At 42.5% G+C, this 57,671-nt stretch carries 45 protein-coding genes, 1 tRNA gene, 1 pseudogene and 1 other annotated feature (1 of these 48 running past the window's edge); of the genes and pseudogenes, 22 read left to right on the top strand and 25 right to left on the bottom strand.

The window, feature by feature from the left end; translation table 11 throughout:
* From G636_RS17585 to G636_RS0106695, 6 genes are all read right to left on the bottom strand, one after another.
* Window positions 1–2,114: the 5' portion of a family 43 glycosylhydrolase gene (locus G636_RS17585; protein ID WP_035779068.1), read on the bottom strand. It extends 4,720 nt beyond the left edge of the window; the window shows 2,114 of its 6,834 coding nt (coding positions 1–2,114); its start codon is at window positions 2,112–2,114; its stop codon lies off the left edge, out of view.
* 274 nt (window positions 2,115–2,388) lie between these two features.
* Window positions 2,389–3,141: an amino acid ABC transporter ATP-binding protein gene (locus G636_RS0106715; RefSeq protein WP_026507422.1), complete on the bottom strand. Its 753-nt coding sequence runs from the start codon at window positions 3,139–3,141 to the stop codon at window positions 2,389–2,391.
* Window positions 3,131–3,823: an amino acid ABC transporter permease gene (locus tag G636_RS0106710; RefSeq protein WP_026507421.1), complete on the bottom strand. Its 693-nt coding sequence runs from the start codon at window positions 3,821–3,823 to the stop codon at window positions 3,131–3,133. The genes G636_RS0106715 and G636_RS0106710 overlap by 11 nt, the downstream gene beginning before the upstream one ends.
* A 7-nt stretch (window positions 3,824–3,830) precedes the next feature.
* Window positions 3,831–4,631: a basic amino acid ABC transporter substrate-binding protein gene (locus G636_RS0106705; RefSeq protein ID WP_026507420.1), complete on the bottom strand. Its 801-nt coding sequence runs from the start codon at window positions 4,629–4,631 to the stop codon at window positions 3,831–3,833.
* A gap of 432 nt (window positions 4,632–5,063) precedes the next feature.
* Window positions 5,064–6,689 (bottom strand): PEGA domain-containing protein, encoded by a 1,626-nt coding sequence (locus tag G636_RS0106700; RefSeq protein ID WP_026507419.1) that lies wholly within the window; start codon window positions 6,687–6,689, stop codon window positions 5,064–5,066.
* Between the two features lie 622 nt (window positions 6,690–7,311).
* Window positions 7,312–8,670: a CCA tRNA nucleotidyltransferase gene (locus G636_RS0106695; protein ID WP_026507418.1), complete on the bottom strand. Its 1,359-nt coding sequence runs from the start codon at window positions 8,668–8,670 to the stop codon at window positions 7,312–7,314.
* A 115-nt stretch (window positions 8,671–8,785) separates the two neighbouring features.
* Here G636_RS0106695 and G636_RS0106690 point away from each other — a divergent pair, with 115 nt between their 5' ends.
* Entirely contained in the window at window positions 8,786–10,570 is a 1,785-nt protein-coding gene (locus G636_RS0106690; RefSeq protein ID WP_026507417.1) for a sensor domain-containing diguanylate cyclase, read from the top strand.
* On the top strand, window positions 10,567–12,237 hold the full coding sequence (locus G636_RS0106685; RefSeq protein WP_026507416.1) for a GGDEF domain-containing protein: 1,671 nt from the start codon (window positions 10,567–10,569) through the stop codon (window positions 12,235–12,237). The genes G636_RS0106690 and G636_RS0106685 overlap by 4 nt, the downstream gene beginning before the upstream one ends.
* On the opposite strand, the gene proS is transcribed toward G636_RS0106685, so the two are convergent.
* The 7 genes from proS to G636_RS0106650 all read right to left on the bottom strand — a co-directional run bounded on the left by proS (window position 12,234) and on the right by G636_RS0106650 (window position 24,469).
* Entirely contained in the window at window positions 12,234–13,667 is a 1,434-nt protein-coding gene (gene proS / locus G636_RS0106680) for a proline--tRNA ligase (protein ID WP_026507415.1), read from the bottom strand. The genes G636_RS0106685 and proS overlap by 4 nt on opposite strands.
* A gap of 109 nt (window positions 13,668–13,776) precedes the next feature.
* Window positions 13,777–13,998, bottom strand: a binding site (T-box leader).
* A 27-nt stretch (window positions 13,999–14,025) separates the two neighbouring features.
* Window positions 14,026–14,553: a GNAT family N-acetyltransferase gene (locus G636_RS0106675; RefSeq protein WP_026507414.1), complete on the bottom strand. Its 528-nt coding sequence runs from the start codon at window positions 14,551–14,553 to the stop codon at window positions 14,026–14,028.
* An 83-nt stretch (window positions 14,554–14,636) separates the two neighbouring features.
* Window positions 14,637–16,868 (bottom strand): anaerobic ribonucleoside-triphosphate reductase, encoded by a 2,232-nt coding sequence (nrdD, locus tag G636_RS17580; RefSeq protein WP_051226639.1) that lies wholly within the window; start codon window positions 16,866–16,868, stop codon window positions 14,637–14,639.
* A gap of 118 nt (window positions 16,869–16,986) precedes the next feature.
* Window positions 16,987–17,805, bottom strand: a complete 819-nt coding sequence (murI, locus tag G636_RS0106665; protein ID WP_026507413.1) for a glutamate racemase — start codon at window positions 17,803–17,805, stop codon at window positions 16,987–16,989.
* A 131-nt stretch (window positions 17,806–17,936) separates the two neighbouring features.
* Window positions 17,937–18,470 carry a hypothetical protein gene (locus G636_RS0106660; protein ID WP_026507412.1) on the bottom strand — a complete coding sequence of 178 codons (534 nt, stop codon included), beginning with the start codon at window positions 18,468–18,470 and terminating at the stop codon, window positions 17,937–17,939.
* Window positions 18,467–20,158 (bottom strand): serine/threonine protein kinase, encoded by a 1,692-nt coding sequence (locus tag G636_RS0106655; protein WP_026507411.1) that lies wholly within the window; start codon window positions 20,156–20,158, stop codon window positions 18,467–18,469. Before G636_RS0106655 ends, G636_RS0106660 begins: the two co-directional genes overlap by 4 nt.
* Before the next feature lie 9 nt (window positions 20,159–20,167).
* Window positions 20,168–24,469, bottom strand: coding sequence for an Ig-like domain-containing protein (locus G636_RS0106650; RefSeq protein ID WP_026507410.1), 4,302 nt, complete (start codon window positions 24,467–24,469; stop codon window positions 20,168–20,170).
* 440 nt (window positions 24,470–24,909) lie between these two features.
* Here G636_RS0106650 and trmB point away from each other — a divergent pair, with 440 nt between their 5' ends.
* The 3 genes from trmB (at window position 24,910) to G636_RS17575 (ending at window position 28,089) form a co-directional block, all read left to right on the top strand.
* Window positions 24,910–25,548: a tRNA (guanosine(46)-N7)-methyltransferase TrmB gene (gene trmB / locus G636_RS0106645; RefSeq protein ID WP_026507409.1), complete on the top strand. Its 639-nt coding sequence runs from the start codon at window positions 24,910–24,912 to the stop codon at window positions 25,546–25,548.
* 49 nt (window positions 25,549–25,597) lie between these two features.
* Complete coding sequence (locus tag G636_RS0106640) at window positions 25,598–26,533, top strand: SH3 domain-containing protein (protein WP_026507408.1); 936 nt, start codon at window positions 25,598–25,600, stop codon at window positions 26,531–26,533.
* Between the two features lie 179 nt (window positions 26,534–26,712).
* On the top strand, window positions 26,713–28,089 hold the full coding sequence (locus G636_RS17575) for a D-alanyl-D-alanine carboxypeptidase family protein (protein WP_051226636.1): 1,377 nt from the start codon (window positions 26,713–26,715) through the stop codon (window positions 28,087–28,089).
* Window positions 28,090–28,285: 196 nt separating this feature from the next.
* On the opposite strand, the gene G636_RS0106630 is transcribed toward G636_RS17575, so the two are convergent.
* A complete protein-coding gene (locus G636_RS0106630; protein ID WP_026507407.1) occupies window positions 28,286–29,356 on the bottom strand; it encodes an undecaprenyldiphospho-muramoylpentapeptide beta-N-acetylglucosaminyltransferase in 1,071 nt (356 codons plus the stop codon).
* A gap of 171 nt (window positions 29,357–29,527) precedes the next feature.
* Here G636_RS0106630 and G636_RS0106625 point away from each other — a divergent pair, with 171 nt between their 5' ends.
* On the top strand, window positions 29,528–30,475 hold the full coding sequence (locus G636_RS0106625) for a 3'-5' exonuclease (protein ID WP_026507406.1): 948 nt from the start codon (window positions 29,528–29,530) through the stop codon (window positions 30,473–30,475).
* A gap of 243 nt (window positions 30,476–30,718) precedes the next feature.
* On the opposite strand, the gene G636_RS17570 is transcribed toward G636_RS0106625, so the two are convergent.
* From G636_RS17570 to dnaA, 8 genes are all read right to left on the bottom strand, one after another.
* The gene (locus G636_RS17570) at window positions 30,719–31,648 is read right to left on the bottom strand and encodes an alpha/beta hydrolase (protein WP_051226634.1); all 930 of its coding nucleotides are present in this window, start codon (window positions 31,646–31,648) and stop codon (window positions 30,719–30,721) included.
* 11 nt (window positions 31,649–31,659) lie between these two features.
* Window positions 31,660–33,144, bottom strand: coding sequence for a sensor domain-containing diguanylate cyclase (locus G636_RS0106615; RefSeq protein WP_026507405.1), 1,485 nt, complete (start codon window positions 33,142–33,144; stop codon window positions 31,660–31,662).
* On the bottom strand, window positions 33,144–35,732 hold the full coding sequence (gyrA, locus tag G636_RS0106610) for a DNA gyrase subunit A (RefSeq protein ID WP_026507404.1): 2,589 nt from the start codon (window positions 35,730–35,732) through the stop codon (window positions 33,144–33,146). Before gyrA ends, G636_RS0106615 begins: the two co-directional genes overlap by 1 nt.
* 29 nt (window positions 35,733–35,761) lie before the next feature.
* The gene (gene gyrB, locus G636_RS0106605) at window positions 35,762–37,711 is read right to left on the bottom strand and encodes a DNA topoisomerase (ATP-hydrolyzing) subunit B (RefSeq protein WP_026507403.1); all 1,950 of its coding nucleotides are present in this window, start codon (window positions 37,709–37,711) and stop codon (window positions 35,762–35,764) included.
* Window positions 37,712–37,720: 9 nt separating this feature from the next.
* On the bottom strand, window positions 37,721–38,830 hold the full coding sequence (recF, locus tag G636_RS0106600; protein WP_026507402.1) for a DNA replication/repair protein RecF: 1,110 nt from the start codon (window positions 38,828–38,830) through the stop codon (window positions 37,721–37,723).
* An 18-nt stretch (window positions 38,831–38,848) separates the two neighbouring features.
* A complete protein-coding gene (locus G636_RS0106595) occupies window positions 38,849–39,064 on the bottom strand; it encodes an RNA-binding S4 domain-containing protein (protein ID WP_026507401.1) in 216 nt (71 codons plus the stop codon).
* A 53-nt stretch (window positions 39,065–39,117) separates the two neighbouring features.
* On the bottom strand, window positions 39,118–40,236 hold the full coding sequence (gene dnaN / locus G636_RS0106590) for a DNA polymerase III subunit beta (RefSeq protein WP_026507400.1): 1,119 nt from the start codon (window positions 40,234–40,236) through the stop codon (window positions 39,118–39,120).
* 277 nt (window positions 40,237–40,513) lie between these two features.
* Window positions 40,514–41,905: a chromosomal replication initiator protein DnaA gene (gene dnaA, locus G636_RS0106585; protein WP_242826932.1), complete on the bottom strand. Its 1,392-nt coding sequence runs from the start codon at window positions 41,903–41,905 to the stop codon at window positions 40,514–40,516.
* A 561-nt stretch (window positions 41,906–42,466) separates the two neighbouring features.
* Here dnaA and rpmH point away from each other — a divergent pair.
* From rpmH to G636_RS0106515, 14 genes are all read left to right on the top strand, one after another.
* The gene (gene rpmH / locus G636_RS0106580) at window positions 42,467–42,604 is read left to right on the top strand and encodes a 50S ribosomal protein L34 (protein WP_022753299.1); all 138 of its coding nucleotides are present in this window, start codon (window positions 42,467–42,469) and stop codon (window positions 42,602–42,604) included.
* Between the two features lie 85 nt (window positions 42,605–42,689).
* The gene (gene rnpA, locus G636_RS0106575; RefSeq protein ID WP_026507398.1) at window positions 42,690–43,040 is read left to right on the top strand and encodes a ribonuclease P protein component; all 351 of its coding nucleotides are present in this window, start codon (window positions 42,690–42,692) and stop codon (window positions 43,038–43,040) included.
* Window positions 43,037–43,246: a membrane protein insertion efficiency factor YidD gene (gene yidD, locus G636_RS0106570; protein WP_026507397.1), complete on the top strand. Its 210-nt coding sequence runs from the start codon at window positions 43,037–43,039 to the stop codon at window positions 43,244–43,246. The genes rnpA and yidD overlap by 4 nt, the downstream gene beginning before the upstream one ends.
* A gap of 34 nt (window positions 43,247–43,280) precedes the next feature.
* Complete coding sequence (locus G636_RS0106565; protein ID WP_026507396.1) at window positions 43,281–44,594, top strand: YidC/Oxa1 family membrane protein insertase; 1,314 nt, start codon at window positions 43,281–43,283, stop codon at window positions 44,592–44,594.
* A gap of 18 nt (window positions 44,595–44,612) precedes the next feature.
* On the top strand, window positions 44,613–45,389 hold the full coding sequence (gene jag, locus G636_RS0106560; protein WP_026507395.1) for an RNA-binding cell elongation regulator Jag/EloR: 777 nt from the start codon (window positions 44,613–44,615) through the stop codon (window positions 45,387–45,389).
* Between the two features lie 76 nt (window positions 45,390–45,465).
* Entirely contained in the window at window positions 45,466–46,893 is a 1,428-nt protein-coding gene (mnmE, locus tag G636_RS0106555; RefSeq protein ID WP_035779064.1) for a tRNA uridine-5-carboxymethylaminomethyl(34) synthesis GTPase MnmE, read from the top strand.
* A gap of 327 nt (window positions 46,894–47,220) precedes the next feature.
* Window positions 47,221–49,155 carry a tRNA uridine-5-carboxymethylaminomethyl(34) synthesis enzyme MnmG gene (gene mnmG, locus G636_RS0106550; RefSeq protein WP_026507393.1) on the top strand — a complete coding sequence of 645 codons (1,935 nt, stop codon included), beginning with the start codon at window positions 47,221–47,223 and terminating at the stop codon, window positions 49,153–49,155.
* Between the two features lie 103 nt (window positions 49,156–49,258).
* The gene (gene rsmG / locus G636_RS0106545) at window positions 49,259–49,993 is read left to right on the top strand and encodes a 16S rRNA (guanine(527)-N(7))-methyltransferase RsmG (protein WP_035779062.1); all 735 of its coding nucleotides are present in this window, start codon (window positions 49,259–49,261) and stop codon (window positions 49,991–49,993) included.
* 252 nt (window positions 49,994–50,245) lie between these two features.
* Window positions 50,246–51,016 carry a ParA family protein gene (locus G636_RS0106540; protein ID WP_026507391.1) on the top strand — a complete coding sequence of 257 codons (771 nt, stop codon included), beginning with the start codon at window positions 50,246–50,248 and terminating at the stop codon, window positions 51,014–51,016.
* A gap of 29 nt (window positions 51,017–51,045) precedes the next feature.
* The gene (locus G636_RS0106535; protein WP_026507390.1) at window positions 51,046–51,951 is read left to right on the top strand and encodes a ParB/RepB/Spo0J family partition protein; all 906 of its coding nucleotides are present in this window, start codon (window positions 51,046–51,048) and stop codon (window positions 51,949–51,951) included.
* Window positions 51,952–52,119: 168 nt separating this feature from the next.
* Window positions 52,120–52,638 carry a DUF4446 family protein gene (locus G636_RS0106530; RefSeq protein WP_026507389.1) on the top strand — a complete coding sequence of 173 codons (519 nt, stop codon included), beginning with the start codon at window positions 52,120–52,122 and terminating at the stop codon, window positions 52,636–52,638.
* A gap of 44 nt (window positions 52,639–52,682) precedes the next feature.
* Window positions 52,683–53,969 carry a serine--tRNA ligase gene (gene serS, locus G636_RS0106525; RefSeq protein ID WP_026507388.1) on the top strand — a complete coding sequence of 429 codons (1,287 nt, stop codon included), beginning with the start codon at window positions 52,683–52,685 and terminating at the stop codon, window positions 53,967–53,969.
* A gap of 18 nt (window positions 53,970–53,987) precedes the next feature.
* Window positions 53,988–54,866: a DUF3881 family protein gene (locus G636_RS0106520; RefSeq protein ID WP_026507387.1), complete on the top strand. Its 879-nt coding sequence runs from the start codon at window positions 53,988–53,990 to the stop codon at window positions 54,864–54,866.
* A 272-nt stretch (window positions 54,867–55,138) separates the two neighbouring features.
* A tRNA-Arg gene (locus G636_RS0106515) sits at window positions 55,139–55,212 on the top strand.
* 132 nt (window positions 55,213–55,344) lie between these two features.
* On the opposite strand, the gene G636_RS0106510 is transcribed toward G636_RS0106515, so the two are convergent.
* The 3 genes from G636_RS0106510 to G636_RS0106500 are packed head-to-tail and all read right to left on the bottom strand — an operon-like array spanning window position 55,345 to window position 57,018.
* The gene (locus tag G636_RS0106510; RefSeq protein ID WP_155832334.1) at window positions 55,345–55,854 is read right to left on the bottom strand and encodes a hypothetical protein; all 510 of its coding nucleotides are present in this window, start codon (window positions 55,852–55,854) and stop codon (window positions 55,345–55,347) included.
* Window position 55,855: 1 nt separating this feature from the next.
* A complete protein-coding gene (locus G636_RS0106505) occupies window positions 55,856–56,314 on the bottom strand; it encodes a hypothetical protein (RefSeq protein ID WP_026507385.1) in 459 nt (152 codons plus the stop codon).
* A 2-nt stretch (window positions 56,315–56,316) separates the two neighbouring features.
* Window positions 56,317–57,018 carry a DUF4417 domain-containing protein gene (locus tag G636_RS0106500; RefSeq protein ID WP_026507384.1) on the bottom strand — a complete coding sequence of 234 codons (702 nt, stop codon included), beginning with the start codon at window positions 57,016–57,018 and terminating at the stop codon, window positions 56,317–56,319.
* 168 nt (window positions 57,019–57,186) lie between these two features.
* Between G636_RS0106500 and G636_RS20245 the strand changes: the two genes are divergently transcribed.
* Together G636_RS20245 and G636_RS0106490 are read left to right on the top strand one after the other, a co-directional pair.
* Window positions 57,187–57,351 carry a hypothetical protein gene (locus tag G636_RS20245; RefSeq protein WP_155832333.1) on the top strand — a complete coding sequence of 55 codons (165 nt, stop codon included), beginning with the start codon at window positions 57,187–57,189 and terminating at the stop codon, window positions 57,349–57,351.
* 101 nt (window positions 57,352–57,452) lie between these two features.
* Window positions 57,453–57,671: pseudogene (locus G636_RS0106490) on the top strand (IS21 family transposase); the annotation flags it as partial.

Raw genomic sequence — 57,671 nt, 5'->3', positions numbered from 1 at the left:
CCCTCGGGAAGTACCACTGTTCCCTTTACAGTGATCTGGGCGCCCTCAAGGTCATCCTCTGTCACTTCATCCCAGTCTACCTCTGCTGTATAGTCACCCTTACTGGTGATCACAGTCACTTCATCATAGAGAGCTGCATTTACATCTTCCGCACTGGCACCATCTGCCACCTTGATATCTGCAGGAGCTATAGCTTCTATGAAGTTTGCCACATCTACTGCACCGGAAGGCAGGGCCTGGGGAGTAATGGTAGGTCCCTTTACTTCCAGGATAGTATTACCCTCTGCATCTGTGGTGAAATGGATCCTGTCTATGCACAGCTGCCTGGGCTCTGTGGAATTCAGGTCATGATGGCTGTGATATACAATGAACATCTCTGTGCCGTCAGGTGACTCTGTAATGCAATGGTGACCTGTGCCATGAACTGTGGCATTGGACTTCATCACCGGATTGTATTCATATTTCTTGAAATCACCAAGAGGTGAATCAGCTACTGCAAAAGCTGAGCCGTAGTTGATACTCTGGAAATGTGCTCCTGAATAGGTCATATAGTACTTGCCATCATGTACCAGCATGAAGGGGCCTTCATTGATATTGCCCATATCCTGGTCCCAGCCCTGGTTGGCATTTACTATCTGCTTTAATGTATCCTTCTTAATGCTCATCATGTCATCAGAGAGCTCAGCACCCCAGATCACATTGCCGCCTGTGAAGCGAACATAATAGATATAGTATTTATCTGATGCTTCATCATAGAAGATATGAGCATCGATATTCTTTTCGCTTCCGTCCATGGGCTCTATCACATCCTGCTTAAAGGGTCCCATGGGAGATGTGCTCTTAGCCACGCAGATCTGCTCATTGGCTACATAGTACATGTAGAATACGCCATCTCTCTCGATGATATCGGGAGCCCAGAAGCCGCTTGATCCCCAGCCATCACCCTTACTAAAGGCATAGCCCTGATCTGTCCAGTGCACCAGGTCTGTGGATGTATAGACCTTGATACCATGTGCATCATCACCGGCACTGGTGGGATAGAGGTAATAAGTGCCCTTGTAGTAGAGGATGTCAGGGTCTGCGCACTTATTCAAAAGGGGGTTGGTATAAGAAGAGTTTTCAGAAGGAAGCTCCTCTGTATACTCACTTACAGCCAGGTTCCTGAAGCTTGAGTGGGAGAGCCAGTTTCTCATACCGATTCCGCCGCTCTGATGAGTGGTGTCATTGATATAGAGCTTGGCATAATTCTCACCATTGTAATCTGCATAACAGGTAATGTGTGAGCCTGCTGCCGTTACAGTCAAATGATAGGTCTTGCCAAATTCCACCTTCATCTTCTTGGTAGCTATCTCAAACCAGTTATTGCCTGAGCAGCGTCCCAGGATCATCTCCTGACCCTTGGCATTAAGTCCCAGGTAATAGCCATAATATCCGTCGTTCTGGCGATCAGCTCCTCTGCTTGCCCTAAAAAGGATACCGCCCTGAGCTGAGGACTTGTCAGACAGATCTGCCTGCTTTTCTACTGTCACATCTGCTTCCAGTACAAAGTCGCTAAAGTCCTGTCTCTTGGAAATCGCCTTGTTACCGTTGCCACCATCGATCCTGACTACGCCGTCATTAGATGACCATACACCCTGATTAGGGCCTGTATAGAGATCAAAAGCGTCCAGATCATTCATGTCCACTGCCCACAGAAGATCGCCTCTTCCCTCTACGGCTACTCCTCTGGGATCTGATGCTTCGCCCTCATCTGCATCATAGACTTCAAAGGCCATGTCATTGGCTTCTTCCGCCTCATCAGCATCTTCAAGCTCTTCATCAATAAGCTCATCTTTCTCATCAGCTTCTAATTTTGGAGCATCATCCTCATTAGGAGCTGCGGCATCATCTTTAGGAGCATCCACTCCCTTTGCCGTATCCTCTGCGTCTGGTGCCCCTTCTTCGGATACATCTTCCGCCAGAGGCTCTTCACCCTCTTGCAGATCCTGATCCGATCCATCTGCAGACGCAGCATAGAGATCTGCCTGTGCCGCATAGGAAACAGGTGCTCCGATTGTCTGCAGAGCCATGGCTGCTGTCAGAGCCAGCGCATGGAACCTACTGCTTTTTCTCATTGTGTATCCCCCTTTCATCTTATAAGAAAATAAGATTAGAACCTTCTGTCACCAATTACTGGAAAGTGACTGTAACCCTTAAAAATGGCAATATAAATACCCAAAATGAGCATCCATGAATAATTGTAACAGCGCTCAGTTTGGGTGTAATTATAATTTTCAATCCAGATTTTATGATTTTTTGTCTATATAAATAAAAAATATAAAAAACGCATTGCCCTTTACTAATGACAATGCGTCTTTGTTAAACTCGCAAACGCTTCGCTTTTTGCTTTTACAGCACTTTGCTAAGGAATAGCCTTGTTCTCTCATTCTTTGGACTTACAAAGAACTCTTCGGGAGCTGCCTCCTCGATGAACCTGCCCTCATCCATAAACATGATCCTATTGGCCACTTCCCTGGCAAATCCCATCTCATGGGTGACCACCACCATGGTCATCTTCTCATGAGCCAGATCCTTCATAACAGATAGGACCTCTCCTACCATCTCGGGATCCAGCGCAGATGTAGGCTCGTCAAAGAGCATTACGTCAGGCTTCATGCACAGAGCCCTTACTATAGCTATTCTCTGCTGCTGTCCGCCTGAGAGCTGCATGGGATAATCCCCTGCCCTGTCAAGGAGCCCAACCTTGGATAGGAGCTCTCTTGCATAGCTCTCTGCCTCCTCCTGGCTAAGGCTCAGGAGCTTAATGGGTGCTACCGTGAGATTCTTCATGATAGTCATGTGAGGGAAGAGATTGAACTGCTGGAATACCATACCCATCTTACGTCTGTGCATATCTATATCCACCTTGGGATCGCAGATATCCACTCCTTCAAAGAAGATATGTCCTCCTGTAGGCTCTTCCAGTCTGTTAAGGCAGCGCAGGAAGGTGGACTTACCGGATCCTGAGGGACCTATGACGCATACCACATCTCCCTTATTTACATCTACACTAATGTCTGTCAGAACATCCTTGTCGCCAAAGCTCTTCTTCAGGCTCTGTACACTGATCAGTGCATTAGAGGCTGCATTATTATCTTTCATTCTTCTTCAGCCTCCTTTCTATTCTCTTCACGATACTCTCCATGATCAGGACCAGTGTAAGGTAAATGAGTGCCACTGCTATAAGGGGCATAAATGCTGAATATGTACGGCTCCTGATGATATCTCCGCCCTTGGTCAGATCTCCAAGTGCGATATATCCCGCAACAGAGGTCTCCTTGAGAAGAGCTATGAGCTCGTTGAGAAGTGTGGGTACTACGCTTCTGAGAGCCTGAGGCATGATAACAGTGAGCATAGTCTGGCGATAGCTAAAGCCCAGCGTACGGCCGGCCTCGTACTGGCCCTTGGGTATGGACTGGATGCCGGATCTGAATATCTCTGCCTGATAAGCACCTGAATTGATTCCAAAGGCGATGACTGCGACCAGTACCTTATCAATACGAACGCTTCCGAATACTACAAAATATATGATCATCAGCTGGACTACAACAGGTGTTCCTCTGATTATAGTCAGATAGAGGCTGCACAGAGCATTGGCAATCTTTAATTTACCTGTCTTTTCATGATTATGCCTGATGACAGCTATTATAAAACCCAGTACCAGTCCCAAAAGGGCTGCAAATACTGTGATCTCCAGAGTGATGAACAAACCGTCTGTTAAATAGTGCCATCTGTTGTCATCCACAAAATTCAGAATGAACTGGCTCTTAAAATTCTCCCACATCTACTTATTACTCCGTCTTGATATATTTGCCCACGATCTCATCAATGGTGCCGTTGTCCTTAAGAGTCTTCAGAGCTGCATTGAGCTTGTCCAAAAGCTCTGTGTTATCAAGAGCTACTGCGATAGCATACTCTTCTTCTGCATAAGCGGTGTCCAGGATCTTAAGGCCTTCATTCTCGGATACATAAACCTTGGCAGGCTCGTTGTCGATTACTACTGCATCAATCTTATTCTGGCTCAGAGCCTGTACAGCTTCCATACCCTTGGCATAACGCTCTACTGCGTCGTCGCCCAGCTCATCTGAGATATAGATATCACCTGTAGTACCTGTCTGTACACCTACGACCTTGCCTTCAAGGTCATCAGGAGATGCAATATCTGAATCCTCTGTTACGATGATGACCTGCTTTGCTGATGCATATGTATCTGTAAAGTTAACGCTCTTCTTACGGTCTTCTGTAACTGTCATGCCGGCCATACCAAAGTCAGCCTTGCCGCTGGTCACTTCAGGAATGATGGAATCAAAGGCGATATCTTCTATCTCAACCTCTGCTCCGATCTCTTTGGCCAGAGCTTCTGCGATCTCAGCATCGATACCTACAATCTGGTCATTGTCATGGTACTCATAAGGGGGAAACTCAGCATTGGTAGCCATGATCAGCTTGGCTGATCCGCTCTCTGCTGCCTCATCAGTAGTCTCTTCTGCAGGAGCACTCTCACTATCTGCACCTGAGGAACTGCCGGAACATGCTGCCAGTGAAAGGCAGGTTACAGTTGTCATAAGTAAAGCGATGATCTTCTTTTTCATAATTAATCCCTCCGCATTATTCTGATGATACAAGGATGCACATCAATATAATAAATAAAATCAATCTTACATAAATATACAAATATTAGACATCATTATGCAAGATTATTCAATGGTAAATTTCATCAACTTTATTATTTTTGTAATGGGTAAATAGGTAATATTATACATGACATTTTTGTCAGATAAGAAAGCTCCCTGATACCCTTTTTTATCAGCATCCGGAAGCATAGATACTATTTATATAAATAAGATTTTAAGAGTATTGATCACTATGAGCATTTATCGATATGAGTATTATTCAAAATCCCCACTTCTTGCTTATGTTGTCAGAGTATATGTTATTAGACGAACCTTCAGAAACACGCATTTACTGCGTGTTTCGTGAGAACATGTTGCTGGCAAATACGACCCTCGTATCTAATATTCTCTTTAGTCAGGATCATTGTCGGATACGCTGCCGCCCTCTCCTGAGCTATTATCATCCCCATCGTTTTTCCCTCCCCCGGAGGATGAGCCCTTGCCACTATTCCCATTAGACGCATCTGCACTGTTTCCGCTTCCGCTATTGTTTTCGCTATTATCTTCTTCGGGCTCCAGATCAGGGAATCTGTAAGTCTTGTCGGTGAGCTCAGGGGAGAGACTGATGGAGAAGCTCCTGGTCCTGTAGCCTCTCTTTCTGATAGTCACAGTATGGTTACCTGTGACCTTGGTAAAGGACGTAGGGATCACGCCTATATATGCACCGTCCAAAAACAGCTCTGCACCGTCAGGACCGTCCACATATACGTTGTAGCCTGTCATCAGTTCATCTTCACCTTCTATGATCTCCTCAGGATCCCGGTCTTCCTCTTCATCATCATCTAATAAAGAATCTGTATCCTTCTTATCTACCGTAGATGCATTGTCTGAAGAAGCCTTGCTGCCGGCATTTGAAGAATCGTCCCCATTATCGCTGTCAGAATCAGCATCTTCATCATCATCTTTGTCATTTTTCTTATCTGAATCTTTTTGAAGCTCTATCTCTACCTCAGAATTCCCGGAGCCCACATGAAGATATTCCTTCACCTTCTTGTAGCCATCGGCGCTGGCTTCCACATAGTGATCTCCGTATTTGAGTTCCAGAGGTACTCCTGTCATAACCTCTTCACCGTCTATCTTCAGATCGGTTTCCTCCGGCAGAGTCTCAAAGGTCACCATGCCGGTCTGATAACTGATCTCCACTTCTCCGGTATCAACTACAGTCTCTTTGTCTCTTTTGACTGTAAGAGTAGTCGTATAGTCTGCGCCGCGGCCCTTGATGCTCACATCATAGGTTCCTTCCGGAGCGCTGACCAGCATATTGTCACTGACCCTGTGCATGATCCTGTCGCCTATCTGCAGCACAGCACCTGTCAGATCATTGTCATCTACGTCTGCTGAAGACAGAGATACATAGCCGTGACCTCTTAATACTTCTACGCAGTAGATATCACTACCTATGCCGGAGACCCTGATCTGGTCTGAGGGCAGGACATCGAAGCTTGTGGCTGTATGACCGTCTATGAGGATCAGTGCATTATCACTAAGCTTGTAATTGCTGCCGCTTATCACAGCCCTGTTGTCCTCGGCATTTAGCTTATAATCATTGAACCTTGTCATATCAAAGGCATCATTATTGATCACCAGAGTATTGAGATGTTTACTGGCTGATAAAAAGCTGATATCTACGACCTTACCGGTTTCCAATAGCGCCGCCGACAAAGACCTACCGTAGCCGTCGTAGATAAAAGAAGTATTGTCATAAGAAAGAGTATAGTCCCTGCCCGTAGCAAGATTGCGAAAAGATATGGTCTTGTCTCCGGTATCAACAGCCTTGATCACACAGGTATCCTTGGAGTTGTATTTGCCTGTCAGATTGATGACTTGGGCCTTGGCATTATTCTCAGACCCTGCAAGACTACGCACCGGCATGCCAAGGGTTATAAGACTTCCCGCAATAAGTATTGTAGTCATCAGAGCAAAAACTCTGACACCTTTTCCCCTATCACTGTTTCTTCCGCGTCTTTTACCATTCATAATTTCACCCCGGATATTTGATATAAACCATATTCCGATTCTATAGTACGATGATGGTGTAAAAAGTAGCTTTTATAACCTTACAATAGTAACATGTATTTTATGCGTGTTTCACGAGAATAAAAAGGTAATCTTTTGCCAGTATACAGTTATTGTTCACTCGCTATGTACAGTTATTTTGCGCTACTGCAGAAACTTCTTTTCCAAAGCGAGCCTTCACTTCAAATGGTCAGTTTTACTTAATTCTTCACACAGCCTTTTATGCGCCCGCGAGAAAACTGTTTGAGCAGGAACGAAGGACAATATTGTTAATAGATGGTCATTTGGCGTCACGACGCCAAATGAATAGTGTGCAATGCCGCTCTCAGGCTTGCCTGAAAGAGCGGTGTTGCATACTGTTCAATTAAGGCCGCGAAGCGGACTTAATGACCATCGACGGCAATCAACCACCCCTTCGTTCCTGGGAGTTTTTTCGAGCGCGGCGCATCTATAAAAGGCTGTGGAAGAATATAGTAAAACTCCATTTAAAGTGCCGCGAGCGTGGAAAAAAGCTTCTGCAGCAGCACTGGCAAATTTATCCCTGGCGAGGGAACAATAACGTCAACTCGCCAATCCCCCCGCTCTACAAATAGTTTTTGATGTGTCTTAGCAGGTATTCCCGGGTGTTGTGTGAGGGAGTATTCAGTACGTCTGCCAGCATGGCCTTCAGGCAATCACCCATTTCCTTGCCGGGCTTTATTCCTGCTTCTATGAGATCGGCGCCCTTTACTGCCAGGTCTGCCAGGCAGAGAGCATCTCCTCTTTCTATGATCTCCAGGGCTTTATCCTTTAGCCTCTCTATGCCAAGGAGCTTCTCTTCCTGCATATAGCTGCTCTGAGCTGATACATCAGCCTTTTTTACGCTGATCAGATCATCCAGATTCTCGGGGCCTATCACGCTGAGCATCTTCCTTACCAGCTTATCCGTAGGCTCAGTCTTCATCATGATGTCATGGTATCTGACCAGGAGACATATCTTCTTTATGGATGCATTGTCCATTTTAAGACGGCGCAGTATATTATTTGCCATCTCTGCTCCCACTTCCGCATGGCCCTTGAAGTGATCGATACCAGCTTCGTCTGTGGTCTTGCAGGAAGGCTTTCCTATATCATGGAGGAGCATTGAGAGTCTTAGTATCTTGTCATTTCGGATAGTCTCTGCTGCCCTGAGGGAGTGCTCGCCCACATTCCACTGGTGATGGGGAGTGTTCTGATCGCAGGCTATTGCTTCGTCCAGTTCCGGCAGGATTACTTTGTTAATTCCCAGCTCTCTTCCTTCCAGGAGCCTGGTGGGCCTATCAGATGTCATGATCTTGATCAGCTCTGTCTGTATCCTCTCTGCGCTTACTCTCTGCAAGGTATCAGACAGAGTCTTTGCAGCTCTTGCTGTATCTTCCTCTATATCATAGCCCAGCTGGGCACTAAATCTCAGAGCTCTGAGGATCCTGAGTGCATCCTCGTCAAAGCGCTCCATAGGATCACCTACGCAGCGGATAATACCTGCGTTTAGATCATCTATGCCGCCAAATTCATCTACAAGCCCCTTGTCCGGATTCCAGGCCATGGCATTGATGGTAAAATCTCTTCTTCTAAGGTCTTCTCTGAGCATAGGCGTGAAGGTCACGCTCTCCGGATGTCTGTGATCCTTGTAATCACCATCCACTCTGTAGGTAGTGACTTCATAGCCTTCCTGCCCTTTCATGACTGTAACGGTACCATGCTTGATACCGGTATCTATGGTCCTTTTAAAGAGCTTCTTGACTTCCAGGGGATGGGCATTGGTAGTGATATCCCAGTCCATAGGCTCTCTTCCCAGCAAACTGTCCCTTACACAGCCTCCTACTATATAGGCTTCAAAGCCTGCTTCTGAGAGCTTATTTAGAATATCTAAAGCATTATCAGGAATATTGATGTTTTTTACATTCTTATATAGATTATTCATATAATAATATTTTACAATAAATAAGTGTGTGGGTCTAAAGTTTTTGTCGATACATATAGTAACAGATCAGGATGTAAATTTGTTTTTATACTATACTTTTTGAGGACTCTCAGAAATGACAGGAAAGACACCCGGGCGGATACGATATTTTGCCTGCATAACTCTGGCACTATTGATATCCGGCCTTTTGATAATTTCATATTCTCCTACAGCAAATCCCTCAAAGCTGGGACTAAATGCGGAAGTGCTGTCAGATGGATGGACCATAAAAAATGAAGATGGCATCCTTCATGAAGATACCAATCTTCAAAGCGCCGCAATCCCACCTGCTGATACAGGAGATACCTATATCCTTAGCCGCATACTGCCGGATAAGGAATATATTAATGCGGCCTTACGGATCAGGTGCGTTCATTCTGCTGTCAAAGTATTCCTCGATGACGAAGAAATATACAGCTATGGCGTTGAAGCCTATGAAAAAGGCTCTATCCTGCCCATGTGCAACTTATATGTAGCTCTCCCTGAGGGCTATGAAGGCAGGCTGATCACCATTTCTTTTACAGCTGGTCAGATTGATGCCTTCTCGGGCTTTTCCGATATCCTTTTGGGTACCATCTCTGATCTTCAGCTCTTTTATATGAATTCTGTGACCATACCCTTCTTCCTTGGCGTATTTCTTACGATCCTGGCTATCATATACATGGGGATGTATTATTATCTGCGCCATCTTAGAAGCACAGATATGCGACTTCCCATGGGAGCCATCGTATCCCTTGACCTTGGCGTATTCGTCCTTGCTGCCAATAATATATTTAACCTTCTGTCCAGCAATGACCTTCTTAATACCCTTATGGAATATACATCTCTCTATCTGATTCCCACCTGCCTCACAGGCTATCTTGGTGCTATCAGTAAGGGCTACAAGAAGACTGCGTTTCTGGCCAATTTGATGACACTGATCAACCTTATCATTCTCTTATCCACTATTCCTTTGCATTTTCTTGGGATCAGGCTTTATACCACCTTTGCCTTTATCGTACATCTGCTCTGCTTCCTGGAAGCCTTCCCTGTCATGATCTGCTGCCTTTGGATCATCCACAATTCCGGCAAACTGAGGAGCCATGACGATCCCGACTACAGATCCACTATCTTTGCGCTTTCAGGCTTTGCTATTTTTACCTTCTCTGCCTGGGCCGAGATCATCAGCTATAACTTCCTTAAATATTTCTCAGAAGCCGGTGATTCCAGAGTCAACTTCAACATCATGGTATTTGGCAGCTTTTTATTCGTAATATGCATATTCCTGAGCTATTATGTCTACACACTCTACGTCATCCAGTCAGAGGACAGACAAAAGCTCCTAAGAGGCCTTGCTTACTATGATCCTCTTACTCATCTGTCCAACAGGGCCAAGACCCAGGAAGAGATACTGCGTCTTGGCAATAGCAGGCAGTCCTATGTCATCATATCCATAGATATGGATAATCTTAAATATGTAAATGACACCTACGGACACAATGAAGGTGATAAGCTCATACAGTACTTTGCCTCCATGCTCCAGTCCAGTTTCAGGGCAAGTGACCTTGTAGCCAGGATAGGCGGAGACGAATTCCTGGTCATCATGTATGATGACAATGTTGACCTTGCTTCTTCCAGGATGAGAGGTCTGCAAAAGACTCTCCAGAAAAATCCTTCTGTCATTCCCGGTGTCACATGCGGCTTCTCCTTTGGAATATGCTCTGAATCCGAATTTCCCGGAAGAACTGCAGAGGACGTATATCGCCTGGCAGACGAGAGAATGTATGCCATGAAGAAGAGGCGTCACATAGAAAGAGCCAAAGCATCGGGAGAAAATAACTTTTTTGACACTCCTGCACCCCAAAAGGAGGGCTTTAAATGAAAAGAATAAAGAGTCTTCCTATATTTGCCTTCCTGGGCATACTACTACTGACCTTGATCATCAGCTCTATTCTCTTCTCCTATAAGCCTGTAAACCATATGGAGAATATTGTAGATTTTAAGCTTAGTGTCAACGACAGGGACGGAGGCTATTACCATACTGACAGATCCAAGACCGATACTGCATCCATCTTTTCCGTAGGTGACTATCTATATATATCTGCGGATATGCCTGCAGGTTACTACAAATCGCCCTATCTTCTCATAAATGCCAGATACTGCGGTTTTACAGTATCTCTGGACAGAGAAGAGATATTTGAGAATAAGATGCAGAAAGCACTCAAGGCCGAATTTATCCCCTACAGGGCTGTCTTTGTGCCTCTCCCTTCCAGGGATCTGGAAGGTCATCGCCTGACCATAACCATGCTCCTGACTGAGGATGATGTTGAATTTCCTATAGATTATGTTCTCTATGGAGATTATATTGATATCCTCAAATCCTTTATACAGTCCAAGATATCGATTTTATTTGGAGCTTCCTTCCTCTGTATATTCGGAGTGGTCTTTCTCCTCATCGCTCTCATATTTGCTGCCAGAAATTACGGCTTTGCAGCTCATATTGTCAGTGCTGCCATATGCCTCTCCTTCGGACTCTGGCTCCTTGAATATCAGCTTCTGATCTGCCTTTTTTATCAGCAGCCGTTTTTTGATAACTTGGCATATACACTTGTATTTACGCTGATACCCTTGTGCCTGGTGCTGCTGGGACTGATCACCGGCACCCTTAAGCGAAGGCGTTTTGTCTTTGCGATCTTATTCGTTATATTTTATGACCTGATACTGGTAATTGGCAGGTATGAAGGTATGACTCCCCAGACTGTGACTACGGGAGTAGCCGCTCTATACATCATATCTTCCATATTTATGCTGGTTATAGAAGCCAGATTTGTACTGTCAAAGAGAAGGACCGAGTCCATATATGTACAGCTCTTTGGCCTGGCCTCACTGAATATCTCACTTATCATTACTTCCATCTATTATTCCGGCAGGCTCATGTCTGCCAAGACTATCAGCACCTCTTTGGACGTAGCCCTTGTAGTAGGAGCTTCCTTCTTTGTAGTGTCCAGAATGCTGGCTTATGTCTTCTCACTTACTGACTCTGTTTCTGCTCATCAGCAGGAGCAGACCCTGTCCAAGCTCGCATATATGGATTCACTGACCGGCCTTCCCAATAGGACTACCTGTGATAGGGTGTTCATGGAACTGGATGATTCTGATCTGGACTATATGATCATGTCCCTGGACCTCAACGGACTAAAGGTATTAAATGACAGTCTGGGCCATGCCGTAGGCGACAGGTTGATAAAGGATTTTGCAGATGCCCTTAATATCTGCTTCCCTGATCCTGCCTTCAGATCCAGGATAGGCGGAGATGAATTTGTAGTAGTCATGAGTGAATTTCCTGGAGAAAGCTATCTGGCTTCCAGGATCGACCGCCTCAAAAAGCTCCTTGATGAAAAGAGCAAGGATACCGGCTTTGACTATAGTGCAGCTTATGGCTGCTGCTTCAGACATGAATTAAAAAACGCCAGCTCTCATGATGTGTACATGAAAGCTGACGAAAGAATGTATATCAATAAAAGAATGACCCACGCTGTAGGTTATTAATATGCTCTGCCCCAGTATACCATCTTTGTTGCAGGCTTACCGCATACTACGCACTTGTCTGAGATCTCTTCCTGCTCAAAAGGAATACAACGGCTGGTCACATTGTAGTCTTCCTTGATCTTGTCTTCACATTCGCGGCATCCGCACCACATAGCCTTTACAAAGCCCTTGGTCTCCTTAAAGTCCTCTGCAAACTCATCGATAGTCTTGGCTGCAAAGGTATGGTTCTTAAGATGATCCTTGGCTCTCTGAAGCATGTCGCTTTGGATAGTATCAAGAAGCTGTGCCACTGTGTCATGAACATTATCAAGGCTGCACTCTATCTTTTCCCTTGTATCACGGCGTACCAGAACGCACTTGCCCTGTTCCATATCCTTAGGACCAATCTCTACTCTTACAGGAATACCATGCATCTCATGTTCTGCAAACTTGAATCCGGGACTTCTGTCTGTATCGTCCAGCTTTACCCTAAAGTCATTTAAGCTCTCATAGAGCTTCTGTGCACAGTCAAGTACGCCTTCCTTCTTCTGCTGGATAGGAATGACTACAACCTGAGTAGGTGCGATCTTAGGAGGCATTACAAGGCCTTCGTTATCGCCGTGTACCATGATCATGGCACCGATGGTACGTGTGGTCAGACCCCATGATGTCTGGAATACATGATGGAGCTTATTGTCCTTGCCCGCATACTGTATACCAAAAGCCTTGGCAAAGCCATCACCAAAGTTGTGAGATGTAGCTGACTGAAGTGCTCTGCAGTCGTGCATGAGAGCTTCTACTGTATATGTGTGCTCAGCTCCTGCAAACTTCTCCTTCTCAGTCTTCTGACCCTTGATAACAGGGATAGCCATATCCTGCTCCAGGAAATCTGCATATACATTAAGCATTTGTACTGTGCGCTCTTCTGCCTCTTCCATGGTAGCATGTGCTGTGTGGCCTTCCTGCCAGAGGAATTCTCTGGACCTGAGGAAAGGACGTGTCTCCTTCTCCCAACGTACAACGCTGCACCACTGGTTCAGTACCTGGGGCAGATCCTTGTATGAGTGGATCTCTCCCTTGTAATAATCGCAAAAAAGTGTCTCAGATGTGGGACGAACACAGAATCTCTCTGAAAGAGTCTCAATACCGCCCTGTGTGACCCATGCTACTTCAGGAGCAAAGCCTTCTACATGATCCTTTTCCTTCTGAAGAAGTGACTCAGGGATAAACATGGGAAGGTATGCATTCCGGACACCTGTAGCCTTGAATCTTGCATCGAGATGCTTCTGGATAAGCTCCCAAATTGCATAGCCCTCAGGCTTGATCACCATACATCCCTTGATATTGGAATAGCTGATAAGTCCTGCTTTGATAACAACGTCTGTGTACCATTGTGTGAAATCCTCGTCCATGGACGTGATCTCAGATACCATTTTCTTCTGATCTGCCATAAAAACCTCCTAATGTGCATCAATAATGCCTGCGCAGCCTCGCGGAGCATCTTGTCACAGCCATTTACTACTTCTGTGAAAATAAAAAAATCTCCGGTCTCTGCAGTTACACAGGGACCGAAGATATATATTCTTTCGGCGGTACCACCCTTGTTAAATCCGGCAGCTTAAATAGACCGGATCTCTCTCGTCTTCCCTTAACGCGGGATACGCTGCGTTTTCACACAGTAACTCCAAGGCAGGTTCACGGTTCTGATGCAAAGCCTTCCAGCAAACGGCTTCTCTCTGGGGCATCGGGGCTTCCGCTACTAACCCTCTTCAACGTTAAAATTGATTGTAAAATGACTGCAGATATATGTCAAGTGGTCAGGTCCACCTCATATATATACATCTGCTTGGCCTCACCGTCGGAGCAGGTCACATCTATGATCTCTCCGGTACGTACAAAACCCGCATGCTCATTGCTCTTCCAGGAAGCATAATTGTCAGTGAATATGCGGCAGGTGATCTTCTTTAGTCCCATCACATCTCTTGCATAATCCTGCATGGCTCTGATAGCCCAGCGGCCAAGGCCCATGCCTCTTGCACCGTCCTCTCCTATAAAGAGGCCGTATTCTGCAGTGCCTGTATCATCAGGACTTTCTATCACCACACAGCCTACAGATTTGTCAGCATCAGGGCTATCTTTCTTGATGCAAATGATGAGTATGGTAATAAGACCTGTTTCTATCTTGGTCCTGTAGTATTCCTGCTCTCCTTTTAGAGTAAGGGGGTCACGATAGACATAAAAACGGCTTACACTATTACGCCATTTTACAACATCTGCGCAGTCTTCATATGTCATAGGGCGCAGTCCGAATTTATCATTTTGTTCTACATAGTTCATATCCGGTCTCCCATAAATCGATCTATGGATTTTGTGACAGATAAAAAGGGCCGGGACCATGTCCTGACCCTTACGTCATTATATCAGCAAACCGGAACTTTATCAGCCTCTTTGATCATATCTGACAGATCAAATTGCTCATTGGAAAGATGGAGCACCCTCTCACGGATCTCCTGGGTCCTTCCCTGATTCCAATACTGAGTACCTATGTATCCGCAAGTACGTCTAGCCACATTCATCTTGTCCTGATCGCGATTGCCGCAGTTAGGACATTCCCAGATGAGCTTGCCGTCTTCATCGTTTACGATCTTTATTTCGCCTGTAAAGCCACAGCACTGGCAGTAATCAGACTTGGTATTGAGCTCGGCATACATGATGTTGTCATAGATATATCTCATAACAGACAGTACCGCATCCAAATTGTTCATCATATTGGGTACTTCCACGTAGCTGATGGCACCTCCCGGTGACAGAGCCTGGAACTCAGACTCAAACTTCAGCTTTGAGAAAGCATCTATATTCTCTGTCACATGCACGTGATAGCTGTTTGTGATATAGCTCTTATCTGTAACACCCTCGATCTTGCCAAATCTCTTCTGTAGGCACTTGGCAAACTTGTAGGTAGTGGATTCAAGAGGTGTGCCATATAGAGAGAAGGAGATGTTGCTCTCTTCCTTCCACTTATTGCACTTATCGTTAAGGAATCTCATGACTCTGAGAGCAAAATCCTTGCCCTCTTCATCTGTATGGGATACACCCTTCATATATCTGGTACATTCATAGAGTCCTGCATAGCCAAGACTGATAGTAGAGTAATTATCATACAGTAACTTGTCTATGGTCTCACCCTTGGATAATCTTGCAAGAGCGCCGAACTGCCAGAGTATGGGAGCTACGTCTGAAGGTGTACCCAGCAGCCTGTCATGACGGCACATCAGCGCCTTATGGCAGAGCTCTGTCCTTTCTTCCATCAGTTCCCAGAACCTCTTCTCATCTTTACCTGAAGAGCAGGCAACATCTACCAGGTTGATGGTCACAACGCCCTGATTGAATCTTCCGTAATACTTGTGAGCGCCGTTTTCGCCAAGGCCTGTTGTATCAGGAGTAAGGAAGCTCCTGCAGCCCATGCAAGGATATACATCCCCGTTTTTGTATTCCTTCATCTTCTTGGCAGATATATAATCAGGTACCATGCGCTTAGCTGTGCACTTTGCTGCAAGCCTTGTCAGATACCAGTATTTGGAGCCTTCTGAGATATTGTCTTCATCAAGTACATAGATCAGCTTAGGGAAGGCAGGTGTGATATACACGCCCTTTTCGTTCTTGACACCCAGGATCCTCTGACGGAGCATCTCTTCGATCACTGCAGCCAGATCGTCTCTGAGCCTTCCTTCCGGTACTTCGTCCAGATACATGAATACTGTGATAAAGGGAGCCTGTCCATTTGTAGTCATAAGAGTGATGACCTGGTACTGGATCTCCTGAACGCCGTCCTTGATTTCTTTCCTGACACGCATCTCTGCAATCTCATTGATCTTCTCGTCAGATGCCTGTACGCCTGCTTCCTCCAGCTCAGCTCTTACCTGCTCTCTAAACTTCCTTCTGGATACATCAACAAAAGGTACCAGGTGAGAAAGTGTGATGGACTGTCCGCCATACTGTGAGCTGGCGATCTGCGCAATAGCCTGGGTTGCGATATTGCAGGCTGTTGAAAAGGATCTGGGTCTCTCGATCAGTGTCTGGCTGATAACTGTTCCGTTCTGGAGCATGTCCTCCAGGTTTACCAGACAGCAGTTATGCATATGCTGAGCAAAATAATCTGAATCATGGAAATGTATGATGCCTTCCTCGTGAGCCTTGACCACATCTTCGGGAAGAAGGAATCTTCTGGTGATATCCCTTGATACCTCGCCTGCCATATAGTCTCTCTGCACACTGTTGACAGTAGGGTTCTTGTTGGAGTTCTCCTGCTTGACCTCTTCATTGGAGCACTCTATAAGGGACATGATCTTCTCATCTGTAGTATTGGATTTACGCACCAGAGCACGCTGATAACGGTAGGTGATATACTTGCGGGCAACCTCATGATTGCCTGTGCTCATAAGTCTGTCCTCTACCATATCCTGGATCTCTTCCACGCTGGCAGCTCTGTTAAGGTCCAGGCAATCAGCCTCGACCTGTGCTTCTATAGATACTATCTCTTCATCAGACAAACGTCTGTCAGGGGTAACTGTAAGATTTGCTTTCTTGATAGCGGTGATGATCTTGCCGCCGTCGAACACTTCTTCTTCGCCACTTCTCTTAATGATCTTCATATGTCCTCCAATAAACCCACAATATCTTGTATTCTTATAATTATGATACTACAAAATCTTGTTGCTTGCAAGGACCGTGACCTTTTATAAAAAGACATATATGCCCGGAAGATGGGCCTTAAAGCTTCCTGATATCCTCCAGACGATTATGGGCTTTTCTGATCCTTTCAAGCATGGCCCCGTCAGTAACCGGCCTGGATGAGATATAATAATCCACCTTGAATTCATCCTGCATCTGTCTGACGGACTCAAAACTGATCTCCCTATCATCCTCGCAGGTTGCCAGTCCGCATACATCCGCCAGGTGCATGATCGTGCCGGTATTCCCGTCTATGATATGAACATCACTGTCAAAATAGTGTAAATATGATGGTTTGAAATAATTAAAATGGGTACAGCCCAATACCAAAGCGCTATAGCGGTCAAGGTCAAAGGGTGCAAACTGCTCCTTAAGATAATCCTCAACCTCACTTCCTTCATAGATCTGTCTCTCTGCCAGATCCACAAGTCCCGGCATAGGAAGGAGATCCACTCTGTGATCTGTGTCCACTCTCTTTAAAAGAGTCGCCAGCTTGTTTTCTCTGATGGTAACAGGGGTTGCAATGACCATGATCCTGCTGCCCTCTGCCTTTTCTTCAACGGCCGGCTTAACTGCAGGCTCCATCCCGATCATAGGTATATCGAACTTGCTCCTAAGAACATTTATGGCAGCTGCAGTAGCTGTATTACAGGCCACAAGCACAGCCTCCGCTCCCCTTTCTATGAGAAAAGCAGTGTTTTTTACGGAGTATTCAATTATTTCATCAGTGCTCTTCTTTCCATATGGGACATTATCAAGATCAGCATAAAAGAGCCAGTTTGCATCTTTAATGTGATGCATGGCTTCATGTAATACCGATAAGCCCCCAAAGCCTGAGTCGAAGATTCCGATATTCATCTTTCACCTCGAACTAACCCATCAAACGTGCGCCGCTAGGCGTACGGTAAAAAAAACGAAGCCAGCAAACGGCTTCGTTTTCTGTCCAGATATATGTTATGCTTTGACAGCAGTTCTTTCAATAAGCAAAATTACCGAAAATTATACAGTTCTTCTTGAGATCCAGTAAGGACAAGGGTTTGAGAGTCTCCCTTTTTGTGATTGGCATTATGATCAGCGCAAAAAGCTACGGTTTTACGTTCGCTATTATCCTCTTCATAGAAAATAGCTTGTTTTTCTTCATCTCTTTTGACAAGGGCTTTATCTTTGTCATGATATACCACTTTACAAGGTACTGTTACCCTTTCATTATCAACGATCATGTCAGTGTTTTTTTCTTTTTGGTATTTGCTTATGACTTCATCCTTTTCTTTTCTCAGGCCCTTCTCCATGCGCCTTAGCTCTTTTCTCCTGCCATATCCTGTAAGTACGGATACAGCATTAGGGACCCTGAGGGCAAAGAAGCTGATAAGAGATAACACAGCAAACAGCGTGCCAAATACCATAAGGCCTTTGGACAGATAACTGTATTTAAGCGCCTGACCTGTGATCTTTCTGGCTTCAATAGGAGTAGCAAGAGTCCCCATGAGGCTATAGACTGTCATGGTAAATTTTAATTTCATCATCTCTTGTATGCCTCCTCCAGCTGCCATCTGGCCAGGCTGATATTTGCTCTTACAACCTTTTCCATTTCCTCAAGCCTTTCTTTATTAGCCGGATCGGGATTATCAAAATCACTGTCCAGATGTGCCTCTATCTCACCCAAAAGATCCTCTATCTCCTCTTTTTCCACGCTCTCTCTGGCAAAGTTCCAGGCATTGTTGTAAATCTGGGCCGAAGTCTCCTTGTATATGATAAGAGCCGTTGTTGTATTATCAGAAGCTGCTATATCTCCCGAGGCTGATTCTCTAAGGTCTCTCCAGTAATCGGCGTAGCGGATCTGAGAATCTCCTGTTTCATCAGGTATTCCAAGCCTGTCATAATAGGAGCTGATAGTGACCAGGTGCCTGGCCCTATAGGTCTGAGAAGGAGACAGTTCTCCCGACTCTGCGGCTTCTCTGAACCATTTGGCAGCCATCTGCCTGCTGCCAAAGTCCTCATACTGGTAAAAATAAGCTATGCCCAGATTGTAGGCAAATACTGCATAGTCGTGACTATTCAATAGCAGCATATCTTCATAGGTCCTATGGTCATCATAGGATGAGTACAATACGCTCCTAAGGTCCTCGTCTTCCTCTTTGCTGAATATCCCGTCCGTTGTATCAAGGTCAAGAAGGGTCATGAGCGCTTCATTGGAATCAGGATCAAGAGACATGGCTCCCATGATACTCATGATCCTATCCTTCCCTGTCAGCGCACTTCTGGCATCATCTATAAAATCTACCCTGGAAGAAGCGACCATATCTTTGGCCCTGGAATCTATCCTGAATGAGCCTAGTATAAATGTCATGGCCATAGCTGCAGTCAGTCCAAATACTGCTATAGATAGGCCTGCCCTTCTTCGATAGTTCTTCTCCAGCTCCCTGTAATGCTCAAGAGCATATTTCATCTCGGCTGCAGATTGATATCTGTCATCGGGGTTCCTGCTGATAGCCTTCATGACAATCTCTTCGATACCCCCGGATATACCGGGCACAAAGTGACTCACAGGCCAGGGTTCATATGCCCTCTCATCTACCATGTGTCCTGTGAGAAGGTGATAGATGGTGGCTCCCAGATTATATATATCTGTTCTCTCATCCGATTGCATACCGCTAAGGAACTGCTCAGGTGCTGCGTAGCCCCTGGTACCAAGGCAGGTGGTATCCTCATGGGAGTAGCTCTTATACTCTCTGGCGATACCAAAGTCTATGAGATATATCTTGCCGTCAGGATCCAGCATGATATTCTCAGGCTTCATATCCCTGTAAATAATAGCAGGCTCTCTGCTGTGGAGATATATAAGCACATCGCACAGATAGATAGCCCAGAGGCGGACCTTGTCCTGAGAGATGCTTTTTTCTTCTCTGAGCACATCCCTGAGGGTCCTGCCCCTGATATAATCCATTACTATCAGGAAGCTGTCGTCCTTGTCTATCACATCCACGATCCTGGGAAGTCCCGGATGGGACAGGCTCTTTAACAGCTCTATCTCTGTGCGAAGGCTTGTGCGGAGCTTTTCAATATCTGCAGAGCTCTCTCTTCTGATCTCCTTGACAGCCCAGGGACAGCCTGCCCTCTCATTGATAGCCAGGTAGACCCTGCTCATGCCGCCTCGTCCGATCTCGCTCAGTATTTTATATTTGCCATCCAGTAGGGTTCCTGCCTCTAACATCTTCCCTGATCAATCCTTTTTTACATTCTTCCTTTTAGCAATAAGAGCGGCGATGCCTGCTCCAAGCAGCATAGCTGCAGCGAATATCAGTATGATCACTTCCTTCTTGACAGCCTTGCCTTGTAAAGCTCCCTGGGCAGATATTATCTCACCGGGATAAAGGTCTGCAGCCATAGCAAGAGGAGATACCTCATCATCTATTTCAGCCATGCTTTTTCTTATAAGCTCTTTTGGAGCAGCTGATACATATACCTTCTTTATGACCTTTTCGCAGCTGTTACCTGCTGCATCTGCTGCAACTACCCTTACATTCTGGGCTTTATCAAGGCTTTCCAGGTGAAGGCTCTTGTTTATGCCAAGGTCATCTCCTGCCTTATATTCACCTGCCAGGTCTCCGTTTATATAAACGGCCGCAGAGACCAGCTTTCTGTTATCATCTACGCTCAGGCTAAAGTCATGTCCTGTCTCAGACTCATAGCCTGCTCCCTCTTCCAGGTCACCAAATGCAAGGCCCGGTGCAGTCTTGTCCACTGCAAAGGCAAATTCCAGATTTTCAGCCCTGTTGGATGAATTGTTGCCTGCAGCATCCGTTGTTGATATCAGGACTGTATAGTCGCCTTCCTTGTCAAACAGTTCTTTGGAAACAGTATAGGTCACGCTGTGCCAGCCATATTCATTTACTGACTCTGTACTGCTCCAGCCTTTGCCTTCCTTTACCTGCATGATCTCATCATCTCTGCCGATCGTCAGGGTCTTTTTATTTACAGCATCTACGTTTACTTCTTCCACTACGAGATCAGTAGGCGCATTGGTAAAATATCTCTCTGTCATCACTGCTGATTCAGGATGGAGATAGAAGGTGCTTCCAAATCTGTTTACGGAAAAGACTATCATGTCCTCTGTAACGTTGCCTGCAAGGTCCCTTGCAGTAACATTTATGGTATAGACATCATCATTATCTCTGACATGTCCAAAGTCGCTGTAGCTTACAGATACCTTTTCCTTTTCATTCTGTCTGCTAAAGGGCATGTCCCTTAATCCTGTCATGGATCCTGTGAGCACCATGCTTACATCAGTACCCATATTGCTGTCTTCGCAGATCACTACGGGAGAAGCAGTTCCCCTTATTGCCTCACGGTCAGATACTCCCATAAAGCTGATCACAGGAGCTGTCTTATCAATTGTGAAGCTTCCGCTATTTTCTTCCTCGGCTTCATTGCCTGCCCTGTCGGTATAATCTACTGTAAAAGCATATATACCGTCAGTATCAAATACTATACTTATGCTATGTTCGTCTTCCTTATTAATATAGCTTTGTCCCTGACTAAAGGCAGAAGTATTATCCGCTCCCTTGATCCTTACCTTTGACGGATCAAAGTTATGCTCTTTAATTGTGACAGTTGCAGTCCTTGTCTCGTTATAATAATCTTTGCCATTTTTATCAAAGCTAATGCTGATAACAGGCTTTGTCTTATCAATGGTAAATTCTTCTTTTTCAATATAAGGCTCAGCCTTATTTCCTGCCTTATCTGTTGCAGTAAAGCTAAAGGAATAGTCGCCGTCTGTGTCAAATACCGCTGTCATGCTGTATCTGCCATCTTCATTCTTAACAAAGCTTGTAAGCTTTGCTTTTCCGGAGCCGGAATCTGTAAAAAGAGTACGCTCAGGATCAAAGGTGTAATCCTCAACTACAATGGTAGCTGTCCTTGTATCCTTGTAATATCTGCCCTCTAAGGCGTCATTATTATCATAGCTGACAGTGATCAAAGGGTCTGTCTTATCAACAGTAAAGGATTCTCCCAGGATAGCTTCGCCATTTGAAGAGATATTGCCTGCTCTGTCCCTTACAGTTCCAAATGCATAATACTCGCCATCTGCATTTGTAGTGATCACGGCGCTGTACATCCTCTTATCACCTTCTGCTGATTCTACCCAGTCTTCAGGCTTTATATATCTGTATTCTGTGCCTTTGTCAGGACGTGTTACCGCTATTCCCACTGTATTTTCTTCAAAGTCGGGATAGAGTTCCTCCACACTGATAGTCACTTCCACATCCTTGTTATAATAGCTCTTGTCACTCCCCTCAGGACTTACTGCTTTACCGCCTGCGCTATAGGAATAGCGGATAAGGGGAGCTGTATTGTCTATTATGATCAGGTCAGAAGATGCTATATCACTTTCGTTACCGGCCATATCCACAGCTTTGACACTAAGGCCGTTTACGCCTTCCCTGCTAAAGGTGTAGCTGTATTCACTATCTAAAGCCTCTTTGAGAACAGGGCTGGCAGAATATATCCCTTCTTCATTATCAAGACATATCATGCTGTCTTCTCTGCCATGATAATTACTATCGATCACTCTGAAGCTTCCGCTCCAGGATTCATCTTTTGTAAAATATGCATCCTTACCGGATATGGTAGTCTTCTCTGTAAGATCCGTTACCTTATCAAATTCTATAACAGGACTTGTATTGTCATATACAAGGCCAAGATTCCAGTCAAAGCTGCTCTTGTTGCCTGCCTCATCTTCAAGGATGATCTGCTTTATCACATCTCCCCGGCCGTTTTCCATAAGGATGTCATAGGAGGCAGAGCCATCTGTTTCCAGATAGTTTACACTGCCATCCTCCATTACTATGCCGATTGTTACAACATCAGACTCTGCTGCATTTGATTCAGCTTTCTGAGTCTCATTGTCATAGCTAAGTGCAAGGCTTATGGGCTTGTTACTGTACAGCATCCTTGCTGCCAGACTGGAAGGATCTGCGGTTATTTCTTCTGTAAATATACCGTCCTCATAGAAATTGCCGTTTAAAGTTACTGATATGAGATCAGTCCTGGGGGCGGTATTATCTATCTTGAAGGGAACTACAAACTCACTGGTCTTACTGTGCTCTTTAGCGGCAAAAGTGATCATATTCACTCCTTCTGCCAGATTATCGAGAGGAATATTCCCTTCAAATATGCCATGAAGAATGTCTGTATATCTTAGTTCTATAATATCTATTTCTGAATTCACAGATGATATTTGGGTAAAGGGATGACACCAATTACAATCAACTGTCAATAAAAGGTCCTTGCCACTTAGGCTTTTGGAATACCATATATCTTTATCCTGATAATCCCTGATATCATAGAGGCAATGTCCGTCTATTGTAGTTACCTTCCAGTATATGTCTTCCTTTTGCCTGCCATCATCAGATATATCTTCTGCTTCCCCGTCATTTGGAATATCAATTTCGGAACCATTCACATTTGTAAATAGATAATTGACATTCCTAAATACATACTTATGACCATCACTAAAGGTCACAAACAGATCTCTTATCAGGTATTTACCCTCAGCTTTAAGAGTCCTCTTGGGCGTTGTATTAGTAGTATTTATAGTAAATCTCAGTTCGCTTTGACTGTTATTATTTATATTTTCAACGGTGACAAAGGCTTCTTTTATTTTGGCATTTTTTTTGATCTTCTTTTTGACTGAGCTTATGATCTTGTCTTTGTTAAGCCATATGGCTGCTTCTTTATTTGCAGCAAAGACATAGACGTTTTTGCCGTTTTCATCTTTGATGATAGTGTATTTTGAAAGCACAGGTTCTTTGACTTCAGAAGTTTTGGATGTAGATGTGGCATAGAGATATTTAGTTGAGAAACTCAACTCTTCATACTCATCTTCAATGCTCTCCTTATCATCTTCAGGAGATTTATTTTCTTCGCCTGTCAGAGAGAGTAAATTGCTGCTTACGCTCATGCTTTCAAGCTCCTTGTCCTTTGGAGCTTTTTCTTTCTTGGCGCCGTTTTCTGCATCCTGCGGATCAGCAGCTTCCTTGTCCTTCTTGTCAGCCTCATCAGCTTCAGGATCAGCATTTATAGAATCCTTGCTATCTGTGTCACCATCTTTGGGATCATTAGTCCCAAAGTTATTATCCCCTGCTCCCTCGCCCAGATCCTTATCTTCAGGACCGGGGGCTTTATTGTCATCCCCGAAAGCAGCATCTGTGCTATCAGCGTCAGTTTCCGTGCCATTGTTCTCTGCACCGGGATACAGGATCTCTTTTAAACCTGTATTTGGTCTTATTATTTTACCGCCGGGGCCAAAATCTACTATGCTGTCATATCCGCCTTTAAATGAAGAATCTTTCATTTCTCCTATAAAAATAGACCCCTTGGCAGCTTTAGCTTCCAGGCTTTTTCCAGCCAGTTCTCCAAAAGGCATTCCTCCAAGGCTGATCACAACTGCCAGAATTGCAGCAGATAGTCTTGTCATGACGGTTTTTTTCTTGTTTCCTTTTTTCATTTGACTCTTTTTCATATTTCCTCCGTTTTCATTGCCCTGCCTTTTCCGTAATGACAGCCGCTTTTATGCAGGCCCATTCTTTTTTGGGTATCAAAAAGAAAAGGGCAGCAGTTTTCCTTTAGTGCAAAAGCACGATCATAAGATTACTGGCTCTTATCCAATAACTACTTACAGGAAAAAAGTATCGGCGAAAGCGATACTTCCGGCAGAAAAATACCGGTAATTTGAAAATGTCTAAAATGCAAATAAAAATTCACAAAACCCTGGTGCTGATTTGTTCCCGTAACACAATGGACAAAGCATATCGCATCCCGATAATTGCTGTCAATATGATTGCAAAAACAAATAAAAATCTAATGGTATTTATGAGATTTTTAAGAGCTCATTATTCAAGATAAGTTGACGAAAAGCCGCAAATTATCCATAATGTTTGATGTAAGAAAGGAATAAGAATAATGAGACTGCGTAATATACCCGGTGCCAGAGATGTGATAGAAGAGAGCATCTGGGCCATTAAGAATCCCGAAGGCTGCAAAGGTAAGTGGAAAGAGGTCTTTGGCAATAATAATCCTGTCAGGATAGAAATAGGAATGGGAAAGGGCCGTTTTATCATGGATCTGGCCGCCTTAAATCCTGACATAAATTATATCGGAATAGAAAAATATTCCAGCGTTATGCTTAGAGGCATACACAAGCAGGAACAGCTCCTGCTTCCCAACATCCGTTTTATCAGAATGGAAGCAGAAATCATCACTGAGGTATTTGACAAGGGCGAGGTTGACAGGATATACCTGAATTTCTCAGATCCCTGGCCCAAGGACAGGCATGCCAAGAGACGTCTTCCTTCAAGGGAGTTTCTGTCCAGATATGATGAGATATTAAAGAAAGACGGCGTAGTGGAATTTAAGACAGACAATACCGATCTTTTTGACTTTGCACTGGAGGAAGTAGCTCCTGCAGGCTGGAAAATAGATGCGGTGACAAGGGATCTTCACAATGATCCTGCATTGAACGAAGGCAATATCATGACTGAATATGAGGAGAAATTCTCCAAGCTGGGCAATCCTATATACAAATATATCATCAGCAGATAATAGCATTACTTTTGATTATTTTCATTAGACATACAAAGGAAGTTTACAAATGGCTGATAAGATCTATAACATAAATGACTATAAGAAGAATCCCGGACAAGGTCCAAATGCCCAGGACCCCTATGAAAACAGCAGCGATACCACTGCAGAAGCTTCATCAGAAAAGGTATCAGAAAAGATAGCACTGGATCTGGGATATACAAGACCTGAAGATATCAGCGCAGATGATATCCAGATAGAGGATCCTCTTAACTTCCTTAGTGCCAAGGAAAAAGAGCAGTATATACTTGCTCACAGCGATACTCTTCTAAATTCTCATAGCTCAGAGGATATAGAAAAAGAAAGCTCAGCTGCTAGTACCGATCAAAATAATAATGCTCCCTATTACCAGGGTGCAGGCCCTATAAATGCCGGTGCCATGCCCCAGGACAGTAACCTGGGAAATGGTTTTGGTGCTCCTTATTATGGTCAGGTAAACGGAGGATATGAGGAGCCTCATCCATATAATAATGCCAGCTCCTATCAGGGCGGCGATTATTATAATAATGGCGATGATTACAGCTATCAGGACATTGCAGATCTTGAGGAGCTTGAAGAAGAGGAGGACGATTATTCCCCAGTCCTTTATTACCTTCCAAGAATACTGGCTGTAGTAGCAGGACTTTTTGCTGCCTTTATCATTTTCATGTTTGCCAAAAAACTCATCCCTTCCATGATACCTGCTGACCAGGAAACTGCTGATAATATCACAGGCGAGGATACTTTAGGCGACGAGGATGAGGAGGTAGACGAGTCAGTTCCTCAGGGCAGTATAGTACATACCACATCAGGTCTGAATCTTAGGACCAGCCCTGAAAAAGCTGATAATATTGGTCAGACTGTCAAATCCGGGACTGAGCTGATCCTTGTAGGAGAGGAAAATGGCTGGGCAAAGGTTTGGTATGATGGTCAATACTATTACTGTTCCAAATCATATATTCAGTAAATACTCATGACCTTTTTACTATGCACCTCTCATTAGTTGCTGTTCACCCGCTGCCAGCTCATGAATAGCAACTGTTTTTATTTACAGGTATTATTCTAATGCTCAAAAATACTATTAAACCTCATAAGAGTAAATACTCATATCTACTGGCCTTGGCCATTTCAGCGGGAGCCTTGTTTTTGTTACCTGTTTCTAAGACCTACAGCCTTAGCGCTAATGCAGAAAGCTTAGAAGAAGCAAGGCAGGCCAGGATGGAACTGGAGACCAGCTCCAATCTGGTACCCGGCTGGCCTCAGGGACCTGCTGTTGGAGCAGAATCTGCTATCCTTATGGATGCAGACAGCAAGGTCATCCTTTATTCCAAAAATATAGACGAAGAATTATATCCGGCTTCCACAACCAAGATGCTGACCTGTCTTATCGCTGCAGAGAAGGGCAATATGAATGACATTGTTAACTTCTCCCATACGGCTGTATCTTCAGTCCCTTCGGATGGTTCAAATATTGGCATAGATGCAGGAGAGTACATGACTCTGGAACAGTGTCTCTACGGTATCATGGTAGGAAGTGCCAATGAATGTGCCAATGCTGTAGCAGAGCATATTGCCGGCTCTCTTGATGCCTTTGCAGATATGATGAATGAGAGAGCTTTAGAGCTTGGCTGCAGCCATTCTCATTTTGTTAATTCCAACGGTCTTTTCGATAAGGAGCATTATACCAGTGCCCATGATCTGGCCCTTATAGCCTCTGCCTTTTTTGACAATGAGCTATTGTCCAAGATTGGCAATACTGCCCGCTACCATTTCACGGCAGGTCCCGGTCAGCCGGACGATTTCTATGTTAATAACAAGCACAAGCTGATAAACGGAGAAATAGCCTGCGAAGGGATAAGAGGCGGCAAGACAGGATATACAGATGAAGCCAGAAATACCCTTATCAGCTGCGCCGAAAGAGGTCAGATGAAGCTGATATGTGTGATCATGAAGGAGGAAACTCCTTATCAGTTCACAGAGACCGCTGAGCTTTTTGACTACGGCTTTAACAATTTCAAAAAAGTATATCCGGCAGAAGAGGATGAATACTATCTTCCCAGCACGTCCAAGAATTCTTCCAGCTCATCTTTTTCATTAAACAAAGAATTTCTTGAATTTGACAAAAACGCTTCGGTAATACTACCTGTTACCGCTTCTCTTTCTGATTGTGAGTCCACCGCAGATTATGATACCAAAGATGAGAATACTGCTGCCGTGATCAGCTACAGCTTTGGAGGCGTAGCTGTGGGAGAGGCAAGTATCAGGATAGTAGCCTCAGATGAAGCTTTGTATCTTGGTAATAAGCCCTTATCATTAGTTGATGTGATAGAAGGCAAAAAAGGAACCTATTATCTTGATCTAAAGAGCCTGATCATCAGGATATCCCTGACCTTGTCAGTCATTATTGTTTTTTCCCTTATATTGTCAGCCATTTACAGCTACAAGTATGGCTACGGCGACAAGGGTGACAGAAAACGTATGAGGAGAAGGTTAAAGACCAAAGGCTCCCATCATTATCATTGATCATTATCATTCTATCTGTCAAAAAAGCATATGTTAATAGACGTACCTTCAGAAACACGCATTTACTGCGTGTTTCGTGAGAACATGAATCTGGCAAATAGGCCCAGCAGCTTTAGCTGCTTATAAATGGCCTATTTGCATACATTCTTGGATTATTTATCCAAGAATGTATATGTTATTAGACGTACCTTCAGAATTATTTCTCTGACAGCTCGTTTATAAGCTTCATTATAGTAGTGATGGCGCCTCTTTGACCTGAGCCTGTCATCCTTACCAGGTATTCCTCCCTGTTCTCATAGAGCTCGTGGATCTTCTTGACCAGCTCATTCTCATCAAAGTCCTCAGGCATGATCACCAAAGAAAAGCCCTGCTGTTCAAAGGATCTGGCATTTAATATCTGATCTCCCCTGCTGGATTTCTTTGAAAGAGGTACCAGGATATTGGGTTTTCTAAGAGCAAGGAGCTCGCAGATGGAGTTGGCACCTGCACGGGATATTACTATATCCGCCAGGGCAAAGAGGTCCTTTAGATCTGACTTAACATATTCAAACTGCTTGTATCCCGGCACGTCCAGGCGCATATTATCAACCTTTTCCCTGCCACAAATATGGATCACATTAAAGTAGGGCAGGATAGAAGGGAGTGCTTCCCTTACAACTTCATTGACGGACTGAGCACCTAGGCTTCCACCTATTACCATAAGTACCGGTTTATTATCTGTAAATCCGCAGAGATTCTTGCCTGTCATGGCATTACCGGTCATGAGCTCATCTCTGATAGGCGTACCTGTAAGGACAGCCTTTTTATCAGGAAGATAATTCATGGTCTCAGGAAAATTGCAGCAGATCTTGTCCGCAGATCTTGCACAGAGCTTGTTGGCAAGACCGGGTGTTAAGTCTGACTCATGAAGGATACAGGGAATATGCAGGGCAGATGCAGCATTTACTACAGGTACACTTACAAAGCCTCCCTTGGAAAAAACTATATCAGGCTTTTCTTCTTTTAATATCTTCCTGGCCTGTGCAAAGCCCTTGATCACTCTGAAGGGATCGCTGAAATTCTTGGGATCCATATATCTTCTGAACTTACCTGTGGCTACTCCGTAATATTTCACATCATAATCTGCCACAAGGCGCTTCTCTATACCTTCATAGGATCCAATATATATTATTTCATAGCCCTCTTCCTTGAGATAAGGGATCAGGGCCAGATTAGGCGTAACATGTCCGGCGGTACCACCGCCTGTAAGAACTATCTTTTTACTCAATTTGTCGTCCTTTCTGTAAAAGACTTGTCAGATTCATCTTCTAACGAAACACCATCTAATAATACATCATATGAGAGATATCCTGCAAGCAGGCCCAGTTATGATATAATTAGGATGGAGTGATACCGTTTATCGTCTATAGAAGCGACATAGAATTTGTAAGGGATTGAGATGTCTAATTATATAGTATTTGATCTTGAATGGAATCAAGGCGGAAGCATAAGAGAGCAGGAGCTCAAGGAGCTTCCTTTTGAGATTGTCGAGATCGGCGCTGTGCGCATGAATGAAAACAGAGAGATAACAGGCAGCTTTTCTCGTCTTATAAAGCCTCAGGTCTATAAGAAGATGCATTCCATAACAGGTAAGCTTATTCATCTGACCATGAACGATCTGGAAAAGGGAGCCCCTTTCCTGGATGTGATCTCGGACTTTTTTAAATGGGCAGGAGAAAAGCCGGTATTTTGTACCTGGGGTAATCTTGATCTCACAGAGCTTCAGAGGAATATGGACTATTATCATATGGATCCTCTTTCTGTGGGACCTATTGAATATATTGATGTTCAAAAGCTCTTCTCACTTGCCTTTGAAGATGGCAAGCTTCGAAGAAATCTGGAATTTGGCATCGACTACATGAAGCTCAAGAAGACTCATCCCTTTCACAGAGCCCTGTCAGATGCCCAGTATACAGCAGAGATATTCCAAAAGATCCCTGAGAGCTACCTTAGCTATGTATCCTTTGACAATTATGTGACTCCCAAGAACAAGAGACAGGAGATACATATTGTATTTGATGAATATGCCAAGTTTATCTCAAGAGAGTTTGATACAAGAGAAAAGCTCATGCGTGATCCCGAAGTCATTTCCACCAGATGCTATCTCTGTCACAGGAATCTCAAAAAGAAGATACGCTGGTTTACTCCCAACGGCAAGCATTATTATTCTGTGGCCTGGTGTGAAAAGCATGGCTATATGAAATCCAAAATCCGTATCAAGAAAGCTGAAGATGGCGGCTTCTTTGTAGTCAAGACAAGCAAATTCATAAGCAGAGAGCTGGCTGAAGAAATCAAATTAAAACAGCAAAAAAGCAAATTAAAGCTTAAAAAGCGAAGGCCTGAATAAGGTCTTCGCTTTTTTATACATTAGTGGATTGAAAATCCACTAATGTATGCAAATAGGCCATTTGAGAGCGGCTAATGCCGCTGGGCCTATTTGCTAGCTTCATGTTTTCACGAAACACGCAGTAAATGCGTGTTTCTGAAGGTTTGTCTAATAACATATACATTAGTGGATTGAAAATCCACTAATGTATGCAAATAGGCCATTTGAGAGCGGCTAATGCCGCTGGCTTCGTCCATACTAGTCTTAGAACTTCACATGTTCCAAGAATTCATCAATCTTTGCCCAGTATTTTACAGGACTGTGATATACACTCTTTACATGCTCAGCGCCCAGTATCATGCAATATTCCCTTCTACACCCAGCTGCATCAAAGAGAGCCCTGCACATTGCAGGATTAATAAATGTATCCTTATCTCCGTGAATGAAGAGAGTAGGAGTAGCAGATCTTGCGACTGCTTCTATGGGCTTTATGTCATAGAAATCATAGCCTGCACGTATCTTTGTCTCCAGGCGAAGGAGAGGAAGTGCGATAAAGGGAGGGATTATAGGCTTTACCATCCTGTCATACACATCCACGAATTGGTCTTTGACCGTGGTATAGGACGAATCTGCTATAGCGCAGATCACATTATCTGGCATACGTTCGCCTGTGGTCATGAGCACTGTAGCAGCTCCCATGGATGTACCAAGGAGCATGATCCTGGCATCCTTATCCCTTTTGATGATCCAATAGATCCACTCGATTATGTCATAGCGGTCATCTCCGCCGTAGCCTACATAATTGCCTTCACTGGCGCCAAAACCTCTAAGATCCGGGAGCAGCACGTTCATTCCCTTCTTGTGCAGCTCTCTTGCATATACTCCCATGCCCTCACAGTTATCCCATATGCCATGGACTATGATCGCATACCTGTGCTCATCTGTAGTTGAGGAAGGTATGTATGTGGCATGAAGCCTTAATGAATCGATGGAATCAATATAGATATCTCTTCTTGTAGGATGATTTCTTACCCACATTCTGCCCTGAGTCACTTCAGGAAGTTCCTTTGCTTCTCCATCCGGATGCGATCTGGGTTTCATTGCTACATCGTATAGTTTTCCCCCTGCAAAGATGGAACCTGCGGTAAAAGCTGAGAATAAGCTAAATAAAAAGAATCTGGATTTTTTGCTCATTAGTATACTCCTTATGTCATGTCTGCTTGCATATCCAGCATTTTCCTAAGTTTTTCGTCTGTGTCCCTGAGCATGAACCTCAGGGAAAGATGGTCATCATATTTGTATGAACATATAGCAAATACTATATGTATTATATAGGGCCTGTCATTTTCAGCCATGAGTCTGCCGTTTTGCTGCATCATGCTGGTCCTGAAATAATCTTCATCATTGTCTCTGTCTGTGATCATCATTACAGCAAACTCATAACCCTTGATCCTGCCGATAAGAGCCTTCTTGCCAAAGACATCCCTGATCAGCTTTGCAACTCTCTTTACGGCGTAATTGCCTTCATCTCTGCCGAATCTGTCATTGATATTCTTTATGGTATCAAGGTCTATATAGCAGACAATAGCCGTATTTCCTTTTTTGAATCTTTCTGCCATACGGTCATAAGCATGAGTGAAGAATCCTCGCCGGTTATATTCTCCTGTCAAAAGATCCTTCTCACCGATATGATCAAGGACTGAGTCGTCTCTTTCAAGCTCTTCCTGCACTGTCAGCAGTTCTTCTGACAGCTCTCTGATGACACTGCGCCTCATTACTATCTGTATAGCTGCATGGAGCATTCCATTAAGCAGATATTCTATACCCGGTGTGAGCATCTGGGGACTAAATTTGAATATGATAAATCCCAGCTGCTCATCATCCATAGATAGAGTCCTGGCAATCCATCCGCCTTTCTTTAGCTTGGTATCTCCAAACTCTGTGAGAAGCTTTTCGGTAGGAGTCATCATACCTTCCGGAAGATGTATTACCACTCCGTTTTCCACGGCTCCCTTGACCAGGATATTCTCCGGTCTGTCCCAGGGATGATTGACAGTATGCCTCTGGCCCTCACCATACATAAATATCAGAGCAGTCTCTATCCTTCCTCTGGATGCTGTCTTTATGATTTCTTCAGCAAGCTGCCTTCTGTCACAGGTCATATTCAGCATATGCCTGGACATCAATGACAGCTGTCTCATAGTCTCTTCTATGGTCAGCTCAGTATCGGGAAACTCCGGGATTTCTATAACACCCGATAGTTCTCTCCTGGCTATCCAGCTCAGGATATCATGAAGAGCTCTAAAGCCTGTTTCTGCAGGATCTTCATCCTCAGCGGGCTGGTGTATGGCGTCGTATTTTTCCATGGGAGCGGTAAGAAGAAAGGGAAGATCCATTCTTCTAAACTCATTTAGAAACTCTTCCCTTTGTCCCAATTCAAGCTCCCCGCCGATCTCATTGATATCAATAATGAGACCGTCGAGAGCATCAGTCGTTATATAATTGTAGATCGCATTCTGTTGATATACGTACTTTTCCTGCTCGGTAGCAGTAATAGGAGAGTAGAGTGTACCTCCCGGCATGACTATGACTACCGCACCTATTTCCTCAGCGGCGCAGAGCATACCTTTAACAAAAGAGCATGTCTTTTCATCAGACAGTTCAGATATCAGCAGACCGATCCTCGCCATTAAAGCGTCCTTTCTCCGTCTTCTCCGGATTCTTCCTCAATGTCGTCTACGTTATCCAGTTCTCTGCTCCCATCAGATACTTTCTCACGAACCTTAGCTATGCTCACAACCTTGGAGCCTTCATCCAGCTTGATAAGCTTGACTCCTGAAGTGATTCTGCTATATACAGATACCTCACTCATCCTGATCTGGATAATAGTACCGGCATCTGTGATCATCATGATCTCATGATCCTCGTTAACAGCCTTGACACCTATTAGATGTCCTGTCTTTTCTACAATCTTGTAGCACTTAAGACCCTTACCTCCCCTGTACTGGGTCTTGAATTCACTAAGATTGGTCCTCTTGCCGTAACCTTTCTCGGATACTACCAGCAGTGAATCGCCCTGGCTGTCTATCTGCATTCCGACGATCTCGTCATCATCGTCCAGCATGATACCTCTGACACCCATTGCTCCTCTTCCCATAGAGCGGACATCTGTTTCTTTAAACCTGATACATATTCCGTTTTTGGTAACAAGGAATATATGAGAGTTTTCGGTTGTTGTCTTCACTTCTATTAGGGCATCATCGTCTTCAAGATTAATAGCATTAAGTCCATTCTTTCTGACATTTGCAAAATCCCTTATAGATGTCTTCTTTACAGTACCCTTCTTGGTTACCATAAAGAGATTCTTTTCAACATCAAAACTGGATACAGGAATGATGGCTGATATCTTCTCATCAGGACCCAGCTGTAGGAGATTAACAATAGCTACTCCTCTTGATGTTCTTGATGCTTCAGGAATCTGATAAGTCTTTAGTCTATAGACCCTTCCCTTATTGGTAAAGAACATCACGTTATTGTGAGTAGTGGTCATAAGAAGATCTGTTACGTAATCTCCATCAATGGTGGAAATACCCTTGATACCATGACCGCCTCTGTTCTGAGCCTTGAAATTATCTATAGCCATTCTCTTGATATATCCAAGAGATGTCATTGCTATAACTGTATTAACATTGGGGATCAGATCCTCATCTTCAAACTCATCCTCGTCATGACCTATCTGAGTCTTTCTGTCATCTCCGTACTTGTCTGCGATGATATTGATCTCGGTCCTTATAACACCCAGGAGGAGCTTTCTATCTGCCAGTATTGCCTTCAGCTCTGCGATCTTCTTTAAGAGCTCTTCGTGCTCAGCCATGAGCTTGTCTCTTTCCAGTCCTGTAAGAGTACGAAGTCTCATATCTACAATAGCCTGAGCCTGTACTTCAGAAAGAGCAAATCTGGATATTAACTGCTCCTTGGCAATCTGTACAGTCTGACTGCCTCTGATGATCTTAATGACTTCATCAATGTTATCAAGAGCTATGAGCAGACCCTGCAGTATGTGATCTCTTTCCTCAGCTTTACCAAGGTCATAACGTGTACGCCTTGTTACTACCTCTTCCTGATGCTTTATGTAATATACCAGCATCTTGTCCAGAGACAGTATCTTGGGCTCATTATTTACCAGAGCCAGCATGATGACACCAAAGGATGACTGAAGGTCTGTATGCTTGTAGAGCTTATTGAGCATCACCTGGGCATTTACATCATGCCTGAGCTCTATTACGATCCTCATACCTTCCTTATCGGATTCGTCTCTGAGAGCTGTGATGCCGTCTATCTTTTTGTTCTTTACAAGGTCAGCTATTCTCTCTATGAGCTTGGCCTTATTTACCAGATAAGGAAGCTCTGTTACTACAATCCTGTTCTTTCCGCCGTTCATAGGCTCAATATCAGTAACAGCGCGGCATCTTACCTTACCTCTTCCTGTCCTGTAGGCTTCCTCGGCACCTCTTGTTCCCAGGATGATACCTCCTGTAGGATAATCGGGAGCCTTTACTATAGGCAGGATCTCTTCGATAGAGGTTTCTCTGTCTTCATTGATCCTGTTATCGATCATAAGAGAGATGGCTTTGACCACTTCCCTGAGGTTGTGAGGAGGGATATTGGTAGCCATACCTACCGCAATACCTGTTGTACCATTGACCAATAGGTTCGGTATCCTCGAGGGCATTACCGCAGGCTCTTTTTCTGTTTCATCAAAGTTTGGAACAAAGTCTACTGTATCCTTGCCGATATCAGCGACCATTTCCATGGAGATCTTGGTAAGACGGGCCTCTGTGTACCTCATAGCAGCAGGGCCGTCACCGTCTACAGATCCAAAGTTACCATGACCATCTACCAGACAGTATCTCATGTTCCAGGGCTGTGCCATATATACAAGAGCTCCATAGATAGAAGAGTCTCCATGAGGATGGTACTTACCCATTGTATCACCAACGATACGGGCACACTTACGATGTGCTTTGTCCGGCCCGTTGTTCAGCTCTACCATTGAGTAGAGAACACGCCTCTGAACAGGCTTAAGTCCGTCCCTTACATCAGGAAGAGCTCTGGATGCTATTACAGACATGGCATAGTCTATATAAGACGTTTCCATTGTCTTTTTCAGATCAACATTGGTTATGGGATCAGTATTGGTTGCCTCTGTACTGTCAAAGACATCATCAGGCAGATCATTTCCCGGGGTCTGTCCGTTTTTGTTTTCGTTATCAGCCATTATTGTATCCTTTTCTAATTACCTGATTATCAAATATCAAGATTCTTAACGAATTTTGCATTATTTTCGATGAACTCTCTTCGAGGCTCAACCTTGTCACCCATAAGCGTAGTAAAGGTGATATCAAGTTCGGACTCTGCATCATCATCCATATTTACACGCAGGAGAGATCTGGTCTCAGGATCCATGGTTGTCTCCCACAGCTGATGGGCATCCATTTCTCCCAGTCCCTTATATCTCTGGATCTTGTTATTCTGATCCCTTCCCACTCTTGTGATGATCTCATTAAGCTCTTCATCGGAATATGCATACCAGGTCTGCTTATTTTTCTCCAGCTTATAAAGCGGAGGCTGAGCCAGATATACATGTCCCTGCTTGATAAGTTCAGGCATAAACCTGTAAAGGAAGGTCAGCATCAGTGTTGCTATATGGGCACCGTCTACGTCGGCATCGGTCATGATTATGATCTTGTCATATCGAAGCTTGGATATATCAAAATCTTCATGGATGCCTGTTCCAAATGCAGTGATCATGGTCTTGATCTCTGCATTGCCATAGATGTGATCAACACTGGCTTTTTCAACATTTAGTATCTTGCCTCTAAGTGGCAGGATAGCCTGAGTAGCTCTGCTTCTGGCATTCTTTGCAGATCCGCCTGCAGAATTACCCTCTACGATAAATATCTCACAATTCTTGGGATTCTTATCGGAGCAGTCAGCAAGTTTGCCGGGGAGTCCTAGTCCGTCCAGAGCTGTTTTTCTTCTTGTAAGATCTCTGGCCTTTCTTGCTGCATTCCTTGCTCTTTGAGCAAGAATGGCTTTTTCCAGTATTTCCTTGGCAATCTGAGGATTTTGCTCAAGGAAATATGTCAGCTGCTCAGATACTACAGAGTTTACAGCACCTCTGGCTTCTGTATTTCCAAGCTTTTGCTTGGTCTGTCCTTCAAACTGAGGATCGGATATTTTTACTGAGATGATAGCAGTCATACCTTCTCTGATATCTTCACCTGTCAGATTCTCATCATTATCCTTGAGAAGCTTGGAGCTTCTGGCATAATCATTGAAAAGCTTGGTAGTAGCCATCTTAAAGCCTTCAAGATGAGTACCGCCTTCAGGAGTATTGATATTATTGACAAATGTATAGATGCTCTCATTAAATGCATCATTGTGCTGAAGGGCTACTTCAACATGGACATTATTCCTGTCGCCCTCAAAATACATTATCTGACTGTAGAGAGGAGTCTTGGACTTGTTAAGATATTTAACAAATTCACTGATACCGCCCTCGTAATGGAAATGCTCTGTCCTGGGCTCTTTGTCTTCAGCGTCCTCATCTATTCTCATGTCAGTAAGACTGATCTTCAGACCCTTGGTAAGGAAGGCCATTTCCCTGAGCCTTTGTCTGAGCACACTATAGTCAAATATGGTGGTCTCTCTGAATATCTCAGCATCGGGCTTGAAATGAACTTCGGTTCCTGTATCTGATATATCACAAGTTCCGATCTCTCTTAAGGGATAACAGGTCTTACCTCTTTCAAAGCGCTGCTCAAATATCTTGCCTCCCTGTCTGACCCTTACTTCCAGCCATTCAGAAAGAGCATTAACAACAGATGCACCAACACCATGAAGTCCGCCTGATACCTTATAGCCTCCACCACCAAATTTGCCGCCTGCATGGAGAATAGTAAATACAACCTCAACTCCTGTAAGACCGGATTTGTGGTTGATACCTGTAGGTATACCTCTTCCATTATCTTTTACAATAATAGTATTCTCAGCTGTTATGGTAACTTCAATATGATCGCAGGCACCGGCAAGTGCTTCATCAACTGAATTGTCTACAATCTCGTAAACCAGATGATGAAGTCCCCTGGCTGCTGTAGTACCGATATACATACCGGGTCTTTTCCTGACAGCCTCAAGTCCTTCCAAAATCTGTATTTGGTCTGCTCCGTACTGTACTGCTTCGTTGTTAGACATCTATAAACCTCACTTCTGATTTTCCTGCATAGCGTGCCCGCTTACCACTCTGAATAATCTGTTTATCTCAAAACGGTGATTTACAAATTCATCATAACCGGTACAGGTAATGATAGTCTGGATATCTCCAATGGTATCCAGAAGATAATTCTGTCTTCCCGAATCCAGCTCTGATAAGACATCATCCAAAAGAAGAACAGGGTTTTCGCCCTTAGCTTTCTTCACCAGCTCTATCTCTGAGAGCTTAAGCGCCAATGATGCGGTCCTTTGCTGGCCCTGGGAGCCATACTTTCTAAGATCTGACTCTTTAGAGTCAGATACATTTTTGACTATAAAAGAAAAATCATCCTTCTGGGGCCCGATGGAAGTCTGCTTTAGCAGCATATCCCTGTCTCTTACCGCATTAAGCCTGGATCCGTATTCATCAGCTCTGCAGTTGGGCTCATAATAGATCCTGAGTTCTTCTCTGCCTCCGGTGAGCTTATTATGTACAGGTCCTATTATCTCATTGAGATCTCTGATAAAAGATTCCCTTAGTTCTATTACCTTACAGGCATAATCTGTCATCTGATCATCCTGTACTTCCAAAAGAGGCTTGTAATCAGGATGCTCATATATATCCCTGAGCATCTTGTTCCTTTGCTGGAGCATTCTGTTATATCTTGCCAGATTATAGAGATAAGTCCCATCCAGCTGGCAAAGCTCCAGATCAATAAACCTTCTTCTCTCAGAAGGACCGTTCTTTACTATTCCCAGATCTTCAGGGCTAAAGAATACCGCATTTAATCTTCCAAGATAATCCGCAGCCTTTCTGATCCTTTGTCCGTCCAGAGCAAGAGCTTTATTCCTTCCCGCATCCAGCTGCATGTCCAGCTTGTATTCTGCTCCATCTCTTTCAATAATGCTCCTGATATGGGCAGCTGTCTGGCCAAATCTTATAACTTCCTTATCCCTTGAACCTTTGTGGGACTTGGTAGTAGCTGACATAAATATCGCTTCAAGGATATTTGTCTTACCCTGAGCGTTGTCACCGTATATGATATTGGTGCCCCTTGAGAACTCCAGCTCCAGGTTTTCGTAATTTCTGAAATCTTTGAGCTCCAGTTTTTTAATTATCATTATCTTTTGTTCCTGAAACTATCGTTCTATAACGAATTTCTGCTTTCTGTATTCTACAACATCCCCGGGAACAAGCTTCCTTCCTCGGCGTGTATCTACTTCTCCGTTTACCTTGACAAGGCCTGACTGTATGTCTTCCTTGGCATCGGCTCCGGATTCCTCAAGACCGGCTTTTTTAAGAGCCTGTCCCAGCTTGATAAATTCATCTGTTTCTCTGAGTTTAACTGTTTCCATAATTACCTTTCATGCAGGGCATAGAGCCCTGCACTCTTATCATAAATGCCGCCTTAGTTTACTGTTGTAAAATTGATAGGCAGTATCAGATAGTTATAGCTTGAATCGGCATCTCTGATAAAACAGGGAGCCTTAGGATTAACAAGATAGATATCTACCTCTTCATCCTCTATTACTCTAAGTGCATCAATAAGGAATTTGGGATTAAAGCCTATCTTTACATCCTTGCCCTGCTTGGTGATCTCTACCTTCTCATCCATTGCACCTACTGCAGAATTGATCTTCATCTCAAGATAATCATCTTCGATGCTGATGATGACAGGTCTCTTATCACCCTCTTTGACAAAAAGAGTAGCTCTGTCTATACAATCAAGGAATTCCCTTCTGTTAATACTGATCTTGGTCTCATAATCAGACATCATCATCTGATCGATATTAAAATACTGACCTTCAAGAAGTCTGGATACTACAACAGTATTATCAAATTCAAATAAAACATGCTTATCGGTAAAGTATACGCTTACCATAGATTCTGTTGAATCGCTAAGTATCTTCATTACTTCGCCCAGAGCCTTGGCAGGTATTATGACCTTCTTGTAAGGATATCCGTTTGACAGTTCAACCTTACGAATGGATATTCTGTGTCCGTCAAGGGATACCATCTTGAGTATATTACCGTCTATCTCAAAGAGCTCACCACCCATGAGCTTATTGGTATCCTTTTCAGATACTGAAAAAATAGTCTGAGCAATAATATTCTTTAATGTGTACTGGGAGATACTGATGCCATCTATCTTCTCTATAACAGGAAGATAGGTAAAGTCATCACCGCTTCTTCCAAGAATGGTAAACTTGGATTTCTCACAGCTGATGGTGATCTTGATGCTGCCTTCAATATTGGTTGATTCAATAGTTACATCACTGTCAGGAAGCTTCCTGATGATGTCAAAAAATATACGGGCATCCAGTGCTGTATATCCTCTTTCTATGATCGTACCTTCAACCCTTGTCTCTATACCAAGTTCCATGTCATTGGCTATAAATTTGATGACACCTTCTGTGGTATCTACGAGGATACACTGAAGAATAGATAAAGATGTCTTGGCCGGTACTGCCTTCTGAGCAATCTGAAGACCGCTGACAAGGTTTGATTTGGAACAGACGAATTTCATAGCAAAGTAACTCCCTTCAATAAGCTTTATGACATTCTGCTGTTAATTGTAATAATTATCAAAAATGATCTTTGAGGATAGGGATTTGCTTTTTGTGGATTAAATATCATCCCGGCGCGTGCCGATAAAGAAATATATAATTCGTATCCTTATTTAGTATAGCTTGTGTATATGTGCAAAACCTATTCTATTATACATTTTTCCTGCATTTTTTACAATTGATAGCCTGTGTATAAGACCCTTTCAATATGTGAATAAGGGGATAATTTTACACATTTCAGTTACCGGAACCCAACTTCTTTTTGATGATATCCACATTTTTCACAAGTTCCTCATCCTGAGAAAGCTTCTCTTTTATACGACTTATCCCCGACATAACAGTTGTATGATCCTTTTTGCCAAGGGTACGTCCTATCTCTTCGAGGGAGCTGTCTGTCATTTCCCTGCACAGATACATGATGATCTGTCTGGGAGTCACGATCTCTGAGTTTCTCTTCTTGGATATGACATCATCTATGCGCACATCGTACTGCTCACATACTGTGTTGATGATAAGAGAGGGTGTGATGATCTTGGATGTGTCAGGAGATATGATGTCCCTAAGGGCATTTTTGGCATTATCAAGGGTTATGTCTACATTATTAAGTCTGGAGTAGGCTATGATCTTGTTAAACGCACCCTCCAGCTCTCGGATATTGCTCTTGATGTTATTGGCGATGTACTCGAGTATGTCATCTCCAAAGTGTCCGCCAAAGTTCTCTGCGTTCTTACGAAGGATGGCCATTCTGGTCTCATAATCAGGGGCCTGGATATCAGCAATTAGGCCCATTTCAAAACGTGAACGGAAGCGTTCTTCAAGAGTCTCCATTTCCTTTGGAGGACGGTCAGAGGACAGGATGATCTGCTTACCTGCCTGATGGAGTTCATTAAATGTATGGAAGAATTCTTCCTGAGTGGATTCCTTACCTATAATAAACTGTACGTCATCGACCATGAGAACATCTACCTTACGGTATTTTTCACGCAGTCTTGACATTGATTCCTGTTTACCAGATCTGATGGACTCGATAACTTCATTAGTAAACTGCTCTGATGTGACATAGAGTACCTTGGCTGCGGAATTATGTTCCATAATATAATGGCCTATGGAATGCATAAGGTGGGTCTTACCAAGTCCCGGTCCTCCGTAGAGGAAAAGAGGATTATAGTTCTCACCCGGAAAATCTGCAACAGCAAGTGCTGCGGAATGGGCAAACTTATTATTATTACCTACGACGAAGGTATCAAATCTGTATTTGGGATTAAGATTTGAGTTTTCATAGCTGTTTTCAGCTGTTTCTCTGATTTTGTCAGTGTCATGTGAAGGAGTTTCTTCATAATTAATGGTGACATCTTTTTGAAGCAGAAAAGATACATCGACAACAGAACCTATCAGTTCTGAAATTGCTACCTTAAAAAAGTTAAGGTAGTGACTGGAGATGTAATTCTGGGCTATGGTGTTGTCCTGAGGTATCAGGATCTCTACGCAATTGCCTTTAAAGGCATGAAAAACCAAAGGATCGATCCAGGTATTGTAGCTGATGTCCGTGATACCGGAATCTTCGCGTACCTTTCCCTTGATGTGATCCCAACCCATTGTTAGTGCATTAGTAATTTCGTCTGAGCTCATGGAATCCCCCTGAAAAAAATATATAGTAAAATATTAACTTATATAAGAAAAAACTTCAATTTATGTCATATGTGGATAACTTTTTTGAAAAAATGGTCCAAAATAAAATAAATTTCGTTATACACAGACGGATAATCCCCTAAACACACAGTCTGAGTGTGGAAAAACTCGCCTAAATCTAAATTTTGGCTTAAATAATACCCAGGTTATCCACATCTTTTCCACAAATTGTGGATTATAAAAGATATTTCAACAGAAACCACAACTTATCCACATTTTCCATATATTGATGTGGATAATCTTAATATATACTAAATATTGACAATAAAAATGTGGATAACTTTTTTGGAAAATTTGGAAAATGGCTTAAAAACTCAATTTCGCTTTTGAATGCTTGACGAAAATCCATTTTTTATATATAATGATAACGATTTTTTCCACACAGGATTATTACAGACAGCATAAAATCTGTTTTCCTGTCAGGGAATCAGATTTTTTACTGAGCTAATTAAGCTCCGGTCCTATGGACTGAATATTTGTCGAAAAGGAGGTGTTTCAGACATGGCAAAGATGACATTCCAGCCGCACAAGCTTCAGCGCAAGAGAGTACATGGTTTCAGAGCAAGAATGAGTACTCCGGGAGGAAGAAAAGTACTGGCTGCCAGAAGACTTAAAGGAAGAAAGAGATTATCTGCTTAATCGGACAGCGAGGCCGCATTTTTGATAAATGTGGCCTTTTTCTTTTATGTGCATGTGATGATATATTTGCAGGTATAGACCAGAGATGATATCACTTAAGAGAAATGAAGATTTCAGAAATGTGTATCAAAACGGCAGATCTGCTGCTGACAGAAATATAGTTCTGTATGTGTGGGAAAATGGCAGCAGTGTCAATCGTCTTGGTATATCATGTTCCAAAAAAGTTGGAAACAGTGTCGTGAGACACCATTTTGCAAGGCTCATCAGAGAGATTGCAAGATTAAATGAAGAAGCGTTCAATAGTGGTTTGGACGTGGTAGTTATTGCCAGATCAGGAGGTGGAGATGCTGATTATCATTCTCTCGAGAGATCCTTTTTGAGACTGGCTGAAAAAGTCTGCTTAAAGAAAAATAGCAGGCATCAAGTTTTATTATGAAGAAGATATTTATTTTACTTATTAAAGTATACAGGAAATACATATCACCCATGAAGTCTACAAAGTGTCCTTATATCCCTACTTGCTCAGAGTATGCTCTTGAAGCTGTTGAGAAGTATGGAGCTTTTAAGGGGGGCCTTCTTGCCGCATGGAGGATCATTCGTTGTAATCCGTTTTCCAATGGAGGATACGATCCGGTTCCTTGATAAGTAAAGAGGGGTTTTTGGAGGATTTTTTCTTATGATGAACGCTATCGCAACGGTCCTTGGATGGATCATGAATGCCATATATGTTTTTTTGGCATGGGCTTCCAATGTTTTAACCGGAGGCAGAGTTACAGTAGGTAATATTGGTATTGCCATTATTCTTTTTACTCTGATCATCTATCTGGCAATGATCCCGCTGACATACAGACAGCAGAAATTCAGTAAGCTGCAGTCCAAGATGCAGCCTGAGATCAAAGCCATCCAGGAAAAGTATAAAGATAAAAAAGATCAGCAGTCACAGCTTTTGATGAATGAAGAAGTGCAGGGTGTGTATGCCAAGTATGGCGTATCAATGTCCGGCAGCTGCGTTCAGATGATCCTTCAGATGCTGATACTTTTTCCTTTGTATCGTGTTATCTATAACATGCCCAAGTTTGTTCCTGCTGTGAAGAGTGTATTTACTTCACTGGCAGATTCAATACTTCAGACTAAGGGAGCAGAGGAAGTACTCAGAGGTCTGTCTGGGGCCAAGATGTTCACTTCCGATATTGATAAGGGTCTTACCAGCGATACTATTGCTTCTATTCTTAATAAGTGCTCCACAGCTGACTGGAATGAGCTCTCAAACTGGGCAAATGGCAATTCTCAGCTGGAATCACTTATAAATAAGACACATACAAGTGTACTTCAGATGAATAACTTCCTGGGTCTTAATATTGCTGATTCACCTCAGTATATGTTTACTCAGGCTATCAAGAACGGTATCACAGCTGCAGCTATTATCTCAATCATCGCAGCTATCATCGTTCCTTTCCTTGCATTTGCTACTCAGTATCTCTCAGTCAAGCTGACTACCAGCATGACTCAGAATAATAATGACAGACCTGATCCCAATGATACTGCCAGCCAGATGCAGCAGTCAATGAAGGTCATGAATGTTACCATGCCTCTTTTCTCTGCTTATATCTGCTTTACACTTCCTGCAGGTATGGGTATCTACTGGATAGCATCTGCTGTTGTACGTACTATCACAGCTATCATCATCAATCACAGGATTGATAAGATCGATATTGATGCCATGATCGAAGCAAATAAAGATAAGGCTCAAAAGAAGATGGAGAAGATGAGAGAGCGAACTTCCGGTCTTAGTGATTATCAGAATTTCCGAAGCAGAAATCTCTCAGGTATCAGCAGCAATACTGAAGATGAATATGAGATAGAGAAGAAGAGAGCTGAAAAGCTTGCAGAGGCAGAAAGCTATTATAACTCAGGTAATTGCAGAAAGAATTCACTTCTCTATGCAGCTAATCTTGTCAAAGAATATGATAAGGAACATGATGCAAAATAATAACAGGGGGCAGATACAATGAATGAGTATAAGGAATATACAGCCAGGACTGTAGATGATGCTATCACAGAGGCATGCGAGTCACTGGTTGTTACATCAGACAGGCTTGATTATGAAGTTGTCACAGAAGGTAGTCTTGGATTTTTGGGGATGGGAGTTAAGCCTGCTGTTATCAGAGCCAGGATCAAGGAAGAAAAAGTTGAAGAAGAGATCGTAAAAGAGGAAGCTTCTTTCGTAGCAGCTCCTGTAAAGGAAGTTAAGGCTGAAGCAGTAGCAGCAGTTGAAGAAGCTGCAAAAACTAATGAAGCAGCAGATAAGGATAGATCATCTATTGACTCAGATGCACTTATCTCTGAAGCAGAGTCCTTCCTTGCAGATATATTTAAGGCAATGGATATGCCTGTTACACTTGATCTTTCCTTTGACAGTGAGAATCTTGTACTTAATGCAGATCTGTCAGGAGCTGATATGGGTGTCCTTATAGGTAAAAGAGGACAGACCCTTGATTCTCTGCAGTATCTTCTTTCACTTGTAGTAAACAAGGAAACCGATACTTATGTTCATGTTAAGGTAGATACTGAGAATTATCGTCAGCGCCGCAAAGCTACTCTTGAGAATCTTGCCAAAAATATAGCTTATAAGGTTCGCAAGTCTCGCACAAGTGTTTCACTTGAACCTATGAATCCTTATGAACGCAGGATCATTCATTCTGCACTTCAGGCTGACAGATATGTTACAACTCATAGTGAGGGCGAGGAACCTTACCGCAGGGTTGTTGTTACTTTAAAGAAATAAGCTGTAGGCTTACTATAAGGCGGGGATCCTAAATGCTCATGCATTAGGGTCCCCTTTATTCTCATTTGAGGTATTTATGAAGATCAATACAAATGAAGACACTATAGCTGCCATATCTACTGCAATGACTGATGCCGGAATAGGTATCATCAGGATCAGCGGCAGCCGCGCTATAGAAGTTGCAGATAAATATTATGTAAATAAGGATAAGACTCATTCTCTTAAAGGACATAAGAGCTCTACTATAAGATTTGGATATTTTCTGGATGATAAAGGCGAGATCATTGATGAAGTCATGGTTTCACTTATGAAGAAACCAAATTCCTATACAAGAGAAGATGTAGTAGAGATCAATTGCCATGGCGGCAGTATGGTCATGAAAGAGATTTTGGAGCTTATTACTGAGGATGAAGATATATGTCGCCTTGCTGAGCCCGGTGAATTTACTAAGCGTGCTTTCTTAAACGGCAGGATCGATCTCACAGGCGCAGAGGCTGTGATGGATATCATTGAAGCCAGGTCGGAATTTGCTCTTAATAATTCTGAGAAGCAGCTAAGAGGTGCCATCAAAGACAAGATTGATGTCATGAGAAAAGAGATCTTATATGAAATGGCATATATAGAATCCGCACTTGATGATCCTGAAAATTATGATCTTACAGGCTATCCCGAGAGATTAAGTAAGATCCTGGAGAAGCTGATCAAAGGCTGTGCAAAGCTCATTGATTCATCTGAAGAGGGAAGACTTAGGAGTAAAGGTATATCTACTGTAATAGTTGGTAAACCCAATAGCGGCAAGTCGTCCCTTCTAAATATACTGACCGGTGAAGATACTGCCATAGTTACAGATATTGCAGGTACTACGCGAGATGTAATCGAAACGGATGTTAAGCTGGGAGATTTACTCCTTAGAGTATATGATACAGCAGGTATCAGACAGGCCAGTGATAAAATAGAAGCTATTGGTGTGGAAAGAGCCAAGAAATATGCTGCCGAAGCAGATCTTGTACTATATGTAATAGACTCAACCACTCCACTTACATTAGAAGATAATGAAATATTTGATATTATAAAGGATAAGAAAATAATAATCCTTCTAAATAAGGCTGATGCCGCTGATAGTGACAAGGTATCTAAATCAGATTTAGAATCTTTTATTAGTAAAAATGAAGCTGATTTAAATGATATTGCTGTTATTCGTACATCTATGACTATGCAGACAGGAATAGAAGAGATCAAAGATTCTATTAGCAAGCTCTTCTTTGAAGGAAGACTTACACCTGATTCTGAAGTTTATGTGACCAATATCAGGCAAAAAAAGCTACTGATCAAAACTCTAAATGCTCTTAGAAATACTATGAATAGTGTTGATATGGGTATGAGCGAAGATTTCTATGCAGTTGATCTAAAGGATGCATATGAATCACTGGGTATGATCCTGGGACTGGATGTAAGTGAAGATCTGGTAAATGAGATATTCTCAAGATTCTGCATGGGTAAGTGATCATATTCTATATTTATGAAAACCAATATATTTTATAAATCATCTATTATAATAGAAATTATATATAAAATAATCAAGATAACCCACCACCTTTAGGTGGTGGGAATATCTTGATTACGGGTGCGGGATTATTAGCCCCGTACCCGTAGAACTGCGTCAGCAGTGATTTTATAACGAGCAAAAAGCGAAGCGTTTGCGAGTTTAACTAAAGATAATCAACTATCTAAGACAGCTTGATTATTTTACTAATGATCAGATAAATAGAAAATCACTATATTAGTAGTATATAGAAAAACTAATTTAAATATTTTTATAACAGGTATATATATGGAAAATTATATTATTGATTCAGTTGATATATGTGTGATAGGTGCAGGCCATGCAGGCTGCGAGGCAGCGCTTGCCTCTGCCAGACTGGGTATGAAGACTGTTGTATTCACAGTCAGTGCAGATAATATTGCCTTTATGCCCTGTAATCCTCATATAGGAGGATCTTCTAAGGGGCATCTTGTTAGAGAGATTGATGCCCTTGGCGGAGAGATGGGCAAGAATATAGACAAGACATTTCTCCAGTCCAAGATGCTCAATACTTCTAAGGGACCTGCTGTACATTCCCTTCGTGCTCAGGCTGATAAGCTTCAGTACTCTCTTTCTATGAAGAAAATATTGGAGGCTGAAAAGAATATCACTATCAAGCAGACAGAAGTAGTAGAGCTAATATGTGATGATATAAATGATGATGGGGTGGATGAATTCTCAAATGATCTTCATAAGCTGGGCTATCTAAAGAAAGTAAAAGCTGTGAGGATCGCTACAGGTGGTATATATAATTGCCGCGCGGTTATTATCTGTACAGGAACTTATCTAAAGGCCAGATGCCTGTGCGGAGAGTCTATCACATATACAGGTCCTAATGGTATGCAGGCATCAAATAATTTTTCTGCATCTCTTGAAAGTAACGGTATCAGACTTAGAAGATTTAAAACAGGAACTCCTGCCAGGTTGGACGGTAATAGCATAGATTACTCTAAGATGAGTATTCAAAATGGTGACAGCCCTGTGGTTCCCTTTTCTTTTTCTACAGACCCTGCAACTGTTCAGAGAGAGCAGCTTCCCTGCTATCTTACTTATACTAATGAAAAGACCCATGAGATCATCAGAAAGAGTATAGATAGGTCTCCTATCTATTCCGGTGTCATAGAAGGTGTTGGTCCCAGATATTGTCCTTCTATTGAAGATAAGGTCATCAAGTTTCCTGATCATAACAGGCATCAGGTATTCATAGAACCTGAAGGAACTTATACCAATGAGATGTATGTAGATGGAATGAGTTCATCCATGCCTGAAGATGTGCAGCTGGAAATGTACAGATCTGTCAAAGGTCTTGAGAACTGCAGAATTGTAAAAAATGCTTATGCTATTGAATATGATTGTCTTTGCTCAGGACAGCTTAGTCCTATTTTGGAAGTACATTCTATAAGAGGCTGTTTTTGTGCAGGTCAGTTTAATGGCAGCAGCGGTTATGAAGAAGCTGCGGCTCAGGGTCTGTATGCTGCGATCAATGCTGTGAGACAGCTTCAGGGCAAAGACTATATCACTATAGACAGAAGTGAAGGCTATATAGGAGTGCTCATTGATGATCTTGTTACCAAGGATAACCAGGAGCCTTATAGGATGATGACCTCAAGAGCTGAATACAGGCTTCTTCTTCGTCAGGATAATGCAGATCTGAGGCTTAGAGAAAAAGGTTATGAAGCTGGCCTGATCTCAGAAGAGGAGATTACTGCTCTCAGAGCAAAGAGAGAAATGATCAAAAATGAGATTGCCAGGCTAAAGAAAGTAAAGGTTGGAGCGTCAGCTCATATCCAGGAATTTATGGAAAAAAATGGATCCAGCAGTTTAAAGACTGCCTGCTCTCTTGCAGAGCTTGTCTGCAGACCGGAGCTTTCATATGATGTTCTACGTGAAATCGATCCTGACAGACCTGATATACCCACTGATGTTGGCAAGCAGGTAGAGATTGAAATCCGTTATGAAGGATATATCAGCAGGCAGGAAGCTCAGGTAGAAGCCTTTAAGAAAATGGAAATCAAAAAGATTCCATCTGATATAGATTATGATCAGATTGGAAGCCTAAGAATAGAAGCAAGGCAGAAGCTCAAACAGTTCAGACCTGAAAGCATTGGCCAGGCTTCAAGAATAGGCGGAGTTAATCCTGCAGATATATCAGTACTTCTTGTATATCTTGGAAGTAAGGGGTGAAATAATTTTTTTATCACTAAAGAATTTTACTTTCTCTTCTTATAAAATATGAGAATAGATTTCCGAAATTATTATTTAATCATTTTGTTATGGAGAATAAATTATGAATGACTATTCCCGTATGATAGAAGATATGTCATCTATTGGTGTCAATTTATCTTCACATCAGATTGAGCAGTTTGATAAATACTTTAATCTATTAGTGGAATGGAATAAGGTAATGAATCTTACAGGAATCACAGAGTTTGATGAAGTCTGTAAGCTTCATTTCGTTGATAGCCTTATGGCTGCACATTATTATGATTTTAATAAGGAAGCTTCTCTTATCGATGTGGGTACCGGTGCAGGATTTCCCGGTATCCCTCTCAGGATTGTATTTCCTGATCTTCAGGTTACCCTACTTGATTCTCTTAATAAGAGGGTCAAATTCCTGGATACTGTAATTGACGAACTTGGTCTTAATAATGAAGGTTCCAGAATCATTACTGTTCATGGCAGGGCGGAAGATTATGCGAATTCCAAGTCTGGGTCCTTAAGAGAACAGTTTGACATCGGTGTTGCCAGAGCTGTTGCCAATATGTCTACTTTATCTGAATATATACTTCCTTATGTAAGAGTTGGCGGTGACTTTATTGCATATAAGAGTAATAAGGCTGCTGAGGAAATGAAGGATGCTGGTAATGCTATAAAGAAACTGGGCGGCAAGCTTGTAATGCAAAAAGATACCATTCTGCCTTCCAGTGATATAGGCAGAAGTATTATTTTTATCAAAAAAGAGAAGAGTTGTCCTAAAATCTATCCTCGAAAAGCTGGACTGCCTTCTAAACAACCACTATAATAGATTTATGTGTTGAATCGAATTTGAATCTAAAACAGGCATATTGTTTCGTTCTGTTTTGTTATTTACAGATACGAACAGGAGAAAATGCCAGGCCGTAAGAGCTGTTCTGAATTTCCAAAAATGTTTCACGTGAAACATTTTTACATATTATAAAAACTCTACTAAGGATTGTTTCACGTGAAACATTTCATACAATATTTAGTAGAGGGCTGTGAAACATAGGAAAACAGAGGCTTCATTGGAGGAGAGATGGGAAGAATCATAGCAGTAGCAAATCAAAAAGGTGGAGTAGGTAAGACAACCACTTCTATTAATCTGTCGGCAGCTCTTGCCGCAGAAGGTAAGAAAGTACTGGTAGTAGATACAGATCCTCAGGGTAATACCACCAGCGGATTTGGACTTGATAAGAATGATCTTAAGAATACTATCTACACTCTGATGATAGGTGAGTGCAGTGCAGACGAAGCTATCAATAAATCATTTCTTGAAGATTTACCCGGTATAGATATTATTCCTGCAAATATCAATCTGTCAGCTGCAGAGATAGAGCTGATAGATACTGAAGGCAAGGAATATATATTAAAGCATGAGATAGACAAGGTAAAGGACAGATATGATTATATAGTGATCGATTGTCCTCCGTCACTTAGTATGCTCACGGTAAATGCTATGACAACAGCTGACAGCGTACTGGTCCCTATCCAATGTGAGTATTATGCTTTGGAAGGATTGAGCCAGCTGGTACATACAGTCAATCTTGTCAAAGACAGACTTAATCCTACACTTAAGATGGAGGGTGTAGTATTTACCATGTATGATGCCAGGACTAACCTTTCTCTTCAGGTAGTAGAGAATGTCAAGGATCACCTGGAGGAAAAAGTCTTTATGACGATCATACCAAGAAATATCAGATTGGCAGAAGCTCCCAGTTATGGACTTCCTATTAACCTTTATGAGCCAAAGTCATCAGGAGCATATGCATATAAATCATTAGCAGAGGAAGTAATAGCAAATAGCTAATCTGTTTATGCCACATAAGGAGGAATGAGATGGCAGCAAAAAGAGGATTGGGAAGGGGACTTGATAGTCTGATACCTGCAGGAAATAATAATGGGGAGAGTAAGGATCAGATTGTAGTAGAAAACAAGCAGTCAAATGCAGATGGCAAAGTAATGGTCAAGCTGTCAAAGGTTGAGCCTAATAGAGATCAGCCCAGAAAAGCATTTAATGAAGATGCCCTGGAAGAACTGGCAGAGTCAGTTAAACAGTTTGGAGTGCTGGAGCCTCTCCTGGTAAGAGAAAAGAACGGACTCTATGAGATAATCGCCGGTGAGAGAAGATGGAGAGCTGCAAGAAAAGCAGGTATCAAAGAAGTACCTGTTGTAATCCGTAATGATCTCTCTGAACAGGAAATAGTAGAGATCCAGCTCATAGAAAATATCCAGAGAGAAGACTTAAATCCTATTGAAGAAGCCCAGGCTTATCAGAGACTGATCATTGAATTTAATCTTAAGCAGGATGAAGTGGCGGAGAAAGTGTCCAAATCAAGAGTATCCATCACCAATTCCATGAGACTATTAAAGCTGACTGAAAAAGTACAGCAGATGGTCATCGATGGTTGTCTTTCCAGCGGACATGCAAGGGCTCTTATTCCGGTAGAGGATTCACAGCTTCAGATCAGACTGGCAGAACAGATTTTTGATGAAAAGCTAAGTGTGCGTCAGGCTGAGAAATTGGTCAAGACAGCATCCAAGGAAAAGGCTCCTGCAAAAGTAAAAGAGATCGATAAGAATCTGGAAACAATTTACAAGAATCTGGAGCAGAGAGTCAAAGATAAGACAGGTACAAAGGTATCCATTATCAGTAAAGGAAATAAGGGCGCCGGCAAGATAGAAATAGAATTCTATAGCAATGCTGACCTGGAAAAGATAACCCAGCTATTAATAAACGGATAATGTGTAAAGCATGAATCAAGCTGCAGGTTTATTTCCTGGTAAGATCCATTGATATAAACTTACTTTTAATAAAGCAAGTATTACAAGATGATTTTTTCAAAAAACGAATTAGTCGATGGTTTTGTGAGAATTAAAGATGATCTGTGATGGCGGGAGGATATTATATAGATGAATAGTAACATATTGTCATATTTAGGTATGCAGGGAATTGACCCGGGGATATATATAATAGGAGAGGTCGTACTCCTTTTACTGGTGATCATACTGCTTATGATAATAGCAAAGCAGTCTTCAGATATAAGGACCATGAAGACCAGACTTAAATCCTTTATGAGAGGTCATGAGGCTGAGAGCCTGGAAGATCAGATTGTGGAGCTCTTTGAGGATAATCAATATATGAAGACACTATCTGAAAAGAATAAAAAAGATATTGTAGATATAAACAAAAGGATGAAGAAGTGTTTTCAGAAGGCCGGCGTTGTAAAGTACGATGCGCTGAATCAGATGGGTGGAAAGCTCTCCTGCGCAATAGCACTTCTTGACGAGGATGATAATGGTTATATAATAAATTCAGTTCACGGTAATGAGGGCTGCTATTCTTATACCAAGATCATCAAGAACGGAATGTCAGATGTAGAGCTGGGTAATGAAGAGAGAAAAGCTCTTGAAGAAGCACAACTTGTATAAAATATTTTAACTATATAGGGCGGATGCCCGGAAAGGTCGAAGTCATGATCGATATTAAATTCCTTAGAGAGAACCCGGAACTGGTTAAAGAAAATATTAAAAAGAAGTTCCAGGATCACAAGCTGGAAATGGTAGATGAAGTAATAGAGCTGGATAAGAAGAGCAGAGCTATTAAACAGGAATCTGATGATCTGAGAGCCAACAGAAATAAAATATCCAAGCAGATCGGTGCTCTTATGAAGGAAGGCAAGAAGGAAGAGGCAGAGAAGGTCAAGGAAGAAGTGACAAAGAATGCTGAAAGATTGGCCTCTCTTGAAGAAGAGCAGAAAATAGTTGATGAGAAGATACAAAATATCATGTATCAGATTCCCAACATCATTGATCCTTCTGTACCTATCGGTAAGGATGATTCCTGCAATGTAGAGATAGAGAAGTTTGGCGAGCCTGTGGTTCCGGATTTTGAGATTCCTTACCATACAGATATCATGGAGAGATTTAATGGTATAGATCTGGATGCGGCAAGGCGCGTAGCAGGTAATGGTTTCTATTACCTCATGGGCGATATTGCAAGACTTCATTCAGCAGTTCTTGCTTATGCAAGAGACTTTATGATCGATCGCGGATTTACATATGTGGTACCTCCTTTCATGATCCATGGCAATGTAGTATCAGGTGTTATGAGCTTCCCTGAAATGGATGCCATGATGTACAAGATTGAAGGAGAAGACCTATACCTCATCGGTACTTCAGAGCATTCCATGATCGGTAAGTTCATTGATCAGCTTCTTCCTGAAGAAGATATGCCTTACACACTTACATCCTACTCACCCTGCTTTAGAAAAGAGAAGGGTGCTCACGGTATTGAAGAAAGAGGCGTATATAGGATCCATCAGTTTGAAAAGCAGGAGATGATCGTAGTCTGCAAGCCTGAAGAAGCATGGGATTGGTATAATAAGCTCTGGAAGAATACAGTAGATCTCTTCCGCAGCCTTGATGTTCCTGTAAGAACTCTTGAGTGCTGCAGTGGAGACCTGGCAGATCTTAAGGTTAAGAGCTGCGATGTAGAAGCATGGTCACCCAGACAGAAGAAATATTTTGAAGTAGGAAGCTGTTCTAACCTTGGTGATGCTCAGGCAAGGAGATTGAAGATCCGTATCAAGGGCGAAGAGGGCAACTATTTTGCAACCACTCTTAATAATACAGTAGTAGCACCTCCGAGAATGCTCATTGCATTTTTGGAGAACAATCTGCAGGCAGACGGATCAGTTAAGATCCCTGCTCCCCTGCAGCCGTACATGGGCGGAATGACAGTTCTGACTCCCAAGCACTGATAGAATAACAAGGACAAGATGCATAAGTATTTAAAGGCTATAGGTTTATCTGGACTAGAGGGCCGGGGAGCTTTGGAAAAGCTCCTCGGCTACTGTGTCAAATTTGCAGATAAAAAAGAATATATAAAAGCAGAAGACGGCGAAATGAGAGCCCAGTTTAGCAAGGAACTGGCTCCCGGTATGGGCGTAAGCGTCTGCGGCAGGATGAAAGAGGGTAATAGCTTTGTATACGAATACTATTATCCATATATAAAAGGTTTAGGTGTTTCATCTACAGAAGAGATCAAGGCAGAACGTCATAGCGCAACAGACTCATATGCAGGAATCTGCGATGATTCCAGGCTGGCTATAAGTATGATATTCTACCTCTTAAATCCCATAGAGTATCGAAAGCTGTCTGCAGAAGGAAAGAAAGCAGTAAAATCCGTGATCCTCTCTGCCCTTGCCAATAAAGGGACCATAATCCTGCCCCTGGCAAAGACACCTGTTCAGACAAGGCAGCTAAAAAAGAAGCACGAGAGAAGGACCAGACTCATATCATCTGCCAAAAACGGAGATGAGAGGGCTATTGAAACCCTGAGCATGGAAGATATGGAAACCTACAACACTGTATCTTCAAGAGTCAGGGAGGTGGACCTCTATACTCTGGTTGATAATTATTTCATGCCCACCGGGGTAGAATGTGATCAGTATTCCATAATGGGCGAGATCACGGATTACAGCCTGCTGGTCAATAGCTATACCAAAGAGCCTGTATATCTCTTGTCCCTGATCTGCAATTCCATTGAATTTGAATTGGCGATCGCAAAGAAAAATCTCTATGGTGAACCTGATATAGGAAGAAGATTCAAGGGAGATATCTGGCTGCAGGGATATGTATCAAAAGCAGAGCAATAACAAATTGGCCTATTTGCATAGATTCTTGGATATTTTATCCAAGAATCTATATACGGTTAGCTTGCGCAATATATAAAATAATCAAGATAACCCACCACCTTTAGGTGGTGGGAATATCTTGATTACGGGTGCGGGGTTATAAGCCCCGTACCCGTAGAACTGCGTCAGCAGTGATTTTATAACGAGCAAAAAGCGAAGCGTTTGCGAGTTTAACGGCGATTTATGCTTGAAATTCGCTTATAACTGTGATAAATTATATAGGTGCTGAATAAGTTTCCGTAGCTCAGCTGGATAGAGCGTCCGCCTCCTAAGCGGAAGGTCGTGTGTTCGAATCACATCGGGAACGTTCGAAGAAGCCTTGAGTTAAGGCTTCTTTTTTATGTCTTTGGGACGCGAATTAATGATTCTTCTCTATCCCAACCATTCTAATAAATCTGTTTTACTGTATAACTCTAAGCCCCAATATATAAATTTCCTCTTAATTCTCACAGTGATAGATCATAGTCTTATTATTTTCAATTTTTACATAAACTGTTCTTTCATCAGCTGTTATAAATACTTTTGGATCTTTTCTTTGAGTCATATATTCTTGCAAAGTCATTTTTTCGTTTTTGGAAAGTATCTGATCCATCTCCACATCTGTTAAAACCAGTAATTCTGTTAAAGAAGAATAATCTGTATCTATAGAATGGTTTTCTTCACTGACACAATATACCCTTGTAATTTTACCGCATGACTTAGCCTGAACTTCATATACTCGTCTGCAGTTAGTGCAAAACCAATATTCAACAGGCTCTTCTCTGTCTAGAAAGTTGTTATTACAGCTATTTTTTTCATCCCACCCGGTATAAAAATCCCATAACCTTATTTGTGGATTTGAATTAATAGCATCCAGAGCTTCTTTCATATAATAAATATTCAACCTGTTCTTTGATGGGGATATAGTATTTGTCATTTCGGCACCACATTTACATCCTAATCTTGCCATATCAGCCTCCATTTATTGTTCTTCTTGTTTTATCATCGAACCATACCTCTACAGATCCAGTGACATTTCCCTTTCGTAAAGCCTCATTATAACCAGCTGTAATGAAGTCTATAGTGGACTTGGAATTACTTTGTTTACCTGGAAGATATATGGCGACTGTACCACCTTGGCCAACCTGCTGAAATCCTTCTTTTATGTTCTTAGCTAATTGGCTCGGATTATTGCTCGTAGTCTGCTTCACTTCAATATTTTTAACAAAATACTCATCATTGCTAGTTTTTATTGAAAGATCGTATGTCTTAGCATTGATTTCGTCGTGACGTTGCCTGAAAACAGCTTCGTAACCCATATCTATATATCTTTCAGCAACGAAAATGGTACCTGAATCAGTAACTTTTCTTCCACCGGAATCTTTATAGTTCGTCTGGATTTTGGTATATCCCCCTCTTCCTCTTCCCATAGTTAGGCACCTCCCCATGTTTCTTCAGAATAAGAAGGAAAAACTATTATTGGGATAGGAAATTTATCAAACCACTCTTGAGGAAAGTGACCATATACAATTAATCCTCTTGGGTGCTTTTGGCGTACCAGTTCATGCAATCCATTCAAAAAATAGTATTTTAAAATATATTCATCCTGACAGCCCTGAGATGTTACAGCAATCCAACTATCGTCAGGCATACCATCAAGTGTCCATGGCTGTGAGTATATATCTGCAAAGCCAGCGTTAGGTACAACTGTAGGATGAATCTGTTGCATCCAATAAGTCATAACATAGTTTCTCCAGCAATTATAATCTTGCTGAGGATAATACATATTAAGAAGAATACTATAATCCAGGCCACAGACCAGGGGGAATCGTTGTACCAAGTTGACATATTTGTGGCGATTATTCCATATTCTTTCTATTACAGAATCTTTTGTATAAAAGCATAACCCACATTCCTCTGGATGCTTCTCATATGGAGCATTATTTAAAGTAACTAATCTTTTTACATTTGGTATCTCAGTGATTGCCTTAAGCTTAGGATGATGGTGTTCTCCGACAATCTCTGCATTTTCAATAATATCCCATTTAAAAAATCGTTGAACTTCTTGCTCCTTTTTACATAGTTCAATCTGGTTATTGATGCTTTCATTATTGATATTATTTTCTTCTAGCATTATTTTACTCCTTTCCACCGTTTGCTCAAATTTGTAATGCCAGGAATAGCATTATAAATTTTTTGCACGGATTTCATTTGCATTTCTTTAATAACATGGTAGTATCATTATATGTGCCTATTCAAGTCACCAAACACCTACATTTATATCTTTTGAACAGGAGGTAAAATGGAGCCAATTAGTCACCTTATCGATTTCGGTGAAAAAGTAAGAAATATACGCAAGAATCTGGATATGAGTCAAATAGAGTTTTACAAATATTTATTTCCAGAAAGTGATTCTTCCGAAGAAGCTATAAAGAAGAAAATGCACAATATGCAAAATATAAAATAAGGATGTAGGAATTATAGCAAATAAAAATGCTGTAAAACCTACATCCTTATTTAGTATTTTAGCAACCATTGATACACTTTCATGAGGGAGGAGGTGTACCAGTGGAAAAAAATCTTAAAGGAGAACTGGCAGTAATGGATAGTCTTGATATCAAGCCAAACTATGCTGCCCTTGGTAGGAAATATGGCATGGATTGGAGGACTGTCAAAAAATATCATAACGGATACAAGGGCAAGCCCAAAACAAGAAATAAAGGCAGTAAACTTGATCAGTATAAAGACGAGATTTCGGATAAGCTGACCATCAGAAGATTAACTGTT

The sequence above is a fragment of the Butyrivibrio sp. MC2013 genome (assembly GCF_000424585.1).
GTDB lineage: Bacteria > Bacillota > Clostridia > Lachnospirales > Lachnospiraceae > Butyrivibrio.
Note: the sequence above shows the minus strand (reverse complement) of the source record. Positions and strands in the feature narration are given on the sequence as shown.

Bases quoted from the DNA above. Each gene is read 5' to 3' on its own strand.
- G636_RS0106715 (WP_026507422.1), bottom strand. From the start codon at position 3,141: ATGAAAGATAATAATGCAGCCTCTAATGCACTGATCAGTGTACAGAGC.
- G636_RS0106710 (WP_026507421.1), bottom strand. From the start codon at position 3,823: ATGTGGGAGAATTTTAAGAGCCAGTTCATTCTGAATTTTGTGGATGAC.
- G636_RS0106705 (WP_026507420.1), bottom strand. From the start codon at position 4,631: ATGAAAAAGAAGATCATCGCTTTACTTATGACAACTGTAACCTGCCTT.
- G636_RS0106700 (WP_026507419.1), bottom strand. From the start codon at position 6,689: ATGAATGGTAAAAGACGCGGAAGAAACAGTGATAGGGGAAAAGGTGTC.
- G636_RS0106695 (WP_026507418.1), bottom strand. From the start codon at position 8,670: ATGAATAATCTATATAAGAATGTAAAAAACATCAATATTCCTGATAAT.
- G636_RS0106690 (WP_026507417.1), top strand. From the start codon at position 8,786: ATGACAGGAAAGACACCCGGGCGGATACGATATTTTGCCTGCATAACT.
- G636_RS0106685 (WP_026507416.1), top strand. From the start codon at position 10,567: ATGAAAAGAATAAAGAGTCTTCCTATATTTGCCTTCCTGGGCATACTA.
- proS (WP_026507415.1), bottom strand. From the start codon at position 13,667: ATGGCAGATCAGAAGAAAATGGTATCTGAGATCACGTCCATGGACGAG.
- G636_RS0106675 (WP_026507414.1), bottom strand. From the start codon at position 14,553: ATGAACTATGTAGAACAAAATGATAAATTCGGACTGCGCCCTATGACA.
- nrdD (WP_051226639.1), bottom strand. From the start codon at position 16,868: ATGAAGATCATTAAGAGAAGTGGCGAAGAAGAAGTGTTCGACGGCGGC.
- murI (WP_026507413.1), bottom strand. From the start codon at position 17,805: ATGAATATCGGAATCTTCGACTCAGGCTTTGGGGGCTTATCGGTATTA.
- G636_RS0106660 (WP_026507412.1), bottom strand. From the start codon at position 18,470: ATGATGAAATTAAAATTTACCATGACAGTCTATAGCCTCATGGGGACT.
- G636_RS0106655 (WP_026507411.1), bottom strand. From the start codon at position 20,158: ATGTTAGAGGCAGGAACCCTACTGGATGGCAAATATAAAATACTGAGC.
- G636_RS0106650 (WP_026507410.1), bottom strand. From the start codon at position 24,469: ATGAAAAAGAGTCAAATGAAAAAAGGAAACAAGAAAAAAACCGTCATG.
- trmB (WP_026507409.1), top strand. From the start codon at position 24,910: ATGAGACTGCGTAATATACCCGGTGCCAGAGATGTGATAGAAGAGAGC.
- G636_RS0106640 (WP_026507408.1), top strand. From the start codon at position 25,598: ATGGCTGATAAGATCTATAACATAAATGACTATAAGAAGAATCCCGGA.
- G636_RS0106625 (WP_026507406.1), top strand. From the start codon at position 29,528: ATGTCTAATTATATAGTATTTGATCTTGAATGGAATCAAGGCGGAAGC.
- G636_RS17570 (WP_051226634.1), bottom strand. From the start codon at position 31,648: ATGAGCAAAAAATCCAGATTCTTTTTATTTAGCTTATTCTCAGCTTTT.
- G636_RS0106615 (WP_026507405.1), bottom strand. From the start codon at position 33,144: ATGGCGAGGATCGGTCTGCTGATATCTGAACTGTCTGATGAAAAGACA.
- gyrA (WP_026507404.1), bottom strand. From the start codon at position 35,732: ATGGCTGATAACGAAAACAAAAACGGACAGACCCCGGGAAATGATCTG.
- gyrB (WP_026507403.1), bottom strand. From the start codon at position 37,711: ATGTCTAACAACGAAGCAGTACAGTACGGAGCAGACCAAATACAGATT.
- recF (WP_026507402.1), bottom strand. From the start codon at position 38,830: ATGATAATTAAAAAACTGGAGCTCAAAGATTTCAGAAATTACGAAAAC.
- G636_RS0106595 (WP_026507401.1), bottom strand. From the start codon at position 39,064: ATGGAAACAGTTAAACTCAGAGAAACAGATGAATTTATCAAGCTGGGA.
- dnaN (WP_026507400.1), bottom strand. From the start codon at position 40,236: ATGAAATTCGTCTGTTCCAAATCAAACCTTGTCAGCGGTCTTCAGATT.
- dnaA (WP_242826932.1), bottom strand. From the start codon at position 41,905: ATGAGCTCAGACGAAATTACTAATGCACTAACAATGGGTTGGGATCAC.
- rpmH (WP_022753299.1), top strand. From the start codon at position 42,467: ATGGCAAAGATGACATTCCAGCCGCACAAGCTTCAGCGCAAGAGAGTA.
- rnpA (WP_026507398.1), top strand. From the start codon at position 42,690: ATGATATCACTTAAGAGAAATGAAGATTTCAGAAATGTGTATCAAAAC.
- yidD (WP_026507397.1), top strand. From the start codon at position 43,037: ATGAAGAAGATATTTATTTTACTTATTAAAGTATACAGGAAATACATA.
- G636_RS0106565 (WP_026507396.1), top strand. From the start codon at position 43,281: ATGATGAACGCTATCGCAACGGTCCTTGGATGGATCATGAATGCCATA.
- jag (WP_026507395.1), top strand. From the start codon at position 44,613: ATGAATGAGTATAAGGAATATACAGCCAGGACTGTAGATGATGCTATC.
- mnmE (WP_035779064.1), top strand. From the start codon at position 45,466: ATGAAGATCAATACAAATGAAGACACTATAGCTGCCATATCTACTGCA.
- mnmG (WP_026507393.1), top strand. From the start codon at position 47,221: ATGGAAAATTATATTATTGATTCAGTTGATATATGTGTGATAGGTGCA.
- rsmG (WP_035779062.1), top strand. From the start codon at position 49,259: ATGAATGACTATTCCCGTATGATAGAAGATATGTCATCTATTGGTGTC.
- G636_RS0106540 (WP_026507391.1), top strand. From the start codon at position 50,246: ATGGGAAGAATCATAGCAGTAGCAAATCAAAAAGGTGGAGTAGGTAAG.
- G636_RS0106535 (WP_026507390.1), top strand. From the start codon at position 51,046: ATGGCAGCAAAAAGAGGATTGGGAAGGGGACTTGATAGTCTGATACCT.
- G636_RS0106530 (WP_026507389.1), top strand. From the start codon at position 52,120: ATGAATAGTAACATATTGTCATATTTAGGTATGCAGGGAATTGACCCG.
- serS (WP_026507388.1), top strand. From the start codon at position 52,683: ATGATCGATATTAAATTCCTTAGAGAGAACCCGGAACTGGTTAAAGAA.
- G636_RS0106520 (WP_026507387.1), top strand. From the start codon at position 53,988: ATGCATAAGTATTTAAAGGCTATAGGTTTATCTGGACTAGAGGGCCGG.
- G636_RS0106510 (WP_155832334.1), bottom strand. From the start codon at position 55,854: ATGGCAAGATTAGGATGTAAATGTGGTGCCGAAATGACAAATACTATA.
- G636_RS0106505 (WP_026507385.1), bottom strand. From the start codon at position 56,314: ATGGGAAGAGGAAGAGGGGGATATACCAAAATCCAGACGAACTATAAA.
- G636_RS0106500 (WP_026507384.1), bottom strand. From the start codon at position 57,018: ATGCTAGAAGAAAATAATATCAATAATGAAAGCATCAATAACCAGATT.
- G636_RS20245 (WP_155832333.1), top strand. From the start codon at position 57,187: ATGGAGCCAATTAGTCACCTTATCGATTTCGGTGAAAAAGTAAGAAAT.